The sequence below is a fragment of the Maribacter sp. 4G9 genome (genome assembly GCF_002742265.1).
Classification (GTDB): Bacteria; Bacteroidota; Bacteroidia; order Flavobacteriales; family Flavobacteriaceae; genus Maribacter.
The window spans coordinates 57,672-115,342 of sequence record NZ_MDGL01000126.1 but is presented as its reverse complement, the minus strand read 5'-3'; the positions used below and the strand labels follow the sequence as shown (position 1 = coordinate 115,342).

Genomic DNA, 57,671 nt, shown 5'->3' with positions numbered 1-57,671 from the left:
TTTCCGGTGCCGATATCGCAAATGTCTGTAACGAGGCCGCACTGATCGCCGCTAGAAAAGAACAAAAGGCCGTAAATAAACAGGATTTTCTGGATGCCGTTGATAGAATAGTTGGAGGTCTGGAAAAGAAAAACAAAATAATAACTCCCGGTGAGAAAGAAACCATTGCTTACCATGAAGCAGGTCATGCCACCGTTAGCTGGATGCTAGAGCATGCGGCTCCTTTGGTAAAGGTGACCATTGTACCTAGAGGACAATCCTTAGGTGCCGCTTGGTATCTACCCGAAGAAAGACTTATTGTAAGGCCGGACCAGATGTTGGACGAGATGTGCGCAACCATGGGAGGTAGAGCTGCTGAGAAAGTTATATTTGACAAGATTTCAACAGGTGCCTTGAGTGATTTGGAAAAAGTAACCAAACAGGCGAAGGCCATGGTCACAATCTACGGTTTGAACGATACCATTGGTAATCTAACCTATTATGATTCCTCAGGCCAAGATTCCTATGGCTTTTCCAAGCCCTACAGTGAGGAGACCGCTAGGAAAATTGACGAGGAAATCTCCAAAATCATAGAGGCCCAATATCAAAGGGCCATAAAAGTCTTGACCGATAACAAAGATAAACTTACCACTTTGGCCCAAAGACTATTGGAAAAAGAAGTTATCTTTAAAGAAGATTTGGAAAAAATATTTGGCAAAAGAACTTTTGATAAGGACATCCTAGAAGCTGAAAAGAATGAACGGGAAGCCTCTGAGTCCAAAAAAAATGCTGAAGAAGACGAAAAAGTAGCTGAAAATAGCTAACTATGTGTATCGTTCAATGCAATCAAAGGAGCAAAAGGGTTATTCGTAGATCAACGTATTAAATGGGGCTTTTAGATATCTTATTTGGTGGAGGAAAAAAGAATATTTCTAAGGAAACTGCGGAAACACGTGGTGAACATATGCCAGATCTGTCTCTCCCAGTAGACGAAAAATTCACCATCCATTTCAAAAAAAATGGCGGCAAGTTTATCTATTGCATATCTGAACAAGAAGTATTAAAGGCCATTTACAATATTATTGAGGAAAATGGTTGGGAAGACCACCCATTCTTCGCCATGAACCCCCAATTGGTCAAAAAGTTCTCCAGGGAAAATCTTTCATTTACAGATAATACAAAGGAAAGCGAAGTTTTTTTGACTACCTGCGAACACTTGATTGCCCAAAATGGCAGTATATTGGTCTGTTCCAATCAGTTGATGGAAAAGAAAGTAAATGAACTGCCCAGTAACGTCATCGTTTACGCCACAACAAGTCAATTGGTAGAATCCATTGGGGAAGGTCTCAAAACCATAAAAAAGAAATATGGCCCTTCTATTCCGGCGAATATTACTACACTTAAACATTTCAAAGCCACCGAAGAAAATTCAGACGATTTTCTAACGTACGGAAGTAGTACTAAAAATCTTTATCTTTTATTGCTGGAAGATTTATAGTATGAAATGCCTATTAGTAGCATATTTCAATTCCACCGTTCTTGATAATTCGAGCATTACATCTGACTTTTTATTAAGGTTAAATAGTTTCAGATGAAAGAGGTTTTAAGAAGATCACTTACGGGAGCAGTGTATATAATACTATTATTATCCGCTGTTTTTCTTAGCTCGGACGCTTTCGATTTTCTTTTTATGGTATTCGGACTTGCTTGTCTTTATGAATACAAAAGACTTGTGAAACTAAAAGGATATTACATTTTTTTGGCCTATCTCTCCCTTTGGTGGGCTTATATTTACTTGATTCACGACCAAATTCTGATAAATATCTTAATGTTTATCACGATTTTCATAGATGTATATTTATTGGTCTATTTATTTTCAAAGAATCAAAAAACATTTTCCACCTTTTATAAATTTATGATCGGGTTATTTTATATTGGAGGTGGATGCATCTTTCTTACAATGATTCCCTATAAAAATGATGCCTTTGCGAAACTTTTAATAATGGGTATTTTTATACTTATCTGGGTCAATGACTCTTTTGCCTATATTGTTGGGAAAACCATTGGCAGAACCAAATTGTTCCCCATAGTTTCTCCAAAAAAAACGGTGGAAGGAACGGTAGGAGGTTATATCTTTGCCTTAGGTGCAGCTTACATTATGGGGACGCAGGAGCAAATTATAGGACCGATCCAATGGATGCTCTTGGCAAGTGTAATCGTTGTTATGGGTAGTTTGGGAGATTTGATAGAGTCCAAATTAAAAAGAGCTGCAGGGGTCAAGGATAGTGGTGCCATACTGCCAGGGCACGGCGGTATGTTGGACAGGTTGGACAGTTTGGTTTTTGCCGCTCCTTTTGCATATTTAACTTTAAATATTTTTACCTATGTTTCATAGAGAAGGCCAGAAAATTATTTTAATAACTTTCTTTATCACGGCAATGGCTGTTTTACTGGCGCATTTCTATGTCAATAAGTCTTGGTTAAAGATTGGGATTCAATTAACGGCTCTGGTCATCCTCATCCTTATTCTTCAGTTTTTTAGGAATCCTAAAAGACGTGCGAACAAAACATTTGACGAAATATTAGCTCCTGTAGATGGAAAAGTAGTAGTTATCGAGGAAGTTGAGGAGAAGGAATATTTTCATGGGAAGCGTAAACAGGTCTCCATTTTTATGTCCCCTATCAATGTACATGTTACAAGGTATCCGGCCAGTGGAAGGGTAAAATATTCAAAATACCATCCAGGAAAATTTTTAGTTGCGTGGCATCCAAAATCCAGTGAGGAAAATGAGCGCACTACGGTAGTAATTGGGACACCAAAATTTGGGGATATCCTATTCAGACAAATCGCTGGGGCCATGGCAAGGCGAATCGTAAATTACGCTGAAGTAGGCGAAAGTGTGCAACAAGGGGAAGATTCAGGTTTTATCAAGTTTGGGTCACGTGTGGACGTTTTTCTCCCTTTAAACTGCCAAATAAACGTAACCTTAGGGCAAAAAGTCAAAGGGGCAATGACCTGTATCGCATCCTATGTTGATCCAAATGAGCAAGAAGAATCTACATACTGAATTTCAGGAGGCCGTTGCCTTTGTAAACAAGTACGAGTTTCCAATACCTGCGGATATTTTGCTTAAACTTTATGCCTATTATAAAGTGGCCAATAAAAATTACAACAATCCGGGAAGTAAGACACCTTTAATCAATGCCTTCAAGGCGAACGCCCTTATACAGGCACAAAATATCAACATGGAGGATGCCATGAAGGAATATATAAAATTGGTGGATAAGGAATTAAAATCCTAATTAAAATCAAATACCCCTAGGAGTTGCCTACTCGTATAGATCATCCAAATTGGCATGGCACAAATCCGTAAAAAGTTTGCTTACTTTGGCGCAAACATCCTTGAAAAATCTTTTCCCTTTTTCCTTGGTGGCCAATTCAGGATTTCCGGTACCTGTATCAAGTGTTATCTTTGACCACGCACGTTCCGCCCATACACCGCCTTCAGAAAAAGCCTTTATTTTGAATTTTTTATGGTCGCCCCTGCCCCAGCTTTCCTTGGGTAGGACCAAATCATTTCGTAGATATAGCATTAGACTTGTCTCCATTTCATCGGCATGATCCCCTTTATTTTCAAAATATTGGTATTTATCCAACATCTGAGGAAAAAAACAAAAACTGATGAACATCTTAGGAAACAACAACCCTAACTCGCGTATTAAGGGTTTAAAATCATTTCCGCCGTGCCCGTTGAATATTAGTAATTTATATATACCCTGCTCGTTCAAAACGGTAATTATATCCTTCAATATAGCGAATTGGGTACTTGGATTTAGGTTGATGTCCAAATAGATATCCTTTTGACCGGTATTCACTCCAAATGGAATTATGGGCAAGACAACTACTTTGTCCCCATGCTCCCATGCCATCCTTGCCGATTCCGAAACTATGGACTCCGCTTGGTAATTATCCGTTGCATAAGGGAGGTGGTAATTATGGGCCTCTGTAGCGCCCCAGGGTAAAACGGCCAATTGAAATTGTTCATCCTTAAGATGTTTCCAATTAGTTTCGGCCAAAATATAAGGTCTGATCATGCCAATATTCTTTTCTTTTTAAACGAATTTGAAAAATAAATACCGCCAGCAATGGTAGATAAAAAGTATATGAAAATCAATGTTTTTCCAAAAGGAAAAAGGGCATTCAACCCAAACCAATCCCGAGTCAAAAAAATGATCACACAACCCGCCATGGACCTAAAAACCTCAATCCACATGGCATACGGGTCGCCATCCATTAAAGAGGTATATCCATAAATCCCCAGAAAGACCAAACCTCCATACACCAACAACTCCCCACCCGAAAGGTTTCCAAAATTTCCGAACATAAACAACAACAGTAGAAGGGATAGGACCAATTGAAAAATTATATAGGCGTTAAACATTTTGGTCGTTGGTGTACTATAGCGTTCAAATTGGTAGACATCGGTGATAACCGCTATGGGAAATTTTTCCTTTACGTCCTTGGGTCTCCAACCAGTTGGCATGAACCAAATCCTGATTTTATCCCAAAGAATCCGTGTTCTCCAAGCGTCCAGGCATAATCTCCAGAGATGCTGAAAATTAATGCGGATCGGGTTCCAAGTTCTTGCAGGTTTCAAAATTCCATATTGCGGGGGCACGTGGGGCAATTCTTCCTGAAACGTTCCGAACATCCGGTCCCAAATACAGAAAACCTGTCCCAAATTCTTGTCTATGTATTCAGGATTTATGGCATGATGTACCCTGTGCTGTGATGGGGTTACGACAATATATTCCAACCAACCCATTTTGCCTATGTGTTGCGTATGGTACCAAAATTGGGCAAAAAGTTGAATGGGAGCTAAAATGGCTATTACCTTGTTGGGGACGCCCAGCAGGGCCGCAGGTATCAATAAAAAAGGGAAATAGCCCAATAAATTGGAAACGGATTGTCTTAAGGCACAGGCCAAGTTAAATCTCTCACTACTATGATGAATCACATGCTGGTTCCAGAAAAAATTGACCTTATGGCTAAATCTATGGTTCCAATACCCTGCAAAATCAATAGCAATAAAACCAATACCCCATGTTAACCAGGTAGTTTCAATTGTTGTAATGGCTAGATGCTCCAGTAAAAATGGATAGGATATCAACACCAATACAATGCCTAAGGAGTCTTTTATTATATTGGTCAGTCCGGAGCTTATACTGGAAACAGTATCCAAAACCGTATACTTTTGGTCTTTTACAAAATGACCATAGACCATTTCCAGTACCATAAGGAGCATAAAAACAGGTATGGCGTATAACAATGCGGTTGCGTAGGTTTCCAAGACTTTACAATTGACACTTAAAAGATACGAACTCCAATATTAAATCCAATATACAAACTGTTCTTAAGGTTCATATCGTAGAATATAACCCTTGCTATGAACATTCTCGATCTTAATATTGCCATCCCTTTCCAAAAATTTTCTCAATCGAGTGATAAAAACGTTTAGACTCTTCTTGTTGAAGTAATCATTTTTACCCCAGATCTTGATGAGAATATCCTTGTGAGGGCACAACTGATTTCTTTTATCCACCAAATATTTAAGCAGTTCGCTTTCCTTAACGGTTAGTTTTATCTTTTGGCCTTCTACCATCAATTCTTGATTTAACGAGTTGAATTCATATTTGCCAATTGTAAAAACTTCAACAGCCTTTCCTGTATTGACCGGCTTCTCCAATCTTGACAATAGGTTTTCTATCCGTATGACCAATTCCTCTTCATCTATTGGCTTTTTGAGGTAATCCACCGCACCCAAATAAAACCCTTTGAGCACGTCTACTTTTAGGGACTTTGCCGTTAGGAAAATAAAGGGTAATTCAGAAAAATTCTCATTTATCCGTTCTGCCAAGGTAAAACCGTCCATTTCGGGCATCATTACATCCAAGACGGCCAACTCATATTTTGTTTGATCCAATTTTACCAAGGCGTCTTTTCCATGTTTTGCCCAAGAAACATCGAAACCCTTCATATTCAAATATTCAGTTAATAAATACCCTACGGCATCGTCATCCTCGACCAATAAAATTCTTTTTTTTTCTGCCATCATTTCAACATTGGAATTGTTATACTGACTTTTGTTCCTTTCATCTCCTTACTAGCGATTTGTACCTCTCCTCCGTGTTTTTTCATTACTTTTTTCACATAACTGAGGCCAAGGCCATACCCTTTTACATTGTGAAGATCCCCATTCGTCACTCGATAGAACTTGCGAAACACCCTATGCGCATCGTCTTTTGAAATCCCTATCCCATTATCGGTCACTTCTATAACCAGCCGATTGCCATCTTGATAGGCGTTCAAAGATATTTCAGGTTCGGAGGAATATTTTTTGGCATTGTCCAAAATGTTATTGATCGCATTTTCTAAATGAAAAACTTCAGCATTTATAATATACTCCTTTCCCTCTAAATCATAGGTAAACGATCCGTTCTCTATGGCTACCAATGTTTTGAATTCGGAACATAGGGTCTCCAAGTATGGTTTGAAGTCTACCTTTGTTAAGGTAATCACACTTTTACCAGATTCTAAACTGGCCAGCTCCAAAACCTTTTCTATGTGGCCGGACAAACGGTTCACTTGTTGCCTGATAATTCCCAACACGGGCTTCTGTTTTTCAGTAGCGGTCTCATCCAGGATTTTGGTCGCCAAACCAATAGAGAATACAGGGGTCTTTAATTCATGGGTAAGATTATTAATGAACTCATTGGTCGTGGTTATGACACTACTTTGCCAATAATAGGTGCGCAAAACCCAAAAAATGGTCACACAAATACCTATCAGGAATAATATACTGGGAAATGTCAATCCGTTTAATTTCGCCAAAAAATACTGATGAAGATTTTCGAATTTTAGTTCCAATACGATGGGTTTCCCCAACAACTCGGGAAAATAACCTTCCAATTCAATGGGATAAGAGACTGCGCTTTCGCCTAATTCGAGTTCATTTGATGAATTTATAATATAAACACTATCCTTGGAAAAAAGGGTATATGAAAATTCGGAGTCAATTTCCTGATACTTCAATTGCTCCCTTATAAAGTCCTCTAGGAACATATTGGAAACTTTTTCAAGGCTATCAACGGAAACCCTAAAAAAAGAAGTATCCTCTTCCATGGCACTGCCCATTAAAAAAGTGAGCCTATTTTGTTCCCTTAAACCTTCTTTCACCACCTCTGCTACCTTCTCAATCTTAGTCCCAAACTGTACTTTAGCCAAACTAAGACCAATGCGTAAATATTTATATTGAACAATTGTTAAACCTACAATTGAGACCAAAAACAACCCTATATAAATATATCTCTTCTTCAAAATCCTTACGAATTAACCTAAATAATTGCGCTTATTAATGAAATTTAATATTCCATTAATCGCATTAACCTTTTCTTAAACCTCTTTACCCTGCATTTAATCCTTATGGGCTCCCAAATCAACTAAGTTTGTCAATGTTAATAAATTAATCTTGAGTTTAGTTATTGTTTATTACATAATGTTTTAAAGGCCAACTCCTTGTAGCATGGAGTTGGCTTTTTACCTCCGCTATTCCTTACAACCAACTAAATATAATTTCAAACATGCAAAGAAATCAATACTTCATCGTTCTTCTATTCTTATTTTATCCATTAAAGTACATAAATGCCCAAGGCTGTGTCGCCATACGGCATTTTTCTTCCTGTGTGGGCAGTAATCTTGAGAATAACTTGTTGAATACGGGAGATTTACAAATTGGAGTCAACTACCGATATTTTAAATCCTTTAGGCATTTTAGGGGTACTGAGGAAGAACCGGATAGACTCGCCAACAATACGGAAGTAATTAACCATTCCCATGCTTGGGACTTTTTTACCACATATGGTATCAGTGAACGGGTATACACCAGTATTACCATTCCAACGGTTATCAATACACGTTCCTCACTATATGAACACGGGCGCAACGAAAGAAACGTAACTTTTTCCAGGGGGCTTGCAGATATTAGGTTTGGTTTTGGCTATTGGTTATTTGATATGGAAAAGTCCCCCAACGGAAATCTGGCCTTGGGTTTGGGTGTAAAACTTCCAACGGGTAGTTATAACGCCTCCGATATTTTTTATAATGTAGGACCAAACGGGGAACCGTAGACAAGACCCGTCGATCAATCCATTCAACCCGGTGATGGAGGTTTTGGTGTTACGGTCGACTTTCAATTCTATCAAAAAATAACCACAAATGTTTTTAGCTATGCAAGCGGGTTTTATCTCATCAACCCTAGGGAAACCAATGGGGTGAGGACCTTCAGGGAAACGCTGAGCCCCATTCTACAAAACGAGGCCATTATGGCCATACCGGACCAATATTCGCTAAGAGGCGGCCTTAGCTACAACATCTCTCCAAGCTTTTCATCTTCCTTAGGTGCCCGATTTGATTGTGTCCCCGTTAAGGATTTGATCGGTGGAAACGAGGGGTTTAGAAGGCCTGGGAATGTACTCTCCGTTGATCCCGGGGTAAGTTTTATGAAAAGTAATTTTGTAATCAATCTCAATGTGCCTTTTGCTGTTCGCAGGGAACGGCCACAAAGTATCACGGACTTAAAGACCCAACAGCTTACCGGCACCCCAAGAAACGGGGATGCCGCCTTTTCCGATTATGTGATAAACCTAGGGGTTTCCTATCGTTTTACCAATAGCAAAGTAAAAATAGCGCCAGAACTTCAAGACAGCTTTAAATAAATTAACCAATATAAATACCTGCCAAATGAAAATTCAAAACATCAAAAAGCGTTACTTACAAATATCCATAGGACTTGTTTACTTATGGTTCGGGGGACTTAAATTCTTCCCAAATTTTAGTCCAGCAGAAGAACTGGCGATAAACACCATTGACGAACTCACCTTTTCAATGATACCTTCCAGTATTTCAATTCTACTCTTGGCCTTATGGGAAGTCCTAGTAGGAGTATTTTTCCTATTTAACCTTCAAAAAAAGGGTACGGTTCAGTTAGCGGTGGTACACATGCTTCTTACCTTTACACCACTGCTTTTCTTCCCGGAACTTATTTTTAATGAAAGTTTGTTGACCCTTACGCTCCTAGGCCAATATATCATCAAAAACCTGATAATCCTGGGAGCATTGGGTGTCCTTTGGATGGAAACGATAGAGGAAAATACCCCTGTCGCAAAAACAAAAGAGGAAAATATTGATCCGGAATTGCCCCTAAGAAGAATCTTTAGATTCAGATAATCAATTAGGTCCCACCATAATGTGCGCCCTATGGGTGCCTGGATCCATCAACCATGGCATCCCCTTGGCATGGGGTTTATCGGGCAGCCCTGTGGATTCCGTTGTAGCATAAGGAATATAGATGACATATCTAAACTGTCCGTTTGCCAGCTCCCCGGCAGTGGAGTCATAATCGGCATCTGTGCCATAATACACGTACATCATACTAGGTTCCCTGGGCATATCCAAGGTTCCCTGGGATATCTCGTTTCCCCTAATTTCCCGTATTTCCATAACATCCTTCCCTTGGGCCCGAAGCTCCCGTCCCCGTTTCATAAATGGTTCCAATTTTTTGGAGTAACAGGAAACACTGATTCCTTCCTTATTGGGATCATCGGCCAAACAGACCATATTGCTTGTACCCTCACGAAGAACTACCAAGTCCCCATTCTCATTGTAGCCATAAACCATGGTATCCGTACTGCTGCCTTTGGGTACCGGTAAAATGGCCGTTTTAATCTGAATTTCCTTTGGTAAAATTTTTCCTTTTCCGTCTTGGGAAAATAGCTCTGCAAAAGAAAAAAGTGCAAGGCACACTACTATATATTTCATGATACGCCGATATTTTCCCTTCAAGATACAAAATATTATGTTCAAATTTCGTAGTCCGAAACGATGGCCAATGACCTAAAACAAAAAACCAATCCTTCTTTTAGGATTGGTCCATCAAATAGTTTTAATTTTTTACAGCGGCTTACGGCCCGATATAATATTGTAAAGTATAACGATTACGGCAATAACCAATAAAATGTGAAGCAAACTACCCGTTGCCAGGCCTGGCACTACACCTAACATACCCAATAACCAAATGATAATACAAATTACCGCAACTAACCATAATAGACTTTTCATAATTTTCAGTGTTTTTGATTCTGACGTAAATTAGCTGATAATGAATCAACTATCGTCCTTAAACACGATGATTATTAATCCATTTGGAAATCCGTTGTCTCCCTATTAACCCAAGTTGGCAAGGCTTTTTTCCAAGGTTTCAATTTTAGCCTCGGCATCGGCCTGTTTCTTTCGTTCCATTTCAATGACCTGTTCAGGGGCGTTGTTTACAAATCTTTCGTTGGAAAGCTTTTTCCGTACCGAAATTAAAAATCCCTTGATATATTTTAATTCATCCTCTATTTTGGCTTTTTCGGCATCCACATCAATGGCACCACCCATCGGTATAAAATACTCATTGGATTTTACCCGAAAGGACAAGGCACCATCTACCGTACCGTTAACATAGGAAATTGAGGAAAGATTTGTCAATTTACCTATAATACAATCCCAATCAGCAACCCTATTTTCTTCGTTCAGCACCAAAAGTTCCAAAGATTCCTTCATGGGAATGTTTTTTTCCTTTCTTATGGTCCTAATTCCGGCTACCACTTCAGTGGTAAATTCAAATTGCCCTACAAGGGCATCATCCGCAGCATAAAGTTCAGGCCAATTGGATATGATCAAAGCCTGAGAAGAATCTCTTTCCGAAATATGCTGCCATACCTCTTCCGTTAAAAATGGCATAAAGGGATGCAATAACTTTAGGTTTTGTTCAAAAATATGGATGACTTCCTCAAAGGATTTCCTATCGATGGGTTGCTGGTAGGCGGGCTTGATAATTTCCAGCAGCCAAGAACTATAATCGTCCCAAACCAATTTGTAAATGGCCATTAACGCATCGGAAATACGATACTTGCCAAAATGGTCCTCGATTTCCTGCAAGGTTTGGTTGAACTTTGCCTTGTACCATTCGATTCCAAGTTTGGATGCTTCCGGTTGTGGCAGATCCGCTACTTCCCACCCTTTCAAAAGACGGAACCCGTTCCAAATCTTATTGGCGAAATTCTTTCCTTGCTGACACAGATCTTCATCGAACATTAAATCGTTGCCGGCGGCGGAACTTAGCAACAATCCTACCCTTACTCCATCTGCACCATACTCCTTGATCAATTGTAAGGCATCTGGGGAGTTTCCCAGTTGCTTGGACATTTTACGGCGCTGCTTATCCCGCACCAAACCGGTGAAATAAACGTTTTCAAACGGTCTTGAATCCCGGTATTCATAACCGGCAATGATCATGCGGGCCACCCAAAAGAAAATAATATCAGGGCCCGTAACCAGGTCATTGGTAGGATAATAATAATGGACCTCATCATTTTCCGGTTCCAAAATTCCATTGAAAACACTTATGGGCCATAACCACGAAGAAAACCAGGTGTCCAGAACATCTGCGTCCTGTTTTAAATCGGTCAGGGTCAGATTTTTATTTCCGGATTTTTCCTTGGCCCTTGCCAATGCATCTTCCTCATCCATAGCCACCACGAAATCTTCCTGACCATCACCAAAATAGTAGGCCGGGATGCGTTGTCCCCACCAAAGCTGTCTTGAAATGTTCCAATCCCTAATATTTTCCATCCAATGTCGGTAGATATTGTCGAACCTTTTTGGGAAAAACTTGATTTCCTCCGATTCTAAAACTGCCCTTATGGCAGGTTTTACCAATTCCTCCATTTTTAAAAACCACTGATCGGACAATCGAGGCTCTATAACCGCTTTTGTACGTTCTGAGGTCCCAACTTTATTAAGGTGTTGTTCCGTCTTTACCAAAAACCCCTTTTCCTCCAATTCCTTGGCTATTTCCTTTCGAACTACAAAACGGTCCTTGCCCTCATAGTGCATTCCAAAGGAATTTAGCGTTGCATCGTCATTAAAAATATCAACGGTTTCCAAGTTGTGCTTTTCTCCCAAAGCTTTGTCGTTCACATCGTGGGCCGGAGTTACTTTTAAACAACCTGTTCCAAATTCAATATCCACGTATTCATCCTCTATAAGGGGTATTACCCTATTACACAGAGGTACAATGGCCTTTTTTCCCTTTAAATGTGCGTACCGTTCGTCGTTGGGATTGATACAAATGGCCGTATCCCCAAGGATCGTTTCCGGTCTGGTGGTTGCTATCGTTACTTTTTCGTCTGACCCCTCAATGGAATACTGCAAATAATATAACAAGCCTTGTTTCTCTTCATAGATTACCTCCTCATCGGATAAAGTGGTCTTGGCCTCTGGGTCCCAATTGACCATTCTGTATCCCCTGTAAATAAGTCCCTTTTCATAAAGATCAACGAATACTTTGATAACGCTTTCATAGCGCTCCTTATCCATGGTAAAGGCCGTTCTATCCCAGTCACAGGAACAACCTAGCTTTTTGAGCTGTTCCAGGATAACTCCACCGTATTCATGTGTCCAATCCCACGCATGTTTAAGGAATTCCTCCCTAGAAATCTCGCTTTTATGGATTCCCTGTTCTTTAAGCTTGGCCACAACCTTGGCTTCCGTTGCAATGGATGCATGGTCCGTTCCAGGTACCCAACAAGCATTTTTCCCCTTCAAACGGGCCCTTCTAATTAATACATCCTGTATCGTATTATTCAGCATGTGCCCCATGTGCAGCACCCCTGTCACGTTGGGAGGCGGAATTACAATCGTGTAGGGTTCTCTTTCATCTGGTGTGGAATGAAAGTAATTATGTTGCATCCAGTAATCGTACCAACGATTTTCTACCTGAATTGGCTCATATTTTGATGGAATTTCCATTTTTGGAACAGTTTTTGAAATGAGTTGGGAGGAAAAAACAAAACGGAATAGATATTTCTTATATCCGTACCGTTTTTTCCAAAATAAAATACGAAACAAAAATAAGTAACGTTAGAGTATAACAAAAGGATTTTGGAGTTGTTCTGAAAAGAATTAATTTTGAAGTTCATCCTAAATTAAAAATGATGAAAAAAATTGTACTTGTATTGTTTGTCGGATTGGTTACAATGAGCTTAAAGGCCCAAGATAACGCGGCAAAAATTGAGTTTAAATCGGAAACCGTGGATTACGGTGAAATCGAAAAAGGTACGGACGGTGTTCGTGTGTTTGAATTCACTAATACAGGAAGTGCCCCTTTGATTATAAGCGATGTACGTTCTAGCTGTGGATGTACGATTCCTAAAAAACCGGAAGATCCGATCATGCCAGGCAAAACCGGTGAAATCCAGGTAAAATATGACACCAACCGTGTTGGACCCATTAGAAAGGCGATTACCGTAACTTCCAACGCGGATACCCCAACAAAGATTTTAAAGATTAAAGGCGAAGTAAAAGCCACAAGTGGAACCAAGTAACCCCTAATTCGAAAAGAATTCAAAGCCCTCCCAATACGTGAGGGCTTTTTATTTGAACAGGTCTTTCAGGACAAAACTGAACAACAAATTGGCATTGGCCCTTTCCACAAGTACTTTCACCCTTCTGCCCTCCTTTTCATTTAACATTTCCATAATTTCCTGAATCTTATACCGGTGTATTCTTTTCCCATTGACTGCCAAAATTATATCCCCCTCCTGCAAACCAGCCGAATGCGCCGGGCTACCGGACCGAATACCGGAAACCACAATTTCAGGCACAAGACTCAATCGGGTAGCGCCTTCCAGCAAAATTTGTACGTTTCCGTAGGAGCGATGGTTGCTTTCCACGATTCCATTCACATCAGCTATTCTTTCGGATACATATCGTACCCCGGCATGTTGTAGATCAATGCCGCTTACATTGTAATGAAATGGTTTTTTGAAGTTTGAATTTTTTCGAAGACTGATTTTACCATTAGGATAATCAAAAACTATATTAAATCGCTTTAGCATTTCACCGCCAAAACTACCGTTTCTATTTCCCAAATCCTTAATGCTACTAAAAGATAGCATATCAGGAAAAGCTGCCTTTGCATCGGATAGATCAAAATCACCAATTCTGATTGCTTCCACCTTGGTTCTCTTACCAAAAATATCACCTGCCAGACCCTTTCCCAAATAATCCTCATAATACTCTTTGGGCAATTTAATCCGTTCATCCTCAAAGAGCCAAATTGCATCGCTACTACCGGTATCCAATAACATCTTAATGGGAATATCCTTGGCTCCCTTTAAGGAAACATGGGCATCCATATAAGCCTTTCTATTGATAATATCCACTTGAAGCGTTTCAAAGCGGTTTCCCAACTTTGGTCCCGCGCTTTCGGGGTTATAGAACTTGATCGTCTTGCCAGAATAATTGATATCGACTATAAAATCCCTAAATAGATCATACCCTATTATACCATGAATGGGAACTCCTAAACTTGGGGAAAAATTGATTCCCGCATCCAGCACAACATATAGTTTTTGAGAAAAATTCCGAACATTCCCCAACTTAAAGTAATTTCCCTGCGAGCTCAACGCACTTATGGGTTCCCCTTCGCCCAGCCCGTTAATGGTGATATCAGAAACATTCTTTAATTCCAAGGAGTCTTGGTTGGCAAGATTGAACAATATTGGGGTGCTTACACCAGAATCCAAAACAAAGGACAATTGGGTTCCGTTGACATCTATTGGAATAACAATCAGGTTGTTTATCAACTCGAACCTGATTTTCTCAACCCTTTGATTAACGGGAAAGGAATAGCCCTGTGCTACGCCGTAAATTGGCAGTACCAGCCACAGAATAAGATAAAAATGCTTGATTCCTCCTAACATATTCGTTTACAATTGATTGACATTCATCAAGATACGAAATTATTATTTCACCCACTTGAATTTTAACATTCCTGAAAAAACCGGAAATAAACCGTCCATAAATTGTAGATTACCCAATCATTCACCAATTTTGCCAAAAAGTAATTTGTATGCCTAAGATTTCCCAAAAAGGACTTGCCATGCCGCAATCCCCCATTAGAAAATTGGTTCCCTTTGCGGAAAGTGCCAAGAAAAAAGGTGCGACCGTAATCCATCTCAATATTGGACAACCTGATATTAGGACCCCTCAAATTGCCTTGGATGCGGTAAAAAACAACAATCTTAAGGTATTGGAGTACAGCAGGACGGAGGGTTCTGAAAGTTACAGGGAGAAAATAGCGGCCTACTACCATAAGAATCAAATCGAGGTTACGGCCAATGATATTATAGTTACCACTGGCGGTTCCGAAGCACTTTCCTTTGCCATGGGTAGTATAGCGGATACGGATGATGAAGTTATTATCCCAGAACCATTCTATGCCAACTACAACGGTTTTGCCACGGCAAGCGGTATTAAGGTGGTTCCTGTTGTATCCAAAATCGAGAACAACTTTGCACTGCCGCCCATTGAGGATTTTGAAAAGTTGATTACACCAAAAACAAAGGCAATTCTCATTTGCAATCCTGGCAATCCCACAGGCTACTTATATAGCGAGGAGGAAATCAAAAAGCTTGCAAAAATCGTAGTGGAGCATGATTTATTTCTAATTGCCGATGAGGTGTACAGAGAGTTCGTATACGACGACAGGCAGCATTACTCCATCCTACAAGAACCATCTTTGGCGAATCATGGGATTATAGTGGATTCAGTCTCCAAAAGATATAGTATGTGCGGAGCCCGTATTGGCTTCCTGGTATCAAAGAACCAAGAGGTAATCTCAACGGCCATCAAATTTGCCCAGGCAAGACTTTCCCCCCCAACCTATGCCCAAATAGCGAGCGAAGCCGCTTTGGAAACACCCCAAAGTTATTTTGACGAGGTAAAGACGGAATATGTGTCCAGAAGGAACCTGCTGATTTCGGAACTTGAAAAACTGGACGGCGTAGTGGTGGCCAAACCACAGGGCGCCTTTTATTGCATCGCGGAACTTCCCATTGAGGACGCGGACGATTTTGCCCAATGGCTATTGGAGGATTTTAGGGTTGATAATGAAACTGTCATGGTAGCTCCCGCTGCAGGGTTTTATGCCACGGAAGGACTGGGCAAGAACCAAATACGGATTGCCTACGTTCTCGACCGACCCACCCTAAAAAGAGCCGTTCACATTCTGGGCGAGGCACTTAAAACCTACATCGGTTGATGGAAATACACAAGAATTATTCCCTAAAGGACTACAATACCTTTGGTATTGATGCCAAGGCAAAATTCTTTGTTGAAATAACAACAGTTGAAGATCTTCAATGTATTTTGGGTGATACAAGATATCCCCACAAGTTTATTTTGGGAGGTGGAAGCAATATGTTGATTACTAAGGATATCGATGCCTTGGTTATCCATATAGATATGAGAGGGATTTTTATTGAAAATGAGGATGATTCTTATGCTGAGATTAGGGTTATGGCCGGTGAGAATTGGCATGGAATGGTCTTGTGGACCTTGGAACGGAATTTTGGGGGACTGGAAAACATGTCCCTGATTCCAGGAAACACCGGAACTGCACCTATTCAGAACATAGGCGCCTATGGAGTGGAGCTCAAGGATGTTTTTGTCAGTTGCGAGGCCGTACGAAGGGCAGACCAGAAGTTGGTACATTTTACAAAGGAAGAGTGCCAATTTGGATACAGGGATTCCTTTTTTAAGAACGAAGGAAAGGATGAGTACGTCATTACATCGGTAACATTAAAACTTACCAAAAAGAACCATGTTCTAAATACGAACTACGGAGCCATTAACGAGGAATTGGCTAGGAACAATATCACGGACCCAGGTATAGTCGACGTCTCGAACGCTGTCATAAATATTAGAAACAGCAAATTGCCCAACCCAAAGGAATTGGGCAATAGCGGAAGCTTTTTTAAGAATCCTATCATATCCAAGGAAGTATTTGAGGATTTCATCGCTAAAAACCCTGAAGCTCCCTTTTATAAAGTTTCAGAGGAAGAATTTAAAATTCCTGCAGGTTGGCTCATTGAACAAAGTGGATTCAAGGGTAAGCGATTTGGTGATGCCGGGGTACATTCAAAGCAAGCGTTGGTTTTGGTAAATTATGGCAATGCAAGCGGAAATGAGATATTAAACCTGGCCCATAAAATCATTGAGGAAGTACAATACAAATTCGGGATTACCATTCAGCCTGAAGTCAATCTCATAAAATAACCCCTAGAATAAAATCCTAGGGGTTATACCAAACCAAACTAACCAAAAACTAAGTGGCAGTTACCAGCTGCTCACTTATAACTTAATTTTTTAGATAACGCCGCTTTAGCAATCAATTTTATAAATTAGCGTTTATGGATATACGGACTGAAACCTTTCCTTGGATCTTGCAAATCAAAAAAAAATAAGCATCCCCCATTCGCTATGAGCATACTACTGGAAAAACATATTGTTGAACTATTGCAGGAGCGGAACGATAAAGCCATTTCCCTTCTTTATGACAACTATGGAGATACACTTTTAGGGGTTGCCAACAAGGTCCTTAGAAACGAGGAACTTGCCCAAGACGTTTTACAGGAAAGCTTCGTGAAAATTTGGAAAAAGGCCGACTCCTACGATCCTACGAAAGCCAAGCTTTTTACATGGTTGTTCCGTATTACCAGGAATACGGCCATTGATAAATTAAGAAGTTTAAACACAAAAACGGATAAGGAAATCCAAATAGACGTTTCTGACGTATATAATTTAGGTGTTGAAAGTACAAGACCGGAATTCATGGACGTTCAAGAACATCTGGATAAAATTGAGGAAAAATATCAAATCGTTTTAGACGCTTTATTTTTTCAAGGAATGACACAGCAGGAGGCAAGCGAAGAGTTGGACATCCCTTTGGGAACGATTAAATCCAGGTTAAAAATTGGCTTACGTGAATTAAGGAAAGTCTATGGACCTGCGGTGCTTTTGCTTCTTTTGAATATCGTGTAATTATGAAATAAGTCTATAGAAATCTTGATGTAGTAAGATTTATGGGACTGGCAATAAGCATCCCTATTCTGAGCGAAACCAAGGTATGGTCTATGGAAAACAAAAAATAAACAGATGAAAGATAAAATAAAAAACTTCTTGGAGAGCGATTTATTGGAGAGCTATCTAATTGGTACCACCACAGAAATGGAAACTATGAAGGTGGAACAATACATAGCTATGTATCCAGAGGTACGTGAAGCTTATAATGAATTGCAGGAAAGCTTGGAAATTTTTGCCAAACTGCACGCCATTAAATCTCCTGAAGGCTTAAAGGAAAAGATTACGGCGCGCATAAAATCAGAACAGGTTGGCAGAAGGAAATTCTTCAGGTTTGCCATCGCGGCAAGTATCGTGGCAATGATATTCGCAGGATCGTCTTACTTCTATTGGGACCAAAACCAGAATTTACAGGAAGAAAATTCCATGGTCAGCAACAAGATCAAATTGCTTGAAGCGGATATGAAACAACAATTGGAAGATGTTAGAAACCAATTCATCGTTCTTAACAATCCAAGCACTAGAAAATATAATGTAAATGGCAATAAGAAGGCAAAGGAATTGAAAGCCGTGGCCTACATTAACCCCGTTAAAAAGTTATCCTATATCAATGTAAGCAACCTTCCCCATTTACCGGAAGACCAATGTTTTCAAATGTGGGCAGAGGTTAATGGCGAAATGCTGAATTTAGGCATCATTGAGGAGGCCGGCGACAGTCAAAAACTATTGGCACTTCCTTATGCGGAAAATGCGATGGGCTACATTACCATAGAACCCAAAGGTGGTAACCAAAATCCTACGGTGGATAACATTGTTGCGAATATTGCCTATTAATACGTAAATTATAAAGTAGTCTTAAAGCCCCAATTTGGGGCTTTATTTTTTTACCTTTGTATCCTTATTGGGTAGTGCGGTGTATTGCCCATATTTTACAACTTGGGTTTAAGAAACCCATTGCATATAGAAGAACAAAAATTACAAAAATGAAACTTATACTCCTTACAGTTGGACTTTTGGCATTGGCTTTCTCTGGAATTGCAATAAAATTATGGGCCAAAAAAGACGGAAAATTTGCAGGAACCTGTGCCAGCCAGAGTCCGTATCTCAATAAGGATGGACAAGCCTGCAGCATGTGCGGTAAATTGCCCGAAGAACAGGACTGCAAACAAGAAGCCACCTCCATGTAAGAGATTTTTAAATAATCCAAGAACTATTGACAGACGAAATCAATGACATTATCATCAGGGCCAAAGAAGGTAATCAGATAGCATTTAGCAGGTTATTGGATAGGTTTTGGAATGATGTTTATGGTTTTCAGTTAAAACGTACTGAAAACGAAAATGATGCGGAGGATATTACCATTCAGACCTTTTCCAAGGCTTTTGATAAAATCGACACCTTCGATGATCGGTTCGCATTTAAGACTTGGTTGATTACAATATCAAAAAACATTCACATTGATTTGGTGAGAAAAAGAAAGAAAAACCTTTTGGATTCCCGAAGAAACGATGATGCCATAAAAGGTGTCCATGATGATGCCCTTTCCATGGAGGACCAACTTATCCAAGAACAGAATCTGGCAGATCTGTTACGTGATATTAAAAGTTTAAAACCCCATTATCAAGAAGTAATAAATCTCCGATATTTCAATGAGCTCAGTTATGCCGATATTGCAGAAAAACTGAACGAACCCATTAACAATATCAAGGTCAAGATTCTTCGGGCCAAAAAGCTCCTAGCCGAGGTTATTAGGGACAAAAGATAGTTCTCCCATACCTTAAACTCTGCCACAAATTGGTATTATGAGCATCGATTTCGATGATTGAAGAATACACTATTTACTTCGTATATTTGTAAAAAAAATAGGCATGTCCATAGCAGTTAAAGAAAATATAGCTCCCCCTAAGGGAAAACCAAAATGGTTAAGGGTAAAACTTCCAACGGGGAAGAAATATACCCAACTTAGAAGTTTGGTGGACAAATATGATTTGCATACGATATGTACATCGGGTAGTTGCCCAAACATGGGTGAATGTTGGGGAGAGGGTACTGCTACTTTCATGATTCTGGGTAATATTTGTACAAGATCCTGTGGTTTCTGTGGAGTCAAAACGGGACGTCCGGAACATGTCGATTGGGCCGAACCCGAGAAAGTGGCCCGTTCCATTAAGATCATGGGGATAAAGCATGCGGTAATTACCTCCGTAGATCGGGACGACCTCAAGGATATGGGGTCCATCATTTGGGCGGAAACGGTCAAAGCCATACGAAGAATGAACCCCAATACCACTTTAGAGACCCTTATCCCCGATTTTCAAGGTGTAGAAAAGCACTTGGACAGAATCATTCAAGTTTCCCCAGAAGTTGTCTCCCACAATATGGAAACCGTTAAACGATTAACAAGGGAAGTGCGAATACAGGCAAAATATGAACGTAGCTTGGAGGTACTGCGTTATTTGCGCGCCAATGGCGTGAACAGGACAAAGTCCGGCATAATGCTAGGTCTTGGTGAACTGGAGGAAGAGGTAATTCAAACTATGCGAGATCTAAGGGATGCCAATGTTGACGTGGTTACCATAGGACAGTATTTACAGCCATCAAAAAAACATCTTCCCGTAAAAGAATTCATTACCCCGGAACAGTTCAAAAAATACGAGGAAATAGGTCTTGAAATGGGATTTAGACATGTAGAAAGTGGTGCTTTGGTACGATCTTCCTACAAGGCACATAAACACATCGATTAAATCATGATTTCCTTATCATAGATTGCGACTTATGAGGAATTTGATTTGATTGTCTCTTTAATGGAAAAAATAAGAATAGGGATCAACGGATTTGGAAGAATTGGCAGGACATTTCTCAGGTTGGTTCAAGACCATCCTGATTTAGAAGTGGTAGCCATTAATGATTTAGCCAATGCGGAAACCTTGGCCCACCTTCTAAAGTATGATAGTATCCATGGTATTTTCAAGGGTTCGGTCCATCATGGCGAAAACCATTTGATGATACAAGGTAAAAAAGTGCAGCTTTCCAACCAGTCGCATCCAAAAGATATTGATTGGGGTACTGATCTAGTCGACATAGTAATTGAAAGTACCGGGAAATTCAAAACCTATGACGTTTTGGAACACCATATTAAAAATGGTGCGAAAAAAGTTATTCTTTCCGTACCACCCTTAGAGCAGGATATCAAAATGATCGTATATGGAATAAACGAGTCCATCTTAAACAAAGAGGACCATATTATTTCCAATGCATCCTGTACTACAAACAATGCCGCACCCATGATAAAGGTTATCAATGACCTATGCGGTATCGAACAAGCCTATATTACAACTATCCATTCCTATACTTCAGACCAGAGCTTGCACGACCAACCCCACAAAGATTTAAGAAGGGCAAGGGCCGCGGGCCAATCTATAGTGCCCACAACTACGGGAGCGGCAAAAGCCTTGACCAGGATCTTTCCAGAATTGGAAGAGGTCATTGGCGGTTGCGGAATACGAGTACCCGTACCAAATGGCTCATTGACAGATATTACTTTCAATGTTAAAAGAAATACCACAATACAGGAAATTAATGATACTTTTGAAAAAGCATCAAAAAATGAACTAAAAAACATTCTTTATTACACGGAAGACCCTATAGTATCTGTGGATATAAACAATAGTTCTTATTCTTGTACGTTTGATTCTCTAATGACCTCGGTTATTGGGCGAATGGTAAAAATAATTGGTTGGTATGACAATGAAACCGGATATAGCAGTAGAATTATCGACCTTATACATTTAATGGCAACGAAAAAGTACATTTGAGAAAGACTTGCTTTCATAAAAAACTTTTCAATTTTTTCCCGCTTTTTCTTTTTCTAATAGTGGGAGTGTCCCTCTATTCCCAAGATTCAGTTCCCGTTCGTAATATGGACCCCTATTTTGATGAGGCCAGAAAACTCAGAAATCAGAATAAGATCGACCTGGCCCTGGAGACCTTGGACAAAGCTGCGGAAGAGGCAGAAAAAGATGAGGATGTAAAAGGATTGATCGATTGTTATCACGAGCTGGCCCTACTCTATCTTAAATTGGATAAAGAAAGTGATACCCAATTCTATTGGGACCGTGCCAGTGTTTTACTTTCGGATATAGCCTATCCCTATGGGGATGCCATTCACAAATACATTGAGGCAATTCTGCTCTTTCAGGCAGATCAAAGCTATCAGGCCTTGTTTATGTTGAACGAAGCGAAACAGTTGAACAACGACAGAAATTTTTTCAACAACATTTTACTTACCGAAGCTATGGTATATATGAAGTTGGAAAAATATGAAAGTGCCGCCAAAAACCTCAATTCCTTGGTAGTCAACTCAGATATTTACGAAAAGGACTATTTATCCACCCGGGCTCATTTAGGTTTATCCGAATTAAATTACCAAAAGGAAAATTTTGAAGAGAGTGCCAAACATGGGGAAGAAGCCTTGGCCCTCGCCAACAAAAATGGATTCTTTTTGGAGGTAAGACAGGCAAATGAACTTTTATCAAAAGTATACGGTAAATTGGGAGCCTACCAAAAGGCGTGGGCCAATAGCCAGAATTTATTGGACATCCAAGACTCCTTATTTACCATTGACAAGGTAAAGGTAGAAGCCAAAACAGCCGATAAGATCAGGGATGACTACAAGACTGAACTGATTGCAAGACAGGACAATACGATCCAAGAACTGAAAGAGTCCCAAAATCGGTCAGAATTGACCGCTATTTTAACATCGGCCTTTCTAATAATAATTTCCTTATTGGCTGTTTCATTGTATAGAAACAACCAGATTAAATTAAAGACAAACGATCTTTTACAGACAAAAAACAGGGAATTACAAGTAGCTAGGGATGGGGCGGTACAGGCCATGGAGGCAAAGACGAACTTTCTTTCCACTGTGAGCCATGAATTAAGAACCCCGCTATATGCCGTAACGGGACTCACCCACCTACTTTTGGAAGAAAATCCTTCTGATCATCAAAAAGAACATTTAAAAGCCCTGAAGTTTTCAGGGGATTATCTATTGAACTTTATCAATGATATTCTTCATATCAATAAAATCGATGCCAACAAACTGGAGCCATTGAATATGGAGTTCAACCTTAAAAAGGTCATTAATGAAGTGATGGATTCCCTACAGCAAAGTGCCAAGGAAAACAAGACCAAATTGATTTTGGATTACGACAATGAAATCCCAAATCATTTAATGAGCGACCCATTAAAGCTTTCCCAGGTCTTTATGAACCTCATTGGTAACGCGATTAAGTTTACTAGAGGTGGGATCGTTGAGGTAATTTGTAAACTAAAAGAAAAGAACGGGGAAGATGTTACCATTTATTTTGAGGTAAAGGATAACGGTATTGGTATTTCCAAGGAAAAACAGCAAAGCATTTTTGATGGCTTTGAGCAAGGCTCCATACAGATCAATAGAGAATACGGTGGAACCGGACTGGGCCTTACCATTGTAAAAAGCCTTTTAGGTCTCTTTGAAAGTAAAATTGAGTTACAAAGTACCCTAGGCGAAGGCAGTTCCTTTATTTTTGAAATCGATATGAAAAGTAAGGAGGAACTAATGGACGAGGTAGCTTTTGAAATTACAAAAGGGGAATATGATTTCAAGGGGCTTCACATCATGGTCGTTGAGGATAATAAGATCAATCAGGTAATAACCAAGAAAATGCTCAACAAAAAGGAAATTACTTGCGACATAGCCAGTAGTGGCGAAGAGGCGGTGATGTTGGCCAAAGAAAACACATATGATGCCATATTAATGGATATCCATATGCCAGGAATCAGCGGTGAGGAGGCAACCATACAAATTAGAACGTTCGACCAAACCACCCCTATAATAGCTTTAACGGCCATCTCATTGGACGATAGCGTAGAAAGTTTCTATGCCGCGGGTTGTAACGATGTGGTAACAAAACCCTTTAAACCGGAGATTTTCTATCAAAAAATAGGGGAAAATATTTTCGATAAAAAGGTTAGGACCTCGCTTTCATAAATTGTGATAAGGCATCAAAAATGATTTTCTTGCCATCCCCAATAAACCGATGGCTTACGCGCAAATAAGATAGATTGGATAGATGGCCCTTCAAGCGCACATAGTCCTTTTCAGTAGTGACTATCAATTCCTTTTTACTGAGAAAATCAATTTCCTTTTGTGTAAAAAAGTGATGATCCTTAAAGGCCAAATGCTCAAAAGTAAGTCCTTGAGACTTTAAATGGAGTACCAAGGGAGCAGGATTGGCGATCCCTGTGACCAATGTGAATTTTCTATCTTTCAGCGCGTCCATTTTCATTTGGTTTGACAGGCCATATAAAATCCCATCATATGCCAAGTAGCTAAGGAGTACTTTTTGATCGATCCCATGTTTCAGTTTCTGTGTAATATGAATTTGTTCTTCCTCGCTTAAGTTTGGAGGACATTTGGTCACAATTATAAAATTGGCCCGTTGCGCGGCTTTTTTGCTATCCCTCAAATTACCAGTGGGCAAATACCAATCATCCACATACAAATCTCCATAGGATGTCAATAAAACGGAAACATGAGGTTTCACTTTTCTGTGCTGGAAAGCATCGTCTAGAACAATGAGATCTGGTTTCACTCTTTTGGTCAATAAGAGGATTCCCTCCCTCCTATTCGCATCCACTGCGACGGTTACATCTGGGAATTTTTGATATATCTGATAAGGTTCATCTCCAATATTTTCGACGGTAACATCGGCGTCGGCGATTAAAAACCCCTTGGATTTTCGCTTATAGCCCCTACTCAAAACCGCTGTTTTATAATGAGGCTTCAATAGCTCCAATAAAAACTCGGTCATAGGGGTTTTTCCGGTACCCCCAACACTTAAATTTCCAATGCACACAATGGGCACATCAAATTTTTGGGAAGAAAAAAAACCAATGTCATACAGGAAGTTCCGCAAGTAAACCACAAGGGCGTAGACCAAAGAAAATGGAAACAGAAGTTTTCTCAAAAGTTGCATCAGAACGAAATTATAATATTTTATCTTTGAAAACCTTATAATTTATTGAAAATGACGGTTACATCGGTTGCCCAAATCCTAGAAGAACTAGCCCCTTTGGAACACGCGGAGGATTTTGACAATGTAGGCCTTTTGGTGGGCGACAGTGCCATGGAGGTTAGCGGAATATTGGTGACCTTGGATACTTTGGAATCCGTAGTGGACGAGGCGATTGCAAAAGATTGTAACCTTATCGTAAGTTTTCACCCAATTATTTTTAACGGATTAAAAAAGATTACGGGCAAAAACTATGTGGAACGCACCGTTTTAAAGGCCATTCAAAACAACATCGCCATTTATGCCATACATACCGCTCTGGACAATTCCTCCAACGGTGTCAATGCCAAGATTTGTGAGGTTTTAGGGCTTGGCAATACCCAGATATTGATACCCAAAAAGGATACGATCAGAAAGCTTACCACATATATCCCATCCGCGGAGGCAGACAATCTCAAAGAAAAACTTTTCAAGGCCGGAGCTGGAAATATTGGAAACTATAGTAATTGCAGCTTCGCGCTTGAGGGGACCGGCAGTTACAAAGCGGGTGCGAACAGTAATCCTACGATAGGGGAAATAGGAAAGACCCACTTTGAGAAGGAAACCATGATCAATGTGAACTATCTTACGTCTTCGGAAAGCAATGTCCTGAATGCCCTAGTGAAACACCATCCCTACGAAGAAGTGGCCTATGAAGTGTATTCCTTGGAAAACCAAAACCAACATATTGGCATGGGAATGATCGGTGAGTTGAAGGAAGCCATATCGGAATTGTCCTTTTTAAGGCATTTAAAAAAAACAATGAACGCCCAGGTTGTTAGGCATTCGGTATTACGGAACAAACCCGTTAAAAAAGTAGCGGTTTTAGGAGGTAGTGGGGCATTTGCCATTGGAGCGGCGAAAGCTGCAGGAGCCGATGTTTTCGTGACGGCCGACGTTAAATACCATCAGTTTTATGAAGCCGAAAATAAAATGGTCATTGCGGACATTGGACACTTTGAAACTGAGCAATTTACAAAAACCCTTTTAGTTGATTATCTTACGAAAAAAATTCCTAATTTTGCAATCCGTTTATCGGAAAGTATAACAAATCCTATCAAGTATTTTTAAATATGGCAAAAAAAGAAGATTCGTCTGTAGAAGCAAAGTTAAGGGCGCTGTATGACCTTCAATTGATTGATTCCAGAGTAGATGAAATAAGAAATGTACGTGGAGAACTACCCTTGGAAGTGGAGGATTTAGAGGATGATGTGCTTGGCCTTAAAACAAGAATGGATAAGCTTAAGACCGATTTGGAAACGATAAATTACGAAATCGGGGCCAAGAAAAACCTTATCGAAGAGGCAAAGGCCTTGATAAAAAAATATACGGAGCAACAGAAGAACGTAAGGAACAGCCGTGAATTCAATTCCATAAGCAAGGAACTGGAATTTCAAGAACTGGAAATTCAACTTGCCGAAAAAAACATCAAGGAATACAAGGCGCAGATAGAGCAGAAGAAGGAAGTTATTGCCGAAACAAAGGAGAAGTTGACGGAACGCGAAACGCATCTAAAACACAAAAAGGGCGAGTTGGACGCCATTTTGGCCGAGACCGAAAAAGAAGAAAAAGCGCTGCTTGAAGAATCCTTGAAATATCAGGATTTAATTGAGGAACGATTGGTGAAGGCCTACGCACGAATCAGAAGCAACGTTAAAAACGGACTTGCAGTTGTACCCATTGAAAGGGGAGCTTCTGGCGGTTCATTCTTTACGATACCACCTCAAGTACAGGTGGAAATCGCTTCCAGAAAAAAAATTATCACCGATGAGCATAGCGGTAGGATTTTGGTAGACCCGGCTCTTGCGGACGAAGAGCAGGAAAAAATGGAAAAACTCTTCGCCAAATTATAATTCGCAAAGAAGATTACAGAAAAAAGGCCATCTTTTGAAGATGGCCTTTTTTTGTTTACCTTATCAATAGATGAAGAAATTGGTCCAAATAATTGCAGGTATCCTCCTAATGAACATACAAATGTCCCATTCCCAAGACCTTTCCGATTATCAATGGAAAAACAGGATTTTGATCCTTTCCGATGCTGGCGTGGATGGAAGGGATTCCAAATTGGCATTCGAGCAAATTACCTCCCAGATAGATGCTTGGGAAGAAAGGGATGTAGTCGTGTTATTTTTGAAAAACAGGGTGCTGACGACCTTAGAGGATGAAAGAATAAAATACGCAATGGAATTTCCGGAAAAATTTGGGGGCTACCTGTTGATTGGTAAGGATGGTGGAATCAAGATGAAAGAAAAATACCCCTTGATCCCAAAAAAGGTCTTTGATCGTATCGATGGCATGCCCATGAGAAGGGTGGAAATGAAGGAAAGGAATCAATGAGTTTAATCTTTCAAGGCTTCCAATATTTTGTCCTCAACTTCTAGGCTATCCCAAATGGCATCAATATTTGGTATCGCCATGACCTCTTTCATGATTTTTTCCTGAAAATCACCTTCGGCAAGAGCCTCTGCATATGGCCGGTCTGAAAAGGTTACCCTGCTATAGGCCGGTATCCATTTCTCCGGATGCTTTTCAGCGAAACGCTTCTCAATTTTCTTCTGCAATAAAAATAGGGGATCTGCGGTCTTGCTGCTCATTTCCATAAAATTTCGATAGCTCAGTTCCGCTATGGCATCGGCATTTGGTTTTCGTTTTTCCTGATAATTTTTGAATATGGTCTCCCAATCATCCCCATAAGTTCGTATCAAATCGTTTAACTCATAAATATCCTCAAACCCTGCATTCATGCCCTGTCCATAAAACGGAACTATGGCATGGGCAGAATCGCCCACAAGGGCCACTTTGTCCCAATAAGTCCAAGGGAAGCATTTCATGGTCACCATGGCACTCGTAGGATTCTTAAAAAAATCATGGGTCAGGTTCTCTATGTCCTTCCTTACATTTGGAAAGTAGTTACTGAAAAATTGGATGGCATCTTCTTTGGTCCTGATACTATCAAACGAAACCTCACCCTCAAAAGGCATAAAGAGGGTACAGGTAAAACTGCCGTCCAAGTTGGGCATGGCAATAAACATAAACTGGCCCCTAGGCCAAATATGAAAAGAGTTTTTGTCCAATTTGTAAGAACCGTCCTCGTTGGGCGGGATCGTTAGTTCCTTGTAGCCCACATCGATAAAATCCTGGGAATAATCAAACCGGCTCCTACGCTGCATTTTGTGACGTACGCGGGAAAAAGCACCGTCGCAACCAAATACCAAATCAAAATCATAGGCCGTCCACTCCCCCTTCTCTGTTTCCCCCGTAAACACTTGTGCCTTAGGTAAATCAACATCCCAAACCTTTTCCTCGAACCTGAATTCAACACCGGCTTGCTCCGCCAAGTCGATCATTTTTTTATTGAGCACGCCTCTTGAAATAGACCAAATAGCCTCTCCGTCCTTCCCGTATTTTTGAAAATATTCAGGTTTTCCTATTACATGAATGGCCCTTTTATCTAGGGGAATGCCTATTTTCCGTATTTCGGTATCAATGCCAACTTCCCTTAAAGCCTTCCATCCCCTATTACTCATGGCAAGATTAATCGACCTTCCGGAAAACTCGACCAGGCGGATATCAGGTCTTCGATCAAAAACGGTAATCGTATGCCCATACTTCTTTAGGTAAATGGCTAATAAAGAGCCCACGAGCCCTGATCCTATAATGGCAATATTCTTTTTTGTCTGGGTCATAAACGGTATGCTTGGTCTATTTGAACAGTATTTGGAAGGTAAAATAGAAATTAATATAGGTTTTAATTAAATATTAACTCTTTTTGTTTAGTCAATATTTAATTTTATTAAACAATTAATATAGCTAGAATGCATTTTAATCTTTCGGATTTAAAAAACCTCCCTAACAGATTCAGGGCAAATTTAATCAATAGTTCCACAGGGTACAGACCGAGCAACCTTTTAGGCACAAAATCTGATCAAGGCGTTACAAATCTGGCCGTGTTCAACTCCATTTCACATATTGGAAGCGACCCTGCGATGCTCGGTTTCGTTTTAAGACCACTTACGGTCCGAAGGGATACCTATGACAATATAAAGGCGACCGGCTTTTTTACCGTAAACCACGTAAATGCTTCCATACTTGAAGAAAGTCATCAAACTTCAGCTAAATACGGGGATCACGAATCGGAATTTATTAAAACAGGCCTGACAGTGGAGTATCTTGATGGATTCCACGCACCTTATGTAAAGGAAAGTCATATAAAATTGGGCTGTTCCTACGTAAACGAATACACCATTGAAGAAAACGGCTGTGTACTGGTCATTGGGGCCATAGAACATTTGTACGTTCCAGAGGATGCCCTGTTCGACGATGGGAGCATCAATCTAGAAAGCGCCCAGAGCATCGCCAACATTGGGTTGGACGGTTATGCCCTTCCCAAACTTTTGAAAAGATTTGCCTATGCCCGGACAACAGAGAAAACAGCGGAAAAATAAATGGCACATAAAAAGCCCCATCTTGACTCAAAAGTCTGCCCCGTTTGTGGACTTTCCTTTTCCTGGAGAAAAAAATGGGAGAGAAATTGGGAAGCGGTAATCTATTGCAGTGAAAAGTGTAGAAGAAACAAAAACAGGGCACATGAATCATCTAGTCTGGTTTAGAAATGATTTAAGGGTACAGGACAATGTCTCCCTTATAAAAGCGAGCAAAGGGGACAGCGTCATTGGGGTTTATTGTTTTGACCCTCTGTATTTTAAAACGGGTGACTTCGGGTTTAAAAAAACAGAACGGTTCAGGGGCCAATTTTTAATCGAATCCGTGAGGGAATTAAGGAACAATTTGAAAAAGTTCAATATTCCGCTGTACGTCTATTTTGGAAAATCATCGGAACATATACCCCAGCTTGTAAAGGAACATGAAATTGATACTATTTATCTTCAAAAAGAGTGGACGCGGGATGAAGTTGCCATTCTAAATGCGGTCAAAACACGTATGGGTGAAAACGTACATTTTCAGGAGTCGTACGACCAATTTCTTTTTCATCCTGAGGACATCCCCTACCCTAGTTATCTTGATATCCCAAAGGTTTTTACCGAATTCAGGAAAAAGTGCGAAAAATACTGCAAGGTTCGTCCTGCAGTTACCTTTGAAAAGATTTTCCCTATAACAAACTATTTGGAAAACCATACGAAGATACCTTCATTAGCCGATCTAGGATTAACGGAGCCGATAGCGGACAGTAGGACTGCCTTTCCTTTTAAGGGCGGAGAGACACAAGCCGCAAAAAGGATTGAACATTATTTCTGGGAGACCAAAAAATTGGCGTTTTATAAAAAAACAAGAAACGGACTGTTGGGTACCGATTATAGCTCCAAACTTTCGGCTTGGTTGGCAAACGGCAGTATCTCCGCACGTACCATTTATTGGGAAGTAAAAAAATTCGAGAAGGAAGTCAAAAAAAACGAGGATACCTATTGGTTGATCTTTGAACTGATATGGCGTGATTTTTTCAAATATGTATCCATAAAATATGGTCCTAAAATTTTTCAGTTGGGAGGAATTTTAAACAAGGACTACGATTGGAATTTTGACAAGACGAAATTAATGCAATGGGCATTGGGCAATACAGCAGATTCCTTTGTAGACGCCAATATGAAGGAACTGGAAAAAACGGGATGGATGAGCAATAGGGGTCGGCAAAACGTAGCCAGTTATTGGGCCAAGGAACTGGAGCAGGATTGGCGTTACGGTGCCGCCTATTTTGAGAGCATGTTGATCGACTACGACGTGCATAGCAATTGGGGCAACTGGATGTACAACAGTGGAGTAGGCAACGACCCTCGGGACCGAAAATTCAACACCAAATTACAGGCAGAACGCTATGACCCCAATGGAAAATTTCAAAAACAATGGTTGCAGCAGCGCTTATTTGACCAATAGCATGTAGCATCTGTGTATTTGTTTTCTGAGGATCCGTAATTATTCATACTATATTTTGTCAAAAAAAATTGCCCTTGATAATAAAATATTGATAATCAAAAAATTAAAGCTATAAAATGACTAATGAGAACTCCTCCCCTTCGGGGAGGCCGGGTGGGGCTATATTACGCTTGATATTGGGCGATCAGCTGAACCAAAAACACAGTTGGTTTGACTCGGTAGATGATAATATTACCTACCTCATGGCGGAAATGCGCCAGGAGACGGACTACGTAAAGCATCACATCCAAAAGGTCACGGCCTTCTTTTTGGCCATGCGTGCCTTTAAGGACGAACTTTCGGAAAAAGGTCACAAATTCATTTATTTAAAAATTGGGGATGAAGAAAATCCCCATGACCTCACAAAGATTATTGAAAAATATTGCCTTATTACCGAAGCGGACCAATTTGAATACCAACTGCCGGACGAATATCGATTGGATGCACAATTAAAACAAATTGCCGAATCCCTGAAAATCGATAGTAAAGCCGTGGATACGGAGCATTTTTACACAAGTCGGTATGAGTTAAAGGAGTTCTTTACAGGGAAGAAACAATTGTTGATGGAATCCTTTTACAGGATGATGCGAAAGAAACATGGCATCCTAGTAGAAAATGGTCAACCCCTTGGTGGGAAATGGAACTACGACCAAAGCAATCGCAAGAAGTGGAAGGGAACACCGGAAATTCCCCACGAGCGTGGATTTAGAAAGGACGTCACCAATCTATTGGAGGAAATAGAGCAAGCCAGTGTAAAAACCTTTGGGGGAATTGATCCGGAAAAGTTCAGTTGGCCTGTAAGTAGGGCGGATTGCCTATCGGTACTCAATTATTTTTGTAAGGAGCTGTTGGTTCATTTTGGGGATTATCAGGATGCCATGCATACCCAAGAGAAGTACCTTTTCCATTCGCGATTATCCTTCGCCATGAACGCCAAAATTATAAGTCCGAAGGAAGTCATTGATAAGGTCTTGGAACATTTCCATGAAAATAAGGAAGAAATCGATATTTCACAGGTAGAAGGTTTTATACGGCAAATATTGGGTTGGCGGGAATATATGCGTGGCATTTATTGGAAGGAAATGCCCGGTTATGCCCAACTGAACAAGCTTGAAAACAGGAATCCCCTTCCAGATTTTTTTTGGACGGGCAACACCAAAATGAACTGCTTAAAACATGCTATTGGACAAAGCCTTTCCGATGCCTATGCCCACCACATCCAACGACTTATGGTCATTGGTAATTTTGCCCTGTTGGCACAAATAGATCCAGATGAAGTGGACCAATGGTATCTAGGGGTTTACATCGATGCCATTGAATGGGTGGAAATTACCAATACCAGGGGCATGAGCCAATTTGCCGATGGTGGTATCGTCGCTACCAAACCGTACGTGAGCAGCGCCAATTATATTCACAAAATGGGCAATTATTGTGACGGATGTCACTACAAACATACCCAAAAGGAAGGGGACAATGCCTGTCCTTTCAATATCCTGTACTGGAATTTTCTGGATGCAAAAAAGGAACATTTCAAGGACAATCAACGCATGAGCATGATGCTAAGTTTGCTCGAAAAGAAAAGTGCTTCGGAGATGGAGTATATTCGAGAAAAATCAGCCGAAATCATTAAAAATCCAGATGCGTTTTAACAAATGATTAAAGGTGAAAAAACGTCCAATTAAGTATCTTAGAACGTATATAAATGGACTATTCCGCGAGAGCGTCTATATATATCCAAGAAGCTCCTTCACAATAAGATTGTGAAGGAGCTTTTTCAATTTAATCACCCCTCGTAAAATACAGATTTTCAGCGTATTTTCTTACGTTGTACTACGTATTTTACGCGCTATACTATTTCCCATGTTGCCCGTTAGCAAAGGGCTTAGCCACAAATAATGCCCATAAACCACTAAAAATAGGGCACTCACAACAATTCTTACATAAAGCACATTCCCTATGCGTTATTTCGTATTAAGGTAACTCAACGATTATTCAAGCACTAACAACTTGAAATTTAAGGGTTTTAAAGATTTGAGTCTACTTTTACATTCGTAATTGATCCCAAATCGTTACAACCCAAAATCTGAACTTGACCTAAGCATAAAACATGTCCTAACCAGACGTGTACCATTAGGTTAAGAAAGATTAAAATGAATTTCAAAATCTTGACCTATGAAGCTAAGTACTACTTCAACTTTAAAGAAATCGCTTCTTTTTGCATTTTTTGCATGCTTGTTATTTTCAAGTGACCAATTATTCTCCCAAGCCAATTCCATAACTTCAGGAGTGACATTTACTTGGGACGGACCACAGCCCCAGAACAATAGACCAGCTACTTTAGAAAGCATAACCATAAATGGCGAAGTCTATAATACATTTGCGGTACCCTCGGGCTATTCATTGATGCAGGTAGGTCCGGCAGGTCCAGGCGATAATAGCATTCGTGAAAATGGAACTCAAATTTTGGGTACAAGTGCTGATCCAACATGGAATGCAGCAGCGTTGAGTGCCTATCAAGATTTGAATTTAAATCATTATTTCTCGGCGTCTAACAATGGACAAAATATTTGCAATGATTATCCGGCAGTTCCAACCACTGTTGGACAAATTCAATCAGTTACTTATTCACCCGCCATTCCAGTTAATACCGGGTCGGTACTTGCAGTATCGGAGCGTAATGCCAACAATTGTCAACATATTTCCTTATTCGGAACTTTGCCTGGTAGTAGTACCGTGCAATTGTTGGGACAAACTTTTGTAACTCCTGATAGAGCGTATTCGGGCCCGCAACCAAACCTGCCACCTCCTGCAGGTTCGGACTATTGGCTAACAGAACGTGTTAATGATACCGGAGGAACAATTGGTATAGCCTTATATTATTTAGAAGAATTTGCTCCAGCAGGATCTTGGATCACTGAAATTAGGTTTACCGCTGCAACGGTTGATGTTGCCGACGGTAAATTTTTAATTATGCAGCAATATGCTATAGACGAATGTATAGACATTAAATTGGACAGGGACGGTAATGGAAATGTTGGACTGAATGATAACGTACCGGCCGGCAGTGAATTTAGCCTCATATCTGGCCCAAGTAATGGTACGTTGACTTTTAATTCAGATGGAACATATAATTACCAACCTAATGCCGGCTATTCAGGTACAGACAGTTTTGAGTACGAGGTTTGTTTACCTCCACCAAATAGAAATGTTTGTGATACGGCAACGGTATGTATTGGCATAGGCCCTGATGCACAGTCAGACAGTGCTGTGGTAGAAACCAATTCTTCAAATAATCGAATCAATGTTCTTGACAATGATATTTTTGGTAGTTCAGGACCTCAGGCAGGTACAGCGATTACAAACAGCACTAATCCTGCAAATGGCACGGTAACCTTAAATAATAACGGCACACCAAGTAATCCTTTAGATGACTATTTCACCTACACCCCAAATGGAGGTTTTTTAGGAACAGATTCTTTCACCTACGAGATTACCGATGCGGCAGGCAATACCGCTACAGCAACAGTTATAATTACGGTAGCCCCTGATACTGATAATGACAACATTCCCAATCCTATTGACTTAGATGACGATAATGATGGTATATTAGATTCAAATGAATCACAAGAATGTATTGATGATGACTACATTCAATGGGGGTTAAACAGCCCAATTGGTGGTAGATCTGTAGATTTTGTTCAAAACCCAGCCATTACCAATTGGTTATTGGCCAGCACAGGCAATATTGCCACGGGTGCGGGACTCAACAGTTCGTCACCTGGTTCAGAACTTCAAATAAGCGGTCTAGATGCTTACACGTATGAAGAAGCATTGACAAATAATGAATATATAGAAGTAGGTTTCACCACCGGCTCTGGAATTTCTGATCAGATGATTGAACGTTTAGGTGTTAATTGGTATCGAAATTCTGATGGCTTTACGGTAGGAAACTCTTATGATGCCGCTATAGCTATCTCATCGGATAATTTTGCTACTTCACACTTATTGAATACTGATGTTCAAATACATTATCCTTCAAACGGGGTTTCGGAATTCTTTGATTTATTACCAACTGGCACAACCTATAGACTTGAAGAAAACACGACATATACACTTCGTTTTTATGCCTATAACCAGACCAATGATGGTAATGTTGCCTATTCAGTTTATGACGACTTTACAATTCGTTTTTCAGGATGTCAAGATTTAGATACCGATGGTGACGGAACTGCAGATCACCTTGAAGGTGATTCAGATGCTGACGGATGCGCCGATGCTATTGAAGCAGGTCATACCGATCCTGATGGTGATTTAGTACTAGGGAATTCTCCAGTAACCGTTAATCCTAATGGTCAAGTTACAGGGCAAGGGGGTTATAGTGGCACAAACAGTAATGTAACCATAGCAACACGAGTAACTTTAAACACAGCCCCCATTGACCAAATGGTCAATAATGGAGGTTCAGTAAGCTTCTCAATTGATTTAGATGCGATTAACACTACAAATTTTTCTGGGGGAGCTCCTAATTATGGAAGTGGAACGGACAGTTCTGGACAACTGCGTTACCAATGGCAAGAAAATGGAACAAACCTATCTAATGGAGGTGTATATTCTGGTGTCAATACGGCAACCCTTACCATATCAAATACTTCAGGGCTTGACAATAATACGTATACTGTTCTAGTCACTCATTTAAACAATAATTGTTTTACTTTAGATAGAACTGCTACATTAACTATCACACCTGAAATTACTATAAATAATTCTTCAACGGTTGAAGGAACCAATAATGTTTTTACAATTAGTTCTTCTGCTGCCATTAGTCAAGATGTAGTTTTCAATATAAGCTACACAAATATTAATACGACCAATGCAGATTTTACAGTTCCTAGGCCTAATACAATTACCCTTCTTGCAAATGATACTTCGGCTTCCTTTAATGTGGCAACTTTTGACGATACCCTGATTGAACCAACTGAAAGATATGAAGTAGAAATTTCCTACGCCTCAGGTGGAACAGTGAATATTACTGATAATGAAGGAAGGGGTGAAATACTCGATAATGACGGTGGTGCAGGGTTCGGTATCTCCGTAGCAGATTTTACCGTTGACGAAAGCGTCGGTACCGCTAACTTTGTGGTATCATCGAACGTTGCCGTCGCTGGGGCATATACCGTGAACTATACCATATCAAACGGGTCTGCCGTAAGAAACCAGAAGATTTCACCGTACCCGCTATGACAGGGACACTGAACTTCTCGGGGGCTGCAGGACAGACCGTCAACATACCGATTGACATCACCGACGATGCCATCATCGAGGGAACTGAAAACCTTACCGTTACCATCAACTCCGTATCCAACCCATTGGTCAACATCGTAGATGGCGACGCAATCGGTACCATTACAGATAATGACGGTGGCTCTGGATTGGGTATCTCGGTAGCGGACTTTACAGTAGACGAAAGCGTCGGTACCGCCAACTTTGTGGTATCATCTAACGTGGCAGTTGCCGGGGCATATACCGTGAATTATACCATATCAAACGGGTCTGCCGTAAGAAACCAAGATTTCACCGTACCCGCTATGACAGGGACACTGAACTTCTCGGGGGCTGCAGGACAGACCGTCAACATACCGATTGACATCACCGACGATGCCATCATCGAGGGAACTGAAAACCTTACCGTTACCATCAACTCCGTATCCAACCCATTGGTCAACATCGTAGAATGGCGACGCAATCGGTACCATTACAGATAATGACGGTGGCACAGGGTTCGGTATCTCCGTAGCAGATTTTACCGTTGACGAAGGTGTGGGTACCGCCAACTTTGTGGTATCATCTAACGTGGCAGTTGCCGGGGCATATACCGTGAACTATACCATATCTAACGGGTCTGCCGTAAGAAACCAGGATTTCACCGTACCGGCTATGACAGGTACACTGAACTTCTCGGGGGCTACAGGACAGACCGTCAATATTCCGATTGACATCACAGACGATGCCATCATCGAGGGAACTGAAAACCTTACCGTTACCATCAACTCCGTATCCAACCCATTGGTCAACATCGTAGATGGCGACGCAATCGGTACCATTACAGATAATGACGGTGGCGCAGGTGTTGGTATTTCTGTTGCCGACTTTACCGTGGATGAAAGTGCTGGTACGGCTACTTTTGATGTATCATTGAACGCAGATGTTCAAGGTGGGTTCTCTGTTGACTTTACAGTAGCAGATGGCTCTGCCATTGCTCCAAGTGACTACACCGTGGCTTCAAATACGGGTACACTTAACTTCGCCGGTACCAACGGTGAAGTGCAGACCGTAACCGTGACCATTATTGACGATACATTGATTGAAGCTAGTGAAGACCTTGACATTACTCTTTCAGGACTTTCAACTGGACTTATAAACATTGTGGATGGAGATGCAACCGGTACCATTACCGATAATGATGGTGGTGCAGGTGTTGGTATCTCGGTAGCAGACTTTACAGTCGACGAGAGTGCTGGCACGGCTACTTTTGACGTATCATTGAACGCAGATGTTCAAGGTGGGTTCTCCGTGGATTTTACAATAGCGGATGGTTCCGCCATCGCTCCAGGTGACTACACCGTGGCCTCGAATACGGGTACACTTAACTTCACCGGTACCAACGGTGAGGTGCAGACCGTAACCGTGACCATTATCGATGACACCTTGATTGAATCGGCGGAAGACCTTGGTATTGCCCTTTCAGGACTTACAACGGGACTTATAAATATTGTGGATGGAGATGCAACCGGTACCATTACGGATAATGATGACAATGGCCCGACAGAAGGTATCTCGGTAGCCGACTTTACCGTAGACGAGGGCGTGGGCATCACCGAATTTGTGATTACCTATACGGGTCCTACCGTTCAAAATTCCTTTACGGTAGACTTTAGCGTAACAGATGGAACGGCCATAGATCCAGATGACTATTCCGTGGCCACGGTGGGCACACAAGTGACCTTCCCTGCTGGAACTGCAGATGGTGATATGCTTTTGGTAAGCATCAATATTATGGACGATTTCATCATAGAGCCAAACGAGGATCTCAACATCACCCTACCAAATATATCCATCCCGGCCATCAACATTCTGGACGGGAACGGTATCGGTACCATTACGGATAACGACGGTTCAGGCCCTGGCGAAGGTATCTCCGTGGCAGACTTTACCGTGGACGAGGGCGTAGGTACGGCGGATTTCGTCATCACCTATACTGGGCCTACCGTGGCGAGCAGCTTTACCGTTGATTTCAGTATCACGGATGGTACGGCCATAAATCCGGACGATTATACCGTGGCCACGGTGGGCACGCAAGTGACCTTCCCTGCAGGTACCGCCAATGGCGATACCCAGGTGGTGACCGTAAACATTGTGGACGACCTGATTATCGAAAGTTCTGAAGATTTGAACATTACATTGTCCAATATCTCCATACCGGCCATCAACATGGTGGACGGTGACGGTATCGGTACCATAACCGATAACGACGGCTCCGGTCCGGGAGAGGGTATCTCCGTGGCGGACTTTACCGTGGACGAAAGTGTAGGGACTGCCGACTTCGTCATCACCTATACCGGTCCTACCGTGGCCGATAGCTTTACCGTTGATTTCAGTATCACGGATGGTACGGCCATTGATCCAGACGACTATACAGTGGCAACGGTGGGCACGCAGGTGACCTTCCCTGCCGGTACCGCCAACGGCGATACCCAAATCGTGACGGTGAACATCGTCGACGATATGATTATTGAGGGTGCTGAAGACTTAAACATTACTTTGTCCAACATCTCCATCCCTGTAATAAACATTGTCGATGGGGACGGTATCGGAACGATTACCGATAACGACGGCTCCGGTCCGGGAGAGGGAATCTCCGTGGCGGACTTTACCGTGGACGAGGGCGTGGGCATCACCGAATTTGTGATTACCTATACGGGTCCTACCGTTCAAAATTCCTTTACGGTAGACTTTAGCATAACAGATGGAACGGCCATAGATCCAGATGACTATTCCGTGGCCACGGTGGGCACACAAGTGACCTTCCCTGCTGGAACTGCAGATGGTGATATGCTTTTGGTAAGCATCAATATTTTGGACGATTTCATCATAGAGCCAAACGAGGATCTCAACATCACCCTACCAAATATATCCATCCCGGCCATCAACATTCTGGACGGGAACGGTATCGGTACCATTACGGATAACGACGGTTCAGGCCCTGGCGAAGGTATCTCCGTGGCAGACTTTACCGTGGACGAGGGCGTAGGTACGGCGGATTTCGTCATTACCTATACCGGGCCTACCGTAGCGAACAGCTTTACCGTGGATTTTGTCGTGACCGATGGCACTGCTATAAATCCGGACGATTATACCGTGGCAACGGTGGGTACCCTAGTGACCTTCCCCGCGGGTACCGCCAATGGCGATACCCAGGTAGTGACCATAAACATTGTGGACGATATGATCATTGAGGGTATGGAAAACCTGGACATCACCTTGTCCAATATCTCCATCCCAGTTATCAATATGGTCGATGGCGATGGTATGGGGACCATAACCGATAACGACGGCTCCGGTCCGGGAGAAGGTATCTCCGTGGCCGACTTTACCGTGGACGAGGGTGTGGGTACGGCAGATTTGGTCATCACCTATACCGGTCCTACCGTTCTGGACGCCTTTACCGTAGACTTTGTCATCACGGACGGTTCCGCGACAAGCCCAGAAGATTATACTGCTACCATGACCGGTTCGGTCATCTTCCCTGCAGGAACGATGGACGGCGATACACAGGTCGTGACCGTCAACATCGTGGACGATATGGTGATTGAAAATGCCGAGGATTTGAACATTACATTGTCCAATATCTCAATCCCGGCCATCAACATGGTGGATGGCGACGGAATCGGAACGATTACGGACAACGACGGCTCCGGTCCGGGCGAAGGTATCTCCGTAGCCGACTTTACCGTGGACGAGGGCGTGGGTACGGCAGATTTCGTCATCATCTATACCGGTCCTACCGTTCAGGACGCCTTTACCGTGGACTTCTTGGTGACAGATGGCACCGCCATCAATCCCGATGATTATACAGTGGCAACTATGGGTACTTCCGTAACCTTCCCTGCGGGAACTATGGACGGCGATATACAGGTCGTGACCGTCAACATCGTGGACGATATGGTGATTGAAAATGCCGAGGACTTGAACATTACTTTGTCCAATATTTCCATCCCTTTAATCAACATGGTCGATGGGGATGGTATCGGAACGATAACCGATAATGACGGATCCGGTCCCGGAGAGGGAATCTCCGTGGCGGACTTTACCGTGGACGAGGGCGTAGGTACGGCGGATTTCGTGATCACCTATACGGGACCAACAGTGGCCGATAGCTTTACCGTGGATTTCGCTATCACGGACGGTTCCGCGACAAGCCCCGAAGATTATACTGCTACCATGACCGGTTCGGTCACCTTCCCGGTAGGTACCGCCAACGGCGATACGCAGGTGGTGACGGTGAATATCGTGGACGATATGGTGATTGAAAATGCCGAGGACTTGAACATCACCCTGTCCAACATCTCCATCCCCGTTATAAATATGCTGGATGGTGATGGTATAGGAACGATAACGGACAATGACGGCAACGGTCCTCTTGAAGGAATCTCGGTAAGCGACTTTACCGTGGACGAGAGCGTGGGTACGGTGGACTTCGTGATATCCTACACCGGGAATACCGTTCAGGATGCCTTCAACGTCAACTTCACGGTGACGGACGGTTCCGCGACAAGCCCAGACGATTATACGTCTACCATGACCGGGACGGTCACCTTCCCTGCCGGTACCGCCAATGGTGATACCCAGGTAGTGACCATCAGCATCGTGGACGATATGTTGGCCGAAACTACCGAGGACCTGAACATAGCCCTGGCCTTCGACCCCTTGCCGCCCATGGGCATCAACATGCTAGACGGGAATGGTATCGGCACCATTACGGACAACGATATCATGCCAAGTCCATATCAAGAAGAAGTGACCATCATGTGCGGCGAAGAACTGCCACCTGCACCGGAACTGACCTTTATGGGCGGATGCGGAAACTATACGGTGGTCTATAACGAGGTCAGACAGGATGCCTCCGATTCCGATGACTATATGATCATCAGGACCTGGGACGTGACCGATGCCTGCGGCAACAATGCCATCTTTGAACAGATCGTGTTCGTGATGCAGCCACAGCTCGAGGAAGTGGCCATCGATATCTGTATCGAAGACGCGCCCATTGACCTTGTGGACTATCTGCCCGCCGGCTTTGATACCAATGGTACCTTTACCGCGATAACTGAGGGTGCGGTACTGAACGGTAGCGTATTTGATCCAATGGTACACCAATTGCAGGAATACCTTGTGGAATATAGCTCCACAGCAGGTGACTGTAAGTACTTTGTAGACTTCACGATTACCGTGAACAATGACTGCGTACCTTGTAATGTGGACGATTTCACTATATCCAAGGCGATTACGGCAAACGGTGATAATATCAACGACCTGTTCGAGATCAGGGGTGCGGAGTTCTGTGACAGCACCTTCGACGTGATGGTGTTCAACAGATGGGGGAACAAGGTCTTCGAGGCTACGGACTACCAGAACGACTGGGGAGGCTATGCGCCGAACAACGCCATCGGACAATCCGGATTCTTGCCAACGGGCACCTACTATTATATCATCAACGTAAAAGGTGAGAATACCGAACAGATCAATGGGTATATCTATATAGGAACACAATAAATAAATCCATAAGGTCCTGAACCCTATTCATCCAAGGTATCCAAATAAGGGTATTTTGGATGAAGTTAGGGTTCAAAAAGAGCCTTCAAACATCTATAAAAACAAGCTTTTGAGCGAATTAATATTTAGAAATCGAGAATAAGCCGAGATTAAACGATTTAATTGTAATCAGGAAAACAACTAATATAACTTTGTACATGAATAACCTACTTATTGTATAGTTAGAGCGTTTAAACCCCAAACCATGAACGTCTACACGAAATATCTTTCCCTATTGGCATTGCTGCTATGCACTTATCTTGGCGCGCAACAGCTCCCGCAGTTTACCCAGTACATGTACAACACCATTTCGGTGAACCCGGCCTATGCTGGCAGTAGGGAGACCCTGAACGTGACCTTGTTGCACAGGAACCAATGGGCGGGCCTTGAAGGCAACCCAAGGACCAACACCCTATCCGTACATTCACCGCTTAGGAATAATAGAATAGGAGTTGGTGTATCCTATATAAATGACAGATTGGGCGATGAAAGCACAAACTACGTGTATGGGGACTTTTCCTATTCCGTACTATTGAATCCCAAGGTTAAGATGTCCTTTGGGCTCAAAGCTGGGTTTACCAACTATAATCTAAACAATCCAGATCCCAACGACCCCTTTTTTAATGCGAACTTCAATGCTTGGAAACCAAATTTCGGGGCGGGTATCTATGTGGGCTCCAACAGATGGTATCTTGGTATTTCATCGCCCAGGATATCCAATACGGACCTTAACGACGGTGAGTTCGAGGCATTGGAACGAAACAGCTATTACGCCATTGGTGGCGTGGTCGTGGACATTTCTCCTAGCATAAAGTTCAAGCCTACCTCCATTGCCAAGATTACGAACGGTGCACCCGCTACGTATGACTTTACGGCCAACTTGCTTTTCAATGAAAAATTTTGGATCGGGGCATCCTACAGGATCAACGACGCCTCCAATTTTGGGGCCATGATGGACTATCAGGTATCCAGGGATTTCCGTTTGGGATATGCCTACGACCTACCTACGTCAACGGTAAGGCCTTATACGGGGGGTACCCATGAAATTATTCTAATATACGAAGTATTCAAAAGAAAACCGGGAGGCATAAAATCCCCAAGGTATTTCTAATTAAAACACTCGCTTAATCTTATCAAAAATGAAACCTACAAAAGCGTACATCGTCTTGTTTGCACTATTGATTTGTAGCTCCTTGGTGCGTGCCCAATACGGGGCCCAGCAACGTGGGGATTATTACTTCAGTAAGTTTTCCTACGCCAAGGCCATTCCGGAATATGAGCTCATGCTCAATGGAGGTGTTAACACCAGTTATGCCCATCAGCAATTGGCGGAGTGCTATTTGCTTTTGAGGGACTTTAAAAAATCCATTCCCCATTTCGAGGCCATTATCCATAGTGATGCAATTTCCAAAGATCATTACTTCAAATATGCCATGGCCCTATATAGCGATGGCCAATTGGAAGCATCGGAGGAATGGCTCAAGAAATACAAAAAGTACAACAAGAACGATTCCAGGGTCAATAGGTTCCTAAAGGAAGGAAACTTGGCCTCCATCGTTTTCAACAGTCAGGAACGGTACCAATTGGACATCGTGACCTTTAATTCGGAACACAGTGATTTTGGGGCCTATTTGCACCAAGGCAAGCTATATTTTGCCTCAGGTAGGACAAACCATCTGACCAAGGGCAATTATGGTTGGAACAACGAACCGTGGTTGGACATTTTCTGGGTCTATGACGACATCCCGTTTTACGAGCCAGAGCCTTTGGAGGGAAACGTAAATTCCAAGTTCCATGAAAGCTCGCCAGTCTATTCAACGGACTATGCCAAGGATACCATCATCTATTTTACAAGGAACAATTACTTTGACAAAAAAGCGGCCTACGGCGCGGAGAACGAGATAAACCTGAAGATATACAGTGCCAAAAGGAAGGACGGCAAATGGATGGAGGATAGAAGCTTGCCCATCAACAGCGACTACTATTCCACAGGACACCCTACCGTAAACAAAGAACGTACAAAAATTTATTATACTTCCGATATGCCGGGTGGCTATGGTGGTACGGATATTTATTATTCCGAAATACACGAACGTGGGGGCATAGGCAAACCGGTTAACCTGGGACCGGTAATAAATACTGAAGGAAACGAAATGTTCCCGTTCATAAACGAGGAAGGACAATTGTTCTTCAGCTCGGAAGGGCATGTTGGTTTTGGACAGTTGGACGTATTCTCCACCATTACCAATGAGGAAGATGAATTTGTGGATGTCATCAATCTGGGAACGCCAATAAACAGTCCGGCAGACGATTTTGCCTACTACGGTTTCCCCAACGGTATCGATGGCTATGTGAGTTCCAACCGTGAGGGTGGCCAAGGTTCCGATGATATCTATCGGTTCAGGTTCTCCCCTGCCCTGGAGGTGGAAGGCTACGTGACGGACGGTATCAACCTAAAACCTTTGGACAGTGTACAGTTGACCTTGTTCGACCAAAAGACCAATACCATCATTGCCCAAACTTTTTCGGATGAAAAAGGATACTACAAATTTCCCGTGCAACGAAAAACGCCTTACATGATCGAAGCGGTTCGTAGTACGCACCCACACAAGAACGTGTTCTTTGATACATCTAAGGCTTCCTTTAGCCAAAAGACCCTTCGGCAGGACATCGTACTGGATCCCGTTCTGGACTTGAAACTTTTGGCAGGGCTTAAAAAGATATACTTTGATTTTGATATGAGCAATATCCGACGGGATGCTGCAATAGAATTGGACAAGGTAATCCATGTAATGAACGATCTCTATCCGGATATGATCATTGCCCTGGAATCCCATACGGACCCAATGGGAACTCACGAATATAACGACGACCTATCGGAAAGAAGGGCTTATTCCACTTATAAGTACCTCATAGACAACGGTATTGAAAAGAATCGCATCGTATCGTATAAAGGTTTTGGCAAGCGACGACCGGTCAACGATTGTACCAGTTTTGACGATTGTAGCCCAGAGGACTTGGAGCTTAACCGAAGAACGGAATTCCCTATTTTACAGATAAAGAAGGGAAAACAATTGGCTAAATAACCCTTTTATGACATTTAACAAAAAACCCCGCTTATATGCGGGGTTTTTTGCTTTCTTATGATATTTCCCGTACCTACTCGAGGATACCGTCAACAATGCCGTATTCGATGGATTCCTCGGCATTCATCCAATAATCCCTATCAAAGTCCCTTAATACCCTATCAAAGGACTGACCACAATTGTCAGCCAGTATTTTTGCGCTCAATTCCTTGGTCTTGATGATTTCCCTAGCCTGAATTTCAATATTGGACGCCTGCCCCCTTGCACCGCCACTTGGCTGATGTATCATTACCTGGGCATGCGGCTGTATGAACCGTCTTCCTTTTTTTCCCACGGACAGCAAAATAGAGCCCATTGAGGCTGCCAAACCAGTACAAATGGTAGAAACCGGGCTTTTAAGCGATTTTATGGTATCGTACATGGCAAATCCTGATGTTACATATCCACCAGGACTATTGATATACAATTGTATCTCCTTATGGTTTTGCATATCCAAATACAGAAGTCTATCTATCACATGTTTGGCGGAATCATCATCTACCTGTCCCCAAAGAAAGACCTTTCTTTCGGCCAACATTTTCTCATCTATAGCTTCCTGTATTTTTCCTTTTTTAGAACTCATATATATTATTTTTAATCAGTCTCAAAATTAAGGAATAAATTATGAATCCCTCATATTTTGATAGACGCAAAAAATCGTTCAGAATTAGTCGCTCACCTCCACGGTACTCTCCACAATTTTCTTGATGGGTACGACCAACTTGCCCGATTTGGTCTTCACGACCATGGAAATGTTGTCAATGGCTTCTACCCTTCCCTCAATTTTACCAATTTTGACCTGGTCCCCTACCTCGTATATTTTTCTTGAATAGAAAGTGCGTAGAAGATCGCCAACGACCTCTCTGGCACCAAGACCCAAAGCCAGGGCGAACGCCAATAAAAAGGCGCCTAAAACCAAGGTGAAATTACTGGTAATGATCTGGGTCTCAACACCGGCCTGGTTCAAAGCGGTAATAGAGACAAAAAAAGTAATCAAATAAAATAGGGCACCACTGACCACTTTTGATCCGCCCATGCCCATGGATTCGAATAGTTTCAAGGTGGCCTTTTTCACCACGGTAGCCAAATAGAGTCCGCCAACAAGCAATAACAAAGCACTTATAAAGGTAGGCAGATAGCCCAATAGGGAATAGATGCCATCGGATATGGCGTTCAATTTTAATAGCTGGGCCAAAACAACGGTAAACAATAAAATCAAAAGAATTTTTGCGGCGGACAGTATTACCTTGAGCAAATCTATTTTGAGTTGTTTGTCTCCAAACAATTTTGCATCAGCCACACGCTGGGAAAGAACGTCGATCTTAGCCGCCTTCAAGATTCGCTTCAGGATAAAAAGTAAAAATTTAATGATCAACCATGCTAAGATCAATCCAATGATGCCCACAATGATTTGGGGAATCATTTCCGCAGCGGATTTTAATAAACTACCAAAACTATCCGACAAGGTATCTTTGAGTTCATTAAGTGTTTTCATCTGTTACTATTTATTGGTTTTAAAGGTCAAATGCAATTCGCCATCCCGATAGCTATCGGGACATCTTGCTGGGTATGAAGATTTATTATGGCACATTCCATGGTTCCGTTATTTAGTTTTCTTGGTTCTTAAAAGGCCTTCGATAAGATTGCCATAATTTGAAGTGAACAAGGTGGCCATTTCCATAATAAGCTTGGCAAGGGCTACGTCATTCATTACTTTCTGACGCAGCTCGGGCGGGACATCCTTTAGGTCTCCCTGCATTCGCTTAAATGGATTTTGATCTTGCTCAAACATTAGGGTAATGTATTATAAGCCTCTATTACTTTGGCCTTGGCTCTTTTCAATCTCATTTTTATGGCACTGGCACCTAATTCCAGGATAGATTCCAACTCTTTAATGGAAACACCGTCTTGATATTTAAGCATCAAGATGGTCTTATCCTCCCCGGGTATCATTTCCAATGCCTTTTGTAATTTTTCCACCTGCAACTCCAATAAATGCTCGTCCGTTACCTCTTGCGATAATTTGTATTCCTCATCGCCAATATCATTCGATTTATCACTTATTTTTCTTCCCTTGTCCCTATTGACGTAATTAACACAAAAATTATAGGTAAATGAATATAGCCAAGTGGAAAATTTTGATTTACCCTTAAAGGAAGCTAATTTCACGAATACCATTAAAAAGACATCCTGCGTAAGGTCCTCCGCCTCCTTCTGTGATTTGGCAAAACCGAAACACTTATTGTATACCATTTTGGCATAGCGATCATACAGAACCCCAAACAGTAAAGAGTCCCTTTTTGCCACTATCTCATTTACCAGGTCCTCATCGGTGATATCCTTGTAAGGGTCGTTGGCACCCAATTCTGTCTTGAATTGGGTGCCTACGATGATAAGACACAATTTGCGTAAGAAGGTCACCTCCAAAAAGATATTATGAAAAACAAAAATAGGTTAAAGTTTCCGTTATTGTTATCTTGTTGCACAAATGATACCCGCTATGAAAAAAGTCCTTTTTGTACCAATGCTCCTATTGATCTTAATTGGAGGTTGCAAAAGCAATGAGAAAAAAGAGCCAGAAACTACAGAAAAAGAACAGCCAATATTGGAAAAAATAGCCAATGCGAACGGCTATGAAAATTGGAAAAACTTGGAACGGATCAAATTTACGTTCAATGTAGATAGGGATTCGTCCCATTTTGAACGTACATGGCAATGGCACCCTAAAACCAACGAAGTCGTATTTATGACCCATGAGGATACCCTTAGTTACAACCGTAAAGAAATGGACAGCGTTATTGCCAAAACCGATGCAGGCTTTATCAACGACAAGTATTGGCTATTGGCCCCTTACCAATTGGTCTGGGACCAAAACAGTTTTAAATATACGCATACCGATTCCGTACAGGCGCCTATGAGCAAGGATACCATGCAAAAATTGACCATTGTGTATGGAAACGAAGGTGGATACACGCCTGGTGATGCCTATGACTTTTATTTTGGAGACGACCATGTCATCAAAGAATGGGTTTTTAGAAAAGGAAACCAAGAGGAGCCCAATATGATAACCAGTTGGGAAGACTATAAGAAAGTGGATGGGCTTAATATCGCCACCATGCACAAAATGGGCGAAGGCAATTTTCAACTATACTTCACGGGAATCGAGGTAGAGTAATTACAAATGATTTAGATAATTATAATAGGGTTATGAGAAATTACCTGTTACTATTACTTTATCTGTCTTGTACTTTACTACACTCCCAAACGGAATTTGAAGGTATCATCATGGATGCCGATGAAAAAATTCCCCTGGAATTCGTGCATGTATTCAACAGAAAGCATAGTACCATAAGCAATACCGATGGAAGGTTCCTATTGAAAACTTCCTTGGATACGGTGCTATTTTTTAGAAACGGATACGAAAAAAAAGAGCTTTCATTAAAGACTCTTAAGGATACTATTTACCTAGAAAAGAAGGTAGTGGCCTTGGACGAGGTGGTGGTGACCAACGCCAAGACCATTCTTCAGAGGATCAAGGATTCCATCAATTCCAATTATTTATTGACCCCGCATACCGAAACGTTTTTCATCCGCGCGTTGCTCCGTAAAAACGACACCGTGGTTCGGCTACAGGATATGACAGGTACGCTACTGCGTAAAACCTCTATTTACGGCAATGGTCTGGCAATGGAAAGAAAGGATTATCAAGTGCAACTGGCGGAAATGCGGCAATTGGGGATTATTAGAGACGAGCATGGCATATACTTTGAGCTTCCTTCGCTATATAACATCTTTGGCGAATTTATGCGGCTGAACGCCATGGGTCCGGATTTCGAAGTAATTGAAAAGCCTTATGAGAATAGTGAGGAGATACGGGTCGAATTCAATTCGCTTCCTTCCGAAGATGGAATAAATTCCAAAGGCCACTACATTATCAACGGAGCGGACAATGCCATTTTATCCTTTGAAGTAGTTAACCAAGGAGCTATAAATAGTCCTAAACCAGCATTGGATAAATATTCCCATTTTCTTAAAGGAAGTTCATCCATGTATTTTAAGGAAGATGTGGAAAAAGGGCTTTATTATCTGCATAGGGCAAAACGAACCTTTTCCCTGGAGGTGAAAACGGAAAAACATCCTATGCCCGATGTTTACGAGATGGAAATTACCTTATACACCCCGGAAAGTTTTGGCAATGAAAAGATAAAAAGCAACGTCAATGAGCACAAGGATATTTTTATGCTGAAACATCCGTATAATGAAGCCTATTGGCAAGAACAGTCCTGGCTACCCTTAACGGAGGAAATCAAGGAGTTCATACGGACTATAGGAGAGGGAACCTCTGGGCTAAAAACAAAAGGTAATATGAACTGAAGCCAACATAGCTTTTACCCTTCAACTATACACTTCTTTTCTTGAGAATGGCCGTCGCCCCAAGAATAAACAATGCCACTCCCAAAAGCACGATAAAACTTGTTTTGAGGGAATAATTGTCCGCCAAAAAACCCAAAATAGGCGGGGCACAAAGGAAGCCGGAATATCCGGCACCTGCGATAAAGGAAACGCCTTTGGAGGATTCAACACCTTTTACGTTTCCGCCAATTCTAAACAATTCCGGCACCATGGCTGAGAAGCCCAGACCACAAATGGCAAAGCCCGCAATAGCCATGTACGTGGAGGTGGTCAAAACCAGAACATACCCTATAATACTCAACAAGGTACCCAAGGCCACCATTTTTACCGATCCCATACTGGCACTTACCCCATCCCCCAAAAACCGGCCTAAGGTCATCGTCACCTGAAAACCTAAAAATCCTGCGCCCCATAAGGCTTCAGGGGCCAAACTGACTTCTTTTAGGTACAATCCGCTCCAATCCACAATGGCACCTTCGCTCCCCATGGCAATAAAGGAAATGAGACCCAACAATAACAGGGGTTTAAAAAGTTTCAGGCTAAAGGTTTCCTTTTCAATGGTCTCCGCAATTTCGTTCACAAATTTTTTGTGAAATATGAGATTAACAATAAAAACGAGGGTAATGGCCAGGACCATATGCAAAGCAGGATTGCCCAAGGGACCTATCAAAAAACTTCCCAATCCCGCCAAAACGCCCCCCAAACTAAAAAAGCCATGGGATGCCGACATAAATTTGGCGTTGTCCTTTTTCTCCAATTCCGTGACCAAGGTGTTCATGGATATATCCGTAAACCCGTTGGAAGCCCCGAACAAAAACAGACTGCCCATCAACGTATAATAACTAGGGCTCAAAAGCGGTAAAATAGCAGTACAACAACTTATAAGTACACCATACCAAGTGGCCTTTCCTACCCCAATCCTATTAATGATGGACGAAGCGAAGGGAAAAACGACAAAAACCCCCAATGAAAGACAAAAAATGGCGATTCCCAACTGGGATTTGTCAATACCCAAGTTTTCCTTTACGGTAGGGATATAAATGGCCCACGTTCCAAAAAGGATATTGATACTTGCAAAAACCCATGAAGGGGCAAAGTATCGGGCGTTGGAAAAGATCAATCCGAGCGATTTCATACAAGAGCCTTATTTTTTACCCTGAATACCTTCTTTCAATAGCTGCCCAAAACGATACATATCCTCAAATGAGCAATAGAATGGTGCAGGTGCCAAACGTATTACATTAGGCTCGCGCCAATCCACGATTACCCCGTTTTCCATAAGAAAATTGAACAATGCCCTCCCTTGACCGTGCAAAAACACGGAAAGTTGACAGCCCCTCTCCTGCGGAGTAATAATTTCGAAGCTGCTATCCACTTCGGTATCGATTTCCTTAAGAATAAATTCCAAATAGCCGGTAAGGGCTTTTTGCTTTTCGATCAGGGCCTCCATACCCACCTCCTCAAAAAGCTCCAATGACGCTAAGTAAGGCGCCATGGACAATACCGCAGGATTGCTAACCTGCCAGGCATCTGCGTTGGGCATTGGTTCAAAGTGGGGCTTCATTAAAAAACGTTCGGACTTCTTGGTTCCCCACCAACCCTCGAACCTGGGAATATCTTTCTTGTCCAAATATCTTTCATGAATGAATACTCCTGATGCATTCCCGGGCCCACTGTTCATATACTTATAACTGCACCATGCGGCAAAATCGGCATTCCAATCATGTAGTTTTAGCGCCACATTCCCTACTGCATGTGCCAAATCCCAGCCTACCTTGGCCCCCACCTTTTTTCCGGCCTTGGTAATCAATTCCATATCCATTACCTGTCCGTTATAATAGTTCACCCCTCCAATGAGCACCAAGGCCAGCTCGTCCCCTACCTCATCGATCTTGGCCAGAATATCCTCGGTTCGCCAGTAATGCTCACCAGCACGTTTTTTGACCTCAACGATGGCATCCCCAGGGTCGAACCCATGATAACGCACCTGACTGTGAAGCATATATTGATCGCTAGGAAAAGCCTTTTCCTCGCATAGTATTTTGTATCGCTTTGAATTTGGCGTATAAAAAGAGACCATTAAGAAGTGAAGGTTTACGCTCAAGGTGTTCATGACCGTGACCTCTTTAGGCTTTGCACCTACTACTTTGGCCAAAGGAGGAATCAATCGTTCGTGATAGTCCCACCAAGGTTTATCGGCATAAAAATGGCCCTCTACGCCCAAATTCGCCCAGTCCGTCATGATATCATCCACAAAAGTCTTGGCACGTTTTGGCTGAAGCCCCAACGAATTTCCGGTAAAATAAATAACCTCCTTACCGTTCACTTTTGGATAGACAAACTCTTCCCGATACTTGGCCAACGCATCATTTTTATCCATTTCCAGGGAAAACTCCAAGGTGTTTCTAAACTCCATACTTCAATTTTTATAAAAATAAACCCTTGCTAAAATTGGGCGCAATTGGATTCCCAAGAAAAGGTGGAAACCCAGGATTGCAAATCATTTCCATCTTGTAAAAGTAGCTATATACGAACAAAGGAAAAGCATGGGCACAATCAGATTTAGGAGTTGGGATCAGTCGCTAACCTCATTTCAACAATATGTTTTTTGAAACCAACCTTTTCATAGGCACGTAGAGCGGGTTCATTGTCATCATAAACGGTTAATCGTATTTCAGTAAGCCCTATTGACAATACCCAATTTTTGAGTCCCTCGATTATTTTAGCGTTAATTCCCCTGCCCCTATACTCCGGGAGGGTATACATGAACCCCAAATAACCATAAAGGCTGTGATCCAGATAATGACGCGCCTCCTTGATCCTGGCATACCCACTGGCAACCACTTGCAAACCGGAACAAGCAACAAGCACCTGTGCCTCTTTGGAGGTGATCAATTCCCCAAGGTCATAATAATTTACACGGCCCTTTCGAATGGTTGGATCCATAGGACGTTCCGCCAGAATAATTTCCTGTTCAAATTTCAGAAGTGTAGGAAGGTCCTTGATTTCTGCTTCCCGAATAGAAATTCCCTTTTCCATTGTGACGTTTTCCATCGTTTAAAAATAAGGCTTAAAAAGCTATTTTTGTAAAAAGAAATTATGCATTTTCTATCACAGGTACTGGAAGATTATTTGGCCGATAATTCCCAGGACGAGCCAGAGCTTTTAAGGGAACTTACCCGTGAAACCCACCTAAAGGTCGTTCAGCCAAGAATGTTGACAGGCCGATTTCAAGGAAGGGTATTAAGCTTACTTTCAAAACTTGTCAACCCCCGATACATTTTGGAAATAGGTACCTATACTGGATATTCGGCACTTTGTTTGGCCGAAGGGTTACAGCAGGATGGCGCATTGCACACCATTGACATCAACCCGGAACTACATGAAATGCAGCGTACCTATTTTGATAAGAGTGGTTATGGGAAACACATACACCAGCATGTTGGGGATGCCCTGAACATCATTCCCGATCTGGATTTTACCTTCGATCTGGTATTCATCGATGCCGAAAAAAAACAATATGACAACTATTTGGAAGCCGTGCTTCCAAAGACAAAACCGGGGAGCGTAATTCTATCCGATAATGTCCTGTGGTCAGGAAAGGTTGTGGAGCCCTTGGATAAAAAGGACAAAGCCACAAAAGTCTTATTGGATTACAACAAAAAATTGAACAACCACCCTAAACTGGATACCGTATTATTGCCCATTAGGGACGGTTTGACTTTAAGTAGGGTAAAATAAGGTTCAAATATAATACCTGAAATATCCAAGCCGAAAGTAGTCCAAACAAGGCCCCCACGAGGATATCCGAGGGATAGTGTACCCCCAAATAGATACGGCTTGCAACAAAAAGGAGTGGCCATACGTAGCATATCCAAATCCACCGGCAACGTTTTCTCAAAGAAAAATAAAGGAAGGATGTCACCGAAAATGACATAGCGGCATGTCCAGAAAAAAAACTATAGCTCGAAGGGTTTGCCAAAACCCGAATAAGGGATTTGACTGCTTCATCATTATTGGGCCGTAACCGTTCTACAACCAATTTGGTCAGGTTGGAAAAGGTCTCCACGAACAAAACCATGATGCCAAGAACGAATAACAATCCTAGAGCTTCCTTCCAAGGTCTTGACTTGAAAATCAGGAAAAGAAAAAGGATAAAAAGCGGAATCCAAGGTGGATATTTTGTGAGGGTTTGCCAGAAGGTATCGTACGGTTCCGTACCCAGATTATTGAGGAATATCAAAATTTTTTGGTCCCATTCCAAAAGTAGGTCCCACATAGACGCGACTACTTTCTTTTAACGGTTCCGGATATGTCCCCTATTTTTTTGCCAACCTCACCAAACTCCTTTTTAATGTCCTTGGTGATACCGGAATCTATACTACTCTTTACATCATCGATATCCTTTTGGATATCCGTGATGACACTGGTGTCTATTCCCTGCTTATCGGCACTACGCTGTATTTCCCTTTTGATATCATCCGTGGCATCCCTCAATTGTCTCATGCCCTTACCCAATCCCTTGGCGATACCAGGAATTTTATCCGCCCCAAATACCATCACCACTATAAATAGGATGAAGAATATTTCGGCACCACTTATGAATAAAAAATGTATTGAAATCATACTACAAATATAATCAAGTTTAGATGCGCAATAAAAAAGCCCTGTTCTTTAACAGGGCTTTTTCAAAATAAATCTTGATTATTTTCCTTTGATATTTTCCTTGAACTTGTCAAAGTCGTTTTGTTCCTCTTTCTTAGGCCAGGAATTGTTGGTAGTGTCTATATCCGCTGTTTCCATTTTTGGATCTACAACGATACCTGTTAACTCTGTAGAAGAAGAAACTACGATACTCACTTCGGCATCGTTCTTCCTCCAAATTTCAGCGGGATAGGTGATGTTTTGGGTAGTGCCATCGGCATAGGTATACTCCACGATCAAGGGCATAGGGATGCCTCCTGGCTTATCATAGATAATCTCATAAAAATATTTAGGCTCTTTCACGGCCGCCCTTTCTTCGGCGGTCATGTTGTCCATCATAAATTCCTTGAGTGTTTGCGAACTTTCTGATGGGGATTTTCCTTTTAAGTTGGCATCAAAATCCTCGCTATCCTCTTCGGCCAGATATACCAACGGGGGCAAATCTGCCTCCGTGATGTTACGGGCGGCCATATATTCCTGCATTTTCTTGGTGGGTTTGTCCGTCACGTAGTATTTCTTGATACCTTTTACACCGATGTCCACATAATCCGTAGTATAGAACCATCCTCTCCAAAAATAATCCAAGTCCACCGCAGAGGCGTCTTCCATGGTCCTGAAGAAATCCTCAGGGGTTGGGTGTTTGAACATCCAACGTTGTGCATAGGTTTTAAAGGCATGGTCAAATAGCTCCCTGCCCATAACGGTCTCCCTTAAAATATTCAATGCGGTAGCGGGCTTGGCATAGGCATTGGGGCCCAATTGGTAGACATTTTCCGGATTGGACATGATGGGCGAAATGGTACTTTGGTCCCCGCTCATGTACGGAACGATTTTCGCCGGGTCACCTCTTCTGGAAGGGTATTTGTCATTGGGAGCGATAGCTTCAGGAAACGCTTCCCCAAACTCCTGTTCCGCCATGTACTGCATAAAGGTATCCAGACCCTCGTCCATCCAGCCCCACTGACGCTCATCGGAATTCACGATCATGGGGAAGAAGTTATGTCCCACCTCATGGATGATTACGCTCATCATCCCGTATTTTACCCTATCCGAATAGGTGCCGTCCTCATTGGGCCTACCGTAGTTCCAACAAATCATAGGATACTCCATTCCCTGATTCTTAGCGTGTACGGAGATGGCCTTGGGATAGGGATAATCAAAGGTATGTGCGGAATAAGACCTCAATGTATGGGCAACCACCTTCGTGGAATATTCCTCCCATAAGGGGTTTCCTTCCTTTGGATACATGGATACAGCCATCACGTCCCTATTTCCTATTTTGACAGCTTGCATATCCAAAATAAACTTTCGGGAAGTTGCAAAAGCGAAGTCACGAACGTTTTCAGCCTTAAGTTTCCAAGTCTTTGTCTTATTCGAAAAGCCCTTTTCTGCGGCTTCCACCTCTTCTTGGGTGACAATGATAACGGGCTTGTCATAGGATTTTACGGCCTTCTCATAGCGTTGCATCATTTCCTTGGAATACACTTCCTTGCGATTCTGCAGCACGCCTGTACCATCCAAAATATGGTCTGCGGGCACGGTTATGTTTACCTCATAATTTCCAAAAGTAAGTGCGAATTCACCACTGCCCCAGAACTGATGGTTTTGCCATCCCTCCACATCGCTGTAAACGGCCATTCTTGGAAAGAATTGGGCAATGACATAGGCACGGTTACCGTCCTTTGCAAAATATTCATAGCCGGAACGAGCACGGTTTACCGTATGATCGGGAATGTTATAGTTCCATTTTACGGAAAAAGTATATTGCTCCCCACTCTTTAAAGGTGTTGGAATATCCACACGCATCATCGTGAAGTTGACGGTATAAGGCAGTTCCTTTCCAGATGCATCCTTTACATAATCGATATTGAAACCACCGTCAAAAGGTTCTCCCATATGCTTTGAAGCAAAAGAGCTTGGTGGCTCGGCCAATTGAACTCCATCCCCGTTTCTTAAGGGCGCTTTTGAGTCCTTGGCCCGTACGTTCTGATCTAACTGTAACCAAAGATACTCCAGGTCATCTGGGGAATTGTTGGTATAGGTGATGGTCTCCTCACCAAAGATTTTGGCATTTTTATCGTCCAAGGTGATATCCATCTTATAGTCCGCCTGTTGCTGATAATAATCGGGACCCGGGGCACCCGATGCAGAACGATAGGTATTTGGGGTAGCAAATTCCTCATACAACTGCTTGAACTTGCTTTGATTGTAATGGCCTGGCTCCCTTTTCTGTTGCTCTGTCTCCTGTGCAAAGGATACAGCAGCCACCAAAAATAAAAGAGCGGCAAAAATGTACTTAAGTTTTCTCATTTTTATGTTCGTTTTAGTGCGCGGGAAATTAAAGTTTTTTAAAGAATTTCTTAACATACGTTATAAATTTAACATTCCTTTAGTATCGGATTTTACAAGGATAAAACTCCTTTTTTGTCCGTTTATCTTAAAATGGACCACGTTCTGTTGGTCGTCGAACAAATCCGTAAGCATTTCATTGGTAATGGCAATGCTGGAAACTTCCGGGAGGTTTATCTTGGGAACTTCGATATAGCAAATAACCATATCCGAATCATACTTCTTTCCCAAAAAGGTATAATCCACCTTTTTGCCATCTATTTCAACGATGAATTTGGAACGCAGATACTTCTCCAAATAGTCCCGGTCCATCTCGCTTTCGGCAGCCGTACCCAATTGTGGATCAATACCATAACGTTCCCTTAGAACAGCGTTCATATCGTCCAAAAAAACACGGGTAATGACCTGAAGGGCATCTTCCTTTTTGGAATACCCGACATTGGTGACGCTTATATAGAATTTATGAGCCGCCGTAAAGGCCAACAAGGGCAGCAGTACTAGGAACAGTCCCTTTTTTAAATGTTTCATTTTTTTTATTTAGTCATTTCTATACAAACGATATGCCAAGAATCCCGCTAGTCTAACCCATTATTCTTTCTATAGACCAAACTTTTTTTTTCAAGGAATTCCCAAATTTGAATCAGGTCGTGGGTATCCACCACCGTTTGAAAAGCGGAATCCACCTCACAAAAATAGAAAAAGTCATCGGTCCTTTCCTTTGGAATCTTCAGTTCCGTTTGGTAGAGGGAATCGGCATAGAATTCACGGACACGTCCTGTCCGGTCGTACAAATTATCTCGTTCAACCCGCTTTTTGAGCATTTTGGTCCTTCCGGAAATACCATTTAGAATAGGATTCAAAGGAATACCTATCCCTCCAGAGGTGGCTTCGTAAAGTTCCCGTTCCGCTTTGGTAGGAACCCTAACATAGGCGTTTGGCAAGCCCAAGGTGGAGGTGGTGACCACGGGTTCCGTATTCAAAATTTGTAGATCCTTAGATATATCTCCGGAAAGGTTATACGGGGTAACCACCACCTCATCTAGTTCTTCCAAGGCCTCGTCCAAAGGCACTTCAATGGTTGAGCTTGCAAAAATGGCGGGCGTGACCACAATGCGCTTTTTCTTGAACTGCACGGCCGAAAAAACCAGGGTATCGTTCAAGTGCACCGAAATGCTAAAAAAG

55 protein-coding genes (2 of these 55 cut by a window edge) are annotated in these 57,671 nt (G+C 41.9%); 33 read left to right on the top strand and 22 right to left on the bottom strand.

Annotated features, from left to right (window positions below):
* The 5 genes from ftsH to BFP75_RS12800 form a co-directional block, all read left to right on the top strand.
* Positions 1 to 803 carry the final stretch of an ATP-dependent zinc metalloprotease FtsH gene (ftsH, locus tag BFP75_RS12820; protein ID WP_099545776.1) on the top strand. Its footprint begins 1,201 nt before the window's first position, so the window shows 803 of its 2,004 coding nt (coding positions 1,202-2,004); its start codon lies beyond the left edge, outside the window; its stop codon occupies positions 801 to 803.
* A gap of 62 nt (positions 804 to 865) precedes the next feature.
* Positions 866 to 1,477 (top strand): LUD domain-containing protein, encoded by a 612-nt coding sequence (locus tag BFP75_RS12815; protein WP_099545775.1) that lies wholly within the window; start codon positions 866 to 868, stop codon positions 1,475 to 1,477.
* Positions 1,478 to 1,570: 93 nt separating this feature from the next.
* Positions 1,571 to 2,374, top strand: a complete 804-nt coding sequence (locus BFP75_RS12810; protein ID WP_099545774.1) for a phosphatidate cytidylyltransferase — start codon at positions 1,571 to 1,573, stop codon at positions 2,372 to 2,374.
* Positions 2,364 to 3,047 carry a phosphatidylserine decarboxylase family protein gene (locus tag BFP75_RS12805; protein ID WP_099545773.1) on the top strand — a complete coding sequence of 228 codons (684 nt, stop codon included), beginning with the start codon at positions 2,364 to 2,366 and terminating at the stop codon, positions 3,045 to 3,047. The genes BFP75_RS12810 and BFP75_RS12805 overlap by 11 nt, the downstream gene beginning before the upstream one ends.
* Positions 3,022 to 3,282 (top strand): acyl-CoA-binding protein, encoded by a 261-nt coding sequence (locus BFP75_RS12800; protein ID WP_099545772.1) that lies wholly within the window; start codon positions 3,022 to 3,024, stop codon positions 3,280 to 3,282. Before BFP75_RS12805 ends, BFP75_RS12800 begins: the two co-directional genes overlap by 26 nt.
* Positions 3,283 to 3,309: 27 nt before the next feature.
* Here the strand turns inward: BFP75_RS12800 and BFP75_RS12795 are convergent, their stop codons facing one another.
* The 4 genes from BFP75_RS12795 to BFP75_RS12780 form a co-directional block, all read right to left on the bottom strand.
* Positions 3,310 to 4,074, bottom strand: a complete 765-nt coding sequence (locus BFP75_RS12795) for a creatininase family protein (protein WP_206073553.1) — start codon at positions 4,072 to 4,074, stop codon at positions 3,310 to 3,312.
* Positions 4,071 to 5,330 carry a sterol desaturase family protein gene (locus BFP75_RS12790; protein ID WP_099545771.1) on the bottom strand — a complete coding sequence of 420 codons (1,260 nt, stop codon included), beginning with the start codon at positions 5,328 to 5,330 and terminating at the stop codon, positions 4,071 to 4,073. Before BFP75_RS12790 ends, BFP75_RS12795 begins: the two co-directional genes overlap by 4 nt.
* 63 nt (positions 5,331 to 5,393) lie before the next feature.
* Positions 5,394 to 6,092 carry a response regulator transcription factor gene (locus BFP75_RS12785; RefSeq protein ID WP_317044533.1) on the bottom strand — a complete coding sequence of 233 codons (699 nt, stop codon included), beginning with the start codon at positions 6,090 to 6,092 and terminating at the stop codon, positions 5,394 to 5,396.
* Complete coding sequence (locus BFP75_RS12780) at positions 6,092 to 7,357, bottom strand: sensor histidine kinase (protein WP_099545769.1); 1,266 nt, start codon at positions 7,355 to 7,357, stop codon at positions 6,092 to 6,094. Before BFP75_RS12780 ends, BFP75_RS12785 begins: the two co-directional genes overlap by 1 nt.
* 263 nt (positions 7,358 to 7,620) lie before the next feature.
* On the opposite strand from BFP75_RS12780, the gene BFP75_RS22405 reads away from it, so the two are divergent.
* The 3 genes from BFP75_RS22405 (at position 7,621) to BFP75_RS12770 (ending at position 9,265) form a co-directional block, all read left to right on the top strand.
* On the top strand, positions 7,621 to 8,166 hold the full coding sequence (locus BFP75_RS22405; RefSeq protein WP_240531782.1) for a transporter: 546 nt from the start codon (positions 7,621 to 7,623) through the stop codon (positions 8,164 to 8,166).
* 144 nt (positions 8,167 to 8,310) lie between these two features.
* Complete coding sequence (locus tag BFP75_RS22400; protein ID WP_240531781.1) at positions 8,311 to 8,754, top strand: hypothetical protein; 444 nt, start codon at positions 8,311 to 8,313, stop codon at positions 8,752 to 8,754.
* Between the two features lie 25 nt (positions 8,755 to 8,779).
* Positions 8,780 to 9,265 (top strand): hypothetical protein, encoded by a 486-nt coding sequence (locus tag BFP75_RS12770; protein ID WP_206073552.1) that lies wholly within the window; start codon positions 8,780 to 8,782, stop codon positions 9,263 to 9,265.
* Here the strand turns inward: BFP75_RS12770 and BFP75_RS12765 are convergent, their stop codons facing one another.
* The 3 genes from BFP75_RS12765 to BFP75_RS12760 form a co-directional block, all read right to left on the bottom strand.
* Positions 9,266 to 9,856 carry a hypothetical protein gene (locus BFP75_RS12765; RefSeq protein ID WP_099545768.1) on the bottom strand — a complete coding sequence of 197 codons (591 nt, stop codon included), beginning with the start codon at positions 9,854 to 9,856 and terminating at the stop codon, positions 9,266 to 9,268.
* A 132-nt stretch (positions 9,857 to 9,988) separates the two neighbouring features.
* Entirely contained in the window at positions 9,989 to 10,156 is a 168-nt protein-coding gene (locus BFP75_RS21510) for a lmo0937 family membrane protein (RefSeq protein ID WP_123803448.1), read from the bottom strand.
* Positions 10,157 to 10,261: 105 nt separating this feature from the next.
* Positions 10,262 to 12,892 (bottom strand): valine--tRNA ligase, encoded by a 2,631-nt coding sequence (locus BFP75_RS12760; protein WP_099545767.1) that lies wholly within the window; start codon positions 12,890 to 12,892, stop codon positions 10,262 to 10,264.
* A gap of 182 nt (positions 12,893 to 13,074) precedes the next feature.
* Between BFP75_RS12760 and BFP75_RS12750 the strand changes: the two genes are divergently transcribed.
* Positions 13,075 to 13,467 (top strand): DUF1573 domain-containing protein, encoded by a 393-nt coding sequence (locus BFP75_RS12750; protein WP_099545765.1) that lies wholly within the window; start codon positions 13,075 to 13,077, stop codon positions 13,465 to 13,467.
* A 48-nt stretch (positions 13,468 to 13,515) separates the two neighbouring features.
* Here the strand turns inward: BFP75_RS12750 and BFP75_RS12745 are convergent, their stop codons facing one another.
* Positions 13,516 to 14,847, bottom strand: coding sequence for an aspartyl protease family protein (locus BFP75_RS12745; RefSeq protein ID WP_099545764.1), 1,332 nt, complete (start codon positions 14,845 to 14,847; stop codon positions 13,516 to 13,518).
* A 149-nt stretch (positions 14,848 to 14,996) separates the two neighbouring features.
* Between BFP75_RS12745 and BFP75_RS12740 the strand changes: the two genes are divergently transcribed.
* The 9 genes from BFP75_RS12740 to BFP75_RS12700 all read left to right on the top strand — a co-directional run bounded on the left by BFP75_RS12740 (position 14,997) and on the right by BFP75_RS12700 (position 24,038).
* Positions 14,997 to 16,187 (top strand): pyridoxal phosphate-dependent aminotransferase, encoded by a 1,191-nt coding sequence (locus BFP75_RS12740; protein WP_099545763.1) that lies wholly within the window; start codon positions 14,997 to 14,999, stop codon positions 16,185 to 16,187.
* On the top strand, positions 16,187 to 17,203 hold the full coding sequence (gene murB, locus BFP75_RS12735) for a UDP-N-acetylmuramate dehydrogenase (protein ID WP_099545762.1): 1,017 nt from the start codon (positions 16,187 to 16,189) through the stop codon (positions 17,201 to 17,203). Before BFP75_RS12740 ends, murB begins: the two co-directional genes overlap by 1 nt.
* A gap of 204 nt (positions 17,204 to 17,407) precedes the next feature.
* On the top strand, positions 17,408 to 17,968 hold the full coding sequence (locus BFP75_RS12730; RefSeq protein WP_099545761.1) for an RNA polymerase sigma factor: 561 nt from the start codon (positions 17,408 to 17,410) through the stop codon (positions 17,966 to 17,968).
* 114 nt (positions 17,969 to 18,082) lie between these two features.
* Entirely contained in the window at positions 18,083 to 18,841 is a 759-nt protein-coding gene (locus tag BFP75_RS12725) for an anti-sigma factor (protein WP_099545760.1), read from the top strand.
* 149 nt (positions 18,842 to 18,990) lie between these two features.
* The gene (locus tag BFP75_RS12720; protein ID WP_099545832.1) at positions 18,991 to 19,194 is read left to right on the top strand and encodes a membrane or secreted protein; all 204 of its coding nucleotides are present in this window, start codon (positions 18,991 to 18,993) and stop codon (positions 19,192 to 19,194) included.
* Between the two features lie 26 nt (positions 19,195 to 19,220).
* Positions 19,221 to 19,772 (top strand): RNA polymerase sigma factor, encoded by a 552-nt coding sequence (locus BFP75_RS12715; RefSeq protein WP_099545759.1) that lies wholly within the window; start codon positions 19,221 to 19,223, stop codon positions 19,770 to 19,772.
* A 103-nt stretch (positions 19,773 to 19,875) separates the two neighbouring features.
* Positions 19,876 to 20,751 (top strand): lipoyl synthase, encoded by an 876-nt coding sequence (gene lipA, locus BFP75_RS12710; RefSeq protein WP_099545758.1) that lies wholly within the window; start codon positions 19,876 to 19,878, stop codon positions 20,749 to 20,751.
* Between the two features lie 60 nt (positions 20,752 to 20,811).
* Positions 20,812 to 21,822, top strand: a complete 1,011-nt coding sequence (gap, locus tag BFP75_RS12705) for a type I glyceraldehyde-3-phosphate dehydrogenase (protein WP_099545757.1) — start codon at positions 20,812 to 20,814, stop codon at positions 21,820 to 21,822.
* A 65-nt stretch (positions 21,823 to 21,887) separates the two neighbouring features.
* Positions 21,888 to 24,038 (top strand): response regulator, encoded by a 2,151-nt coding sequence (locus tag BFP75_RS12700; RefSeq protein WP_317044532.1) that lies wholly within the window; start codon positions 21,888 to 21,890, stop codon positions 24,036 to 24,038.
* Here BFP75_RS12700 and lpxK read toward each other — a convergent pair.
* Complete coding sequence (gene lpxK, locus BFP75_RS12695; RefSeq protein ID WP_099545756.1) at positions 24,019 to 25,026, bottom strand: tetraacyldisaccharide 4'-kinase; 1,008 nt, start codon at positions 25,024 to 25,026, stop codon at positions 24,019 to 24,021. The genes BFP75_RS12700 and lpxK overlap by 20 nt on opposite strands.
* A 51-nt stretch (positions 25,027 to 25,077) precedes the next feature.
* On the opposite strand from lpxK, the gene BFP75_RS12690 reads away from it, so the two are divergent.
* The 3 genes from BFP75_RS12690 (at position 25,078) to BFP75_RS12680 (ending at position 27,438) form a co-directional block, all read left to right on the top strand.
* Entirely contained in the window at positions 25,078 to 26,172 is a 1,095-nt protein-coding gene (locus tag BFP75_RS12690) for a Nif3-like dinuclear metal center hexameric protein (RefSeq protein ID WP_099545755.1), read from the top strand.
* A 2-nt stretch (positions 26,173 to 26,174) separates the two neighbouring features.
* The gene (locus tag BFP75_RS12685; RefSeq protein WP_099545754.1) at positions 26,175 to 26,954 is read left to right on the top strand and encodes a zinc ribbon domain-containing protein; all 780 of its coding nucleotides are present in this window, start codon (positions 26,175 to 26,177) and stop codon (positions 26,952 to 26,954) included.
* Positions 26,955 to 27,024: 70 nt separating this feature from the next.
* Complete coding sequence (locus BFP75_RS12680) at positions 27,025 to 27,438, top strand: DUF4174 domain-containing protein (RefSeq protein WP_099545753.1); 414 nt, start codon at positions 27,025 to 27,027, stop codon at positions 27,436 to 27,438.
* 2 nt (positions 27,439 to 27,440) lie between these two features.
* On the opposite strand, the gene BFP75_RS12675 is transcribed toward BFP75_RS12680, so the two are convergent.
* Positions 27,441 to 28,787, bottom strand: coding sequence for an FAD-dependent oxidoreductase (locus BFP75_RS12675; RefSeq protein WP_099545752.1), 1,347 nt, complete (start codon positions 28,785 to 28,787; stop codon positions 27,441 to 27,443).
* A 129-nt stretch (positions 28,788 to 28,916) separates the two neighbouring features.
* On the opposite strand from BFP75_RS12675, the gene BFP75_RS12670 reads away from it, so the two are divergent.
* The 9 genes from BFP75_RS12670 to BFP75_RS12625 all read left to right on the top strand — a co-directional run bounded on the left by BFP75_RS12670 (position 28,917) and on the right by BFP75_RS12625 (position 44,984).
* Positions 28,917 to 29,546, top strand: coding sequence for a flavin reductase family protein (locus BFP75_RS12670; protein ID WP_099545751.1), 630 nt, complete (start codon positions 28,917 to 28,919; stop codon positions 29,544 to 29,546).
* Entirely contained in the window at positions 29,547 to 29,711 is a 165-nt protein-coding gene (locus BFP75_RS12665; RefSeq protein WP_099545750.1) for a DUF2256 domain-containing protein, read from the top strand. It abuts the gene before it with no gap.
* Positions 29,689 to 30,990, top strand: coding sequence for a DASH family cryptochrome (locus BFP75_RS12660; protein ID WP_099545749.1), 1,302 nt, complete (start codon positions 29,689 to 29,691; stop codon positions 30,988 to 30,990). The genes BFP75_RS12665 and BFP75_RS12660 overlap by 23 nt, the downstream gene beginning before the upstream one ends.
* 116 nt (positions 30,991 to 31,106) lie before the next feature.
* The gene (locus tag BFP75_RS12655) at positions 31,107 to 32,678 is read left to right on the top strand and encodes a cryptochrome/photolyase family protein (RefSeq protein ID WP_099545748.1); all 1,572 of its coding nucleotides are present in this window, start codon (positions 31,107 to 31,109) and stop codon (positions 32,676 to 32,678) included.
* Between the two features lie 523 nt (positions 32,679 to 33,201).
* On the top strand, positions 33,202 to 36,270 hold the full coding sequence (locus tag BFP75_RS12645) for an Ig-like domain-containing protein (protein WP_123803446.1): 3,069 nt from the start codon (positions 33,202 to 33,204) through the stop codon (positions 36,268 to 36,270).
* Positions 36,267 to 36,791 carry a Calx-beta domain-containing protein gene (locus BFP75_RS12640; RefSeq protein WP_099545745.1) on the top strand — a complete coding sequence of 175 codons (525 nt, stop codon included), beginning with the start codon at positions 36,267 to 36,269 and terminating at the stop codon, positions 36,789 to 36,791. Before BFP75_RS12645 ends, BFP75_RS12640 begins: the two co-directional genes overlap by 4 nt.
* 55 nt (positions 36,792 to 36,846) lie before the next feature.
* Complete coding sequence (locus tag BFP75_RS12635; RefSeq protein ID WP_099545744.1) at positions 36,847 to 41,859, top strand: Calx-beta domain-containing protein; 5,013 nt, start codon at positions 36,847 to 36,849, stop codon at positions 41,857 to 41,859.
* 244 nt (positions 41,860 to 42,103) lie between these two features.
* Positions 42,104 to 43,009 carry a type IX secretion system membrane protein PorP/SprF gene (locus tag BFP75_RS12630; protein WP_099545743.1) on the top strand — a complete coding sequence of 302 codons (906 nt, stop codon included), beginning with the start codon at positions 42,104 to 42,106 and terminating at the stop codon, positions 43,007 to 43,009.
* 28 nt (positions 43,010 to 43,037) lie between these two features.
* Positions 43,038 to 44,984: an OmpA family protein gene (locus tag BFP75_RS12625; protein ID WP_099545742.1), complete on the top strand. Its 1,947-nt coding sequence runs from the start codon at positions 43,038 to 43,040 to the stop codon at positions 44,982 to 44,984.
* 73 nt (positions 44,985 to 45,057) lie between these two features.
* On the opposite strand, the gene BFP75_RS12620 is transcribed toward BFP75_RS12625, so the two are convergent.
* The 4 genes from BFP75_RS12620 to BFP75_RS12605 all read right to left on the bottom strand — a co-directional run bounded on the left by BFP75_RS12620 (position 45,058) and on the right by BFP75_RS12605 (position 47,444).
* A complete protein-coding gene (locus BFP75_RS12620) occupies positions 45,058 to 45,606 on the bottom strand; it encodes a ClpP family protease (protein WP_099545741.1) in 549 nt (182 codons plus the stop codon).
* 84 nt (positions 45,607 to 45,690) lie between these two features.
* On the bottom strand, positions 45,691 to 46,518 hold the full coding sequence (locus tag BFP75_RS12615) for a mechanosensitive ion channel family protein (protein ID WP_099545740.1): 828 nt from the start codon (positions 46,516 to 46,518) through the stop codon (positions 45,691 to 45,693).
* A gap of 108 nt (positions 46,519 to 46,626) precedes the next feature.
* Positions 46,627 to 46,815 carry a hypothetical protein gene (locus BFP75_RS12610; RefSeq protein WP_099545739.1) on the bottom strand — a complete coding sequence of 63 codons (189 nt, stop codon included), beginning with the start codon at positions 46,813 to 46,815 and terminating at the stop codon, positions 46,627 to 46,629.
* The gene (locus tag BFP75_RS12605; RefSeq protein WP_099545830.1) at positions 46,815 to 47,444 is read right to left on the bottom strand and encodes an RNA polymerase sigma factor; all 630 of its coding nucleotides are present in this window, start codon (positions 47,442 to 47,444) and stop codon (positions 46,815 to 46,817) included. Before BFP75_RS12605 ends, BFP75_RS12610 begins: the two co-directional genes overlap by 1 nt.
* 79 nt (positions 47,445 to 47,523) lie before the next feature.
* Here BFP75_RS12605 and BFP75_RS12600 point away from each other — a divergent pair, with 79 nt between their 5' ends.
* Both BFP75_RS12600 and BFP75_RS12595 read left to right on the top strand, forming a co-directional pair.
* Complete coding sequence (locus BFP75_RS12600; protein WP_099545738.1) at positions 47,524 to 48,198, top strand: hypothetical protein; 675 nt, start codon at positions 47,524 to 47,526, stop codon at positions 48,196 to 48,198.
* Positions 48,199 to 48,230: 32 nt separating this feature from the next.
* Positions 48,231 to 49,397: a hypothetical protein gene (locus BFP75_RS12595; protein WP_123803445.1), complete on the top strand. Its 1,167-nt coding sequence runs from the start codon at positions 48,231 to 48,233 to the stop codon at positions 49,395 to 49,397.
* A gap of 25 nt (positions 49,398 to 49,422) precedes the next feature.
* Here the strand turns inward: BFP75_RS12595 and BFP75_RS12590 are convergent, their stop codons facing one another.
* The 3 genes from BFP75_RS12590 to BFP75_RS12580 all read right to left on the bottom strand — a co-directional run bounded on the left by BFP75_RS12590 (position 49,423) and on the right by BFP75_RS12580 (position 52,490).
* Positions 49,423 to 50,571 (bottom strand): MFS transporter, encoded by a 1,149-nt coding sequence (locus BFP75_RS12590; RefSeq protein WP_099545736.1) that lies wholly within the window; start codon positions 50,569 to 50,571, stop codon positions 49,423 to 49,425.
* 9 nt (positions 50,572 to 50,580) lie between these two features.
* A complete protein-coding gene (gene kynU, locus BFP75_RS12585) occupies positions 50,581 to 51,852 on the bottom strand; it encodes a kynureninase (RefSeq protein ID WP_099545735.1) in 1,272 nt (423 codons plus the stop codon).
* A gap of 146 nt (positions 51,853 to 51,998) precedes the next feature.
* Positions 51,999 to 52,490: a GNAT family N-acetyltransferase gene (locus tag BFP75_RS12580; protein WP_240531780.1), complete on the bottom strand. Its 492-nt coding sequence runs from the start codon at positions 52,488 to 52,490 to the stop codon at positions 51,999 to 52,001.
* Positions 52,491 to 52,535: 45 nt separating this feature from the next.
* Between BFP75_RS12580 and BFP75_RS12575 the strand changes: the two genes are divergently transcribed.
* Entirely contained in the window at positions 52,536 to 53,177 is a 642-nt protein-coding gene (locus BFP75_RS12575) for an O-methyltransferase (protein WP_099545734.1), read from the top strand.
* On the opposite strand, the gene BFP75_RS12570 is transcribed toward BFP75_RS12575, so the two are convergent.
* From BFP75_RS12570 to BFP75_RS12550, 5 genes are all read right to left on the bottom strand, one after another.
* On the bottom strand, positions 53,143 to 53,715 hold the full coding sequence (locus tag BFP75_RS12570; RefSeq protein WP_099545733.1) for a phosphatase PAP2 family protein: 573 nt from the start codon (positions 53,713 to 53,715) through the stop codon (positions 53,143 to 53,145). The two genes, BFP75_RS12575 and BFP75_RS12570, sit on opposite strands and share 35 nt — an antisense overlap.
* An 8-nt stretch (positions 53,716 to 53,723) precedes the next feature.
* Complete coding sequence (locus BFP75_RS12565) at positions 53,724 to 54,062, bottom strand: twin-arginine translocase TatA/TatE family subunit (protein ID WP_099545732.1); 339 nt, start codon at positions 54,060 to 54,062, stop codon at positions 53,724 to 53,726.
* A 78-nt stretch (positions 54,063 to 54,140) separates the two neighbouring features.
* Positions 54,141 to 56,450 carry a M1 family metallopeptidase gene (locus BFP75_RS12560; RefSeq protein WP_099545731.1) on the bottom strand — a complete coding sequence of 770 codons (2,310 nt, stop codon included), beginning with the start codon at positions 56,448 to 56,450 and terminating at the stop codon, positions 54,141 to 54,143.
* A gap of 60 nt (positions 56,451 to 56,510) precedes the next feature.
* Complete coding sequence (locus tag BFP75_RS12555; RefSeq protein WP_099545730.1) at positions 56,511 to 57,017, bottom strand: DUF6702 family protein; 507 nt, start codon at positions 57,015 to 57,017, stop codon at positions 56,511 to 56,513.
* Positions 57,018 to 57,064: 47 nt separating this feature from the next.
* Positions 57,065 to 57,671, bottom strand: the 3' portion of a protein-coding gene (locus BFP75_RS12550; RefSeq protein ID WP_099545729.1) for a hypothetical protein. It continues 167 nt past the right edge of the window; only the last 607 of its 774 coding nucleotides appear in the window; the start codon falls outside the window, past its right edge; the stop codon is at positions 57,065 to 57,067.

What these genes read in the sequence shown, in the direction of transcription:
- BFP75_RS12815 (WP_099545775.1), top strand. Translation starts at nt 866, where the DNA reads ATGGGGCTTTTAGATATCTTATTTGGTGGAGGAAAAAAGAATATTTCT.
- BFP75_RS12810 (WP_099545774.1), top strand. Translation starts at nt 1,571, where the DNA reads ATGAAAGAGGTTTTAAGAAGATCACTTACGGGAGCAGTGTATATAATA.
- BFP75_RS12805 (WP_099545773.1), top strand. Translation starts at nt 2,364, where the DNA reads ATGTTTCATAGAGAAGGCCAGAAAATTATTTTAATAACTTTCTTTATC.
- BFP75_RS12800 (WP_099545772.1), top strand. Translation starts at nt 3,022, where the DNA reads ATGAGCAAGAAGAATCTACATACTGAATTTCAGGAGGCCGTTGCCTTT.
- BFP75_RS12795 (WP_206073553.1), bottom strand. Translation starts at nt 4,074, where the DNA reads ATGATCAGACCTTATATTTTGGCCGAAACTAATTGGAAACATCTTAAG.
- BFP75_RS12785 (WP_317044533.1), bottom strand. Translation starts at nt 6,092, where the DNA reads ATGGCAGAAAAAAAAAGAATTTTATTGGTCGAGGATGACGATGCCGTA.
- BFP75_RS22405 (WP_240531782.1), top strand. Translation starts at nt 7,621, where the DNA reads ATGCAAAGAAATCAATACTTCATCGTTCTTCTATTCTTATTTTATCCA.
- BFP75_RS12770 (WP_206073552.1), top strand. Translation starts at nt 8,780, where the DNA reads ATGAAAATTCAAAACATCAAAAAGCGTTACTTACAAATATCCATAGGA.
- BFP75_RS12765 (WP_099545768.1), bottom strand. Translation starts at nt 9,856, where the DNA reads ATGAAATATATAGTAGTGTGCCTTGCACTTTTTTCTTTTGCAGAGCTA.
- BFP75_RS21510 (WP_123803448.1), bottom strand. Translation starts at nt 10,156, where the DNA reads ATGAAAAGTCTATTATGGTTAGTTGCGGTAATTTGTATTATCATTTGG.
- BFP75_RS12760 (WP_099545767.1), bottom strand. Translation starts at nt 12,892, where the DNA reads ATGGAAATTCCATCAAAATATGAGCCAATTCAGGTAGAAAATCGTTGG.
- BFP75_RS12750 (WP_099545765.1), top strand. Translation starts at nt 13,075, where the DNA reads ATGATGAAAAAAATTGTACTTGTATTGTTTGTCGGATTGGTTACAATG.
- BFP75_RS12745 (WP_099545764.1), bottom strand. Translation starts at nt 14,847, where the DNA reads ATGTTAGGAGGAATCAAGCATTTTTATCTTATTCTGTGGCTGGTACTG.
- BFP75_RS12740 (WP_099545763.1), top strand. Translation starts at nt 14,997, where the DNA reads ATGCCTAAGATTTCCCAAAAAGGACTTGCCATGCCGCAATCCCCCATT.
- murB (WP_099545762.1), top strand. Translation starts at nt 16,187, where the DNA reads ATGGAAATACACAAGAATTATTCCCTAAAGGACTACAATACCTTTGGT.
- BFP75_RS12730 (WP_099545761.1), top strand. Translation starts at nt 17,408, where the DNA reads ATGAGCATACTACTGGAAAAACATATTGTTGAACTATTGCAGGAGCGG.
- BFP75_RS12725 (WP_099545760.1), top strand. Translation starts at nt 18,083, where the DNA reads ATGAAAGATAAAATAAAAAACTTCTTGGAGAGCGATTTATTGGAGAGC.
- BFP75_RS12720 (WP_099545832.1), top strand. Translation starts at nt 18,991, where the DNA reads ATGAAACTTATACTCCTTACAGTTGGACTTTTGGCATTGGCTTTCTCT.
- lipA (WP_099545758.1), top strand. Translation starts at nt 19,876, where the DNA reads ATGTCCATAGCAGTTAAAGAAAATATAGCTCCCCCTAAGGGAAAACCA.
- gap (WP_099545757.1), top strand. Translation starts at nt 20,812, where the DNA reads ATGGAAAAAATAAGAATAGGGATCAACGGATTTGGAAGAATTGGCAGG.
- lpxK (WP_099545756.1), bottom strand. Translation starts at nt 25,026, where the DNA reads ATGCAACTTTTGAGAAAACTTCTGTTTCCATTTTCTTTGGTCTACGCC.
- BFP75_RS12690 (WP_099545755.1), top strand. Translation starts at nt 25,078, where the DNA reads ATGACGGTTACATCGGTTGCCCAAATCCTAGAAGAACTAGCCCCTTTG.
- BFP75_RS12685 (WP_099545754.1), top strand. Translation starts at nt 26,175, where the DNA reads ATGGCAAAAAAAGAAGATTCGTCTGTAGAAGCAAAGTTAAGGGCGCTG.
- BFP75_RS12680 (WP_099545753.1), top strand. Translation starts at nt 27,025, where the DNA reads ATGAAGAAATTGGTCCAAATAATTGCAGGTATCCTCCTAATGAACATA.
- BFP75_RS12675 (WP_099545752.1), bottom strand. Translation starts at nt 28,787, where the DNA reads ATGACCCAGACAAAAAAGAATATTGCCATTATAGGATCAGGGCTCGTG.
- BFP75_RS12670 (WP_099545751.1), top strand. Translation starts at nt 28,917, where the DNA reads ATGCATTTTAATCTTTCGGATTTAAAAAACCTCCCTAACAGATTCAGG.
- BFP75_RS12665 (WP_099545750.1), top strand. Translation starts at nt 29,547, where the DNA reads ATGGCACATAAAAAGCCCCATCTTGACTCAAAAGTCTGCCCCGTTTGT.
- BFP75_RS12660 (WP_099545749.1), top strand. Translation starts at nt 29,689, where the DNA reads ATGAATCATCTAGTCTGGTTTAGAAATGATTTAAGGGTACAGGACAAT.
- BFP75_RS12655 (WP_099545748.1), top strand. Translation starts at nt 31,107, where the DNA reads ATGACTAATGAGAACTCCTCCCCTTCGGGGAGGCCGGGTGGGGCTATA.
- BFP75_RS12645 (WP_123803446.1), top strand. Translation starts at nt 33,202, where the DNA reads ATGAAGCTAAGTACTACTTCAACTTTAAAGAAATCGCTTCTTTTTGCA.
- BFP75_RS12640 (WP_099545745.1), top strand. Translation starts at nt 36,267, where the DNA reads ATGACAGGGACACTGAACTTCTCGGGGGCTGCAGGACAGACCGTCAAC.
- BFP75_RS12630 (WP_099545743.1), top strand. Translation starts at nt 42,104, where the DNA reads ATGAACGTCTACACGAAATATCTTTCCCTATTGGCATTGCTGCTATGC.
- BFP75_RS12625 (WP_099545742.1), top strand. Translation starts at nt 43,038, where the DNA reads ATGAAACCTACAAAAGCGTACATCGTCTTGTTTGCACTATTGATTTGT.
- BFP75_RS12620 (WP_099545741.1), bottom strand. Translation starts at nt 45,606, where the DNA reads ATGAGTTCTAAAAAAGGAAAAATACAGGAAGCTATAGATGAGAAAATG.
- BFP75_RS12615 (WP_099545740.1), bottom strand. Translation starts at nt 46,518, where the DNA reads ATGAAAACACTTAATGAACTCAAAGATACCTTGTCGGATAGTTTTGGT.
- BFP75_RS12610 (WP_099545739.1), bottom strand. Translation starts at nt 46,815, where the DNA reads ATGTTTGAGCAAGATCAAAATCCATTTAAGCGAATGCAGGGAGACCTA.
- BFP75_RS12600 (WP_099545738.1), top strand. Translation starts at nt 47,524, where the DNA reads ATGAAAAAAGTCCTTTTTGTACCAATGCTCCTATTGATCTTAATTGGA.
- BFP75_RS12595 (WP_123803445.1), top strand. Translation starts at nt 48,231, where the DNA reads ATGAGAAATTACCTGTTACTATTACTTTATCTGTCTTGTACTTTACTA.
- BFP75_RS12590 (WP_099545736.1), bottom strand. Translation starts at nt 50,571, where the DNA reads ATGAAATCGCTCGGATTGATCTTTTCCAACGCCCGATACTTTGCCCCT.
- kynU (WP_099545735.1), bottom strand. Translation starts at nt 51,852, where the DNA reads ATGGAGTTTAGAAACACCTTGGAGTTTTCCCTGGAAATGGATAAAAAT.
- BFP75_RS12580 (WP_240531780.1), bottom strand. Translation starts at nt 52,490, where the DNA reads ATGGAAAACGTCACAATGGAAAAGGGAATTTCTATTCGGGAAGCAGAA.
- BFP75_RS12575 (WP_099545734.1), top strand. Translation starts at nt 52,536, where the DNA reads ATGCATTTTCTATCACAGGTACTGGAAGATTATTTGGCCGATAATTCC.
- BFP75_RS12570 (WP_099545733.1), bottom strand. Translation starts at nt 53,715, where the DNA reads ATGTGGGACCTACTTTTGGAATGGGACCAAAAAATTTTGATATTCCTC.
- BFP75_RS12565 (WP_099545732.1), bottom strand. Translation starts at nt 54,062, where the DNA reads ATGATTTCAATACATTTTTTATTCATAAGTGGTGCCGAAATATTCTTC.
- BFP75_RS12560 (WP_099545731.1), bottom strand. Translation starts at nt 56,450, where the DNA reads ATGAGAAAACTTAAGTACATTTTTGCCGCTCTTTTATTTTTGGTGGCT.
- BFP75_RS12555 (WP_099545730.1), bottom strand. Translation starts at nt 57,017, where the DNA reads ATGAAACATTTAAAAAAGGGACTGTTCCTAGTACTGCTGCCCTTGTTG.